Below are 55,302 nucleotides of genomic sequence, written 5' to 3'. Positions count from 1 at the left end.
CCTCGATGAGCTCGGTGCCGGCGCGCCGCCCACGCCGGATCGCGAATTACTGGGCAATGTTCGAGCGCCGCTGAAACAGGAAGTCGTCGATGCGCTCGGCCTCACGGCGAGTGCGCGCGAGAACTGGTTGGTCGACGGTGTGCCGATGAGCGACAAGTACATCCACGAGCGGCAAATGGCCTGGTATGCCAAGCATCCAGAGTTCATCGAGGCTGCACTGGACCGGTATGTCGAGCTGATCGACATTCTGGGACTCTCATGATTCGACCCATCGGGCATTACGTCGTCGGCCCTCGTTCGCACGGCGTCATCAGTTACGCACACTCGGTTCTGGACGCTGCGATCGGGATCGGTACGGACCACAGACTCCTGCGTGATCGCACGCCCCATCCGGGACGCCTCGCAGATGCGGTCGAGTGCGGCCTCGTGCACATCCATGTCACCGACAAGTTGTTCGGCCGCAGCCCCGCGGCGGCGCAGCGAAATCTGCTCTCGACGATGGCGAGTCTCGGGCGACCGGTTTCGGTGACATTCCACGATGTGCCGCAACCATCGGATGGTCCGGGGTTGGGTCCGCGCGCGGCCTTCTACGCGGCGGTGGCGCGGCAGGCGGTGGGGGTGATCGTCTCGAGTCACCACGAGGCCGCACTGTTCGCGGAGTTCGTCGATGCGTCGATCGAGGTGCAAGTGGTGCCCCTGATGTTCGACGGTGCTCGCGTCCAGAAGCCCTCACTCACGAGAGAATTGACTGTCGGTGTCCTCGGGTTCCTGTATCCGGGAAAGGGACATCTGGAGACGTTGCACGCGATGGCCGATCTCGACCCCTCGGTCGGCTTTCTCGCGCTCGGCACTCCCTCGCCGGGGCACGACCACCTTGTTGACGACTTGGGCAAGGTCGCAGCGGACTCGGGGCGCAGTTGCGAGATCACCGGCTTCCTCACCGACGATGAACTGCGTCGACGAATGGCCGAGGTCACCGTTCCGGTGGCGTACCACCGACACATGTCGGCGTCCGGTTCGATCAATGCCTGGATCTCGGCGGGACGCAGGCCGCTGGTTCCGCGGACGGCCTACACCTTGGAACTGAATGCCCGGTCACCCGGCGCGGTGGCGATGCATCCGGACGACAACGACGCGTTGCGGTCCGCGGTCACGGCCGCGGTCGCGAGTCCTGAACACACCTGGATCGACTCAGCGGTGACAACGTCGCCGACCGCTGTCGAGGTCGCCCGGGAATACGACCGGCTGCTGCGACGGTGGAGCGCATGAACGTCGTCGGGTTGCAGGACGGTCGGGTGCTCGTTCCGGACAATCGGTGGGATCTCGCCGGTGAATGCTCTGACACCCCGCTGGTCAGCGTGGTCATCCCGTACTACAACCAGCCTCGGCAACTGTCCCTCGTCCTCGAGGCGCTGACGGCCCAGACGTATCCATTGGACCGAATGGAAATCGTGATCGCCGACGACGGGTCGACCGAGCCGCCGGTTGTAGACCGATGGTCGTCCTGCCTCTCTGTGGTCGTGGTGCGGCAGGAAGACAGGGGATTTCGGGCAGCTGCGGCCCGCAACCTCGGGGCGGCCGAGTCCGCGGGGTCGATTCTGTGCTTTCTCGATGCCGATACCGTCCCCACCCCCGATTACGTTCGTCTGGCCATCGGATTGCCGGCCGTGGCGCCGGACTCCGTCGTGGTCGGCCGCCGTTTGCATGCGGATCTAGGAGGTGTCGCGCCGGGACGGGTCGGCGCGTGGTTCTCCGAGAACTCGGTTGCCGGCCGATTGCACGAACGCGAACCTCGGTGGCTGGCTGACGCTTACCAACGCACGTCGGATCTTCTCATGCCGGGATGGGACGGGTACAAATACGTGATCAGCGCCGTGTTCACCTGCAGTCGTGAGCTTTTCGACGACATAGGCGGTTTCGATCCCTCATTTGTGCGATACGGGGGAGAAGATTGGGAACTGGCTAATCGTGCATTCATGATGGGCGCGGTGTTCGCTCACGAACCCGCTGCAATCGCCTGGCACGACGGTCCCGATTGGGCCGAGCGGCCGGTCTCGGACCGACTCGCGGAAAAGAACGCCGAAGCCCTGGCACTCGCCCCTTTGATCACCGATCCTGCTGCCAGGACCGCGGGCCTCGGCTATTCGGTTCCCGACCTCGCAGTCGTCATAGACACGGAGGGGCACACGGCGCCGTCGTTGCTGCAGACGGTTGCGAGTGTGCTGCGCGGTGTCGACGGTCGGGTGTGGTTGCAAGGACGCGCAGCGCACACTCTCCATCGCGCTCTGGGGATCGACGACTCGCGCGTCCGCGTCGGGTACCCCGGGCTGGCGATCACCAGCCGCTGTCGATTCTACGCAGAGGTGAGCGGGCGAGTGGTGTTCTCCCGGGACAGTATTCAGCTCCTCGTCGAAGAACTTGCACCGGGAAAAGCCGGTCAGGTGGTCGTCGATTTCGACCGATCGGAGCCGGCGGCGGTGATCGCGTGGTCGTCGCGTGCGCGTCACCGATCACGTCGGTGGTCGAAGGACGCACAGCGCCCAGAGAACGAACTGCTTCGAGCTCTGTTCGGCGTTCAGTGCGTTGCGGCGGCCGAAGTCGGGATTGCCGTTGCAGACGTCGACCCGTCACTGTCCTGGTGACGGGGGCGAAGACCATGTGGTCGTCGCCCCCGTCGTCATCTACTTGCTGATGTTGTCAGCTATTTGCTGCCAGGGTCGTTCGCTGCGGCGATCTCCACCTCGGCTGTTGCCTGGATCAGGGCCAGCAGATCCTTGTCGAGACCAGGCGCGAACTCCTCACGTCGCTCCGGCGCGATGGTCATCGGAGAGCCTTCTGGCTTGATCGCAGTGGACAGTTCGGTCCCATCACCAGACGGTGAGGCTCCACGATAGAGCTTTGCCGCGTGACTCTTGTCGTCTGCGCTGAACGTGTACTGGATGCTCTGTAGTCCCTTGTCGACCAGCTTCTTCACCTCAGGGAAGCGTTCGGCATTCGTCTTGGGAATAGGTAGAACCGAACCCCAGTTCACTCCGAGACTTTCCAGGGCTTTGGCGAATGCGTTCTCGTGAGCCTGGTCGCGGACGATCAGATACGAGATCGTCGAGCGCGCGGCCTTGTTGTCGGTCATTTCGTAGATTCGGCACTTCTGCAGTCGCCCGGTCGATTCGAGCATCAAGTTGTACAGCAGGTCCAGGACCAGATTTCCACTGTTGTACACATATGAGCCAGACCACGGGTTGCCTGCGGCGTCTACTGGGAGTGCTCCCTGTGCGCCGACGAGATAGTGGTGAATGTTGCTGGTATCCAGGGCGATGCTGAGCGGCGTGGCCCCTTTTGCGCCGGGTTTGTCGACAGGGTCGGTCTTCTTGCCGTTGTATTCGGGAGAGCCATCCAGAAGGCGGGAGATGGTCGTGCCGATAAGCTCGACGTGACTGATCTCCTCGGTGCCGACACCCTGGAGCAGATCCTTATACGCCTTGGAGGCAGGATCACCGCGAAAGTTCATGGACTGGAACAGATACTGCATCATGGTTCGCATCTCACCGAACTGTCCGCCGAGGCCTTCTTGAAGAGCATTCGCCGCGGCGGGGTCGGGCTCGTCGACGACGATTTCGTTGATCAATTCTTGAGTGTGCAGATACATGATTCTCCTCAGTTCGCTGCGAACCGATTTCGGACATGCCGAAATGTGGTCGTGCCTCGATCGCCGATCGGTCTGGCTCGGCGAAGACATTGTGCGGGTATGTTTCTTGAAAGACGAGCACAAGGAAACCACTGCGAGAGCAGCATGAAACAGTGCGCGCCGACAGACCACCGCATTCTGGAGCAACCGGTCGAGGTCGGAATACCCACCACGTTCCCGAGCAAACACCGCACGCCGAGCCGAGTTCGGGGCACCGCGGCTGCGGTGCGATTGGCGTGCCTTGGACTTTTCGCTGACAGGGCGAACCCTCTAACGCCCGAGGAGTTCGTCGGAGATGATCCGCATCTGTATTTCGCTGGTGCCCTCGAAGATCTTGGTCAAACGCGCATCGCGCCAATACCGTTCGACCTGGAAGTCGGTGGTGTAGCCGGCGCCGCCATGGATCTGAACGGCTTCACTGGTGACCTGCTCCGCCATCTCGGTGGCAACGAGTTTGCACATCGATGCCTCCAGTGAGCAGCGCCGGCCGGTGTCGATGTCGGTCGCGACCGAGTACATCAATTGACGAGCTGCCTCTATGTCTGCCGCCATTTTGGCGATCTTGAACCGCAAGTATTGGAAGTCGGCGAGGGGGTGTCCGAATTGCCGGCGGGCGTGCATGTACGCGATGGAATCCTCCAGCGCACCGCGAGCCAGCCCGATTGCGCGGGCCGCGGTGTGGGCGCGGCCGACCTCGAGCCCCGACACTGCCAGGTAGAAGCCCTTACCCTCTTCTCCGAGCATCCGGTCTTTCGGAATCCGGAAATCGTCGAAGGCCAATTCCCAGGTGTTCCATCCGAAATAACCGATCTTGCGAATCTTGGTACCTGAGATGCCTGCAGGAAAATCGTTGCGCTGTTTGTCGATCAAGAATGCGCTGATGCCGCGGTGGGGTTTGGCCGGATCCTTGACCGGGTCTGTTCTTGCGAACAGGACCATGTAGTCGGCCTCGTGGGCGTAGGTGCACCACATCTTCGTGCCGGTGACAACCCAGTCGTCACCGTCGCGGGTGGCCCTGCACGCAATGTTGGCGACGTCGGACCCGGCGTCGGCCTCGGACAGTGCGTAGGCGCCGAGATACTCGCCGCGCGCGACACGGGGAAGCAGATCCGCCTCCTGCGCGGCTGTGAATCCGCCGCCCATGCCGTTGCCGCGAGCAAGCAGGCCGCTCACGCTCATCCAGGCCCGGGACAACTCCTCGGCCACCAGACAGTATTCGAACACTCCCAGACCCAGGCCGCCGAACTCCTCGGGGATCATGATTCCGAAGAACCCGATGTCGGCCATCGACTGCTTGAGAGCCTCTGGAATGGTGCCTTGCACCGGGTCGAGTGCATTCGCTACCGGAAGCACCTCCTTCATCGCGAATTCGCGGGCGAGGTCACGGATCGACAGACGATCCTCGGTCAGATAACGCGGCGAATCGGTGCGAGGCTGCGAGGGCCTGTGAGTCATGACGCTCCTCAATCGGATGGGGTCGTTACGCCGGGCACTGTTCGTCGCTGTGACCCGTCTGGTCACCGTGCGGTGAAGCCAGTAGAACAGACAGCTCTGGTGCCGACGGCGACTCTTGTGCGTCGCGGGTGCGCAGCCTATTCTGATCTGGCGGCTGACAACCAGCCGCCGCGGAGTACATGAGCCGGGCGCCGCGGGTTGTGCGGAACCAGCCACGACGCCGTCATCATCTCGGATACACGCATGCTGGTCGGGCAGCGTTCCGCTGATTGTCGACGTGAACTGTTGCCACGCAAAACGATCGAGACGTTCCTGCACAGCTGTCAGCGGATGACGCGTGTGGGATACGGGTCCGGGGACACCACATGCATCCTGGTGATGATGATTCGGAAGACCGGCGAGCGGTGGGGCCGTCGGCCCTGTCTGACAGGTGGATGTCGCAGCCGAGCGCTTTCAACGGCCGCGATGAACCAGATGTAACTGCGACCATCGCGCTCGGCGCATCGTTCGCCCTCGCCATCGGGTCGGTGGTCTTTGTTGCCGCCCTCGTCCTCGGCGGGTTGCTGCTTGCGTCGGTGAGCCTCCTGATCGCGATTGGCGTGATCGGTCTGGCGTTCGCGCTCCAGTGGCTCGAATAGGGCATCTCGCCCCATGGTCTACACTCACTTCAGTTAATTGAGACTAACTGAAGTGGTGAGGGCTGATGTCCTATTTCGAACGGCTAGGAGCCGAGACCTTCCGTCCCACCCCTCACGTCGGTGGTGCCTGGAACCTCGAGGAGCAGCACATCGCGCCTGCGCTGGGACTGCTGGTCCACGCCGTCGAATCCGATCGCGACGCCCGGCGCGACGACCGGCTCGCCATCAGTCGACTGTCGTACGACATCCTCGGTACGGTGCCGCTCGCGCCCTGCGAGGTCTCTGTCACCGTCCTTCGTGGAGGGCGGACGATCGAGTTGGTGGAGGCCGTTCTCGGTCATGCCGGACGTGCGATAGTCCGGTTGCGCGCCTGGTTGATGCGATCGGGGGATACCGACGCGCACGCCGGTACGTCGTTGGGGCGCATCGAACCGCCTGAGGCCTTCGAGACGTGGGACCCGTCGAGCGTATGGCCGGGCGGTTTCATCGCCTCGGTCGAGGTCCGGCGCAAACAGACGGATACCGGCAGGGCGACCTATTGGGTTCGAACCGCGCAGCCACTGGTCGACGGTGAGCAGGTCAGCATTCTGGCGTCCGTTGCGGGACTCCTCGACATCGCGAACGGAATGGCGGTTCGCGCTGATCCGCGTGAAATCGCCTACCCGAACCTCGATCTCACCGCACACTTCTTCCGACAACCCACGAGTCGATGGATCGGATTCGACACGGCGGTGTCCTTCGGGACGGATGGGGTCGGCCTGACCAGTAGCACCTTGCATGATGTGGCCGGCCCGATCGGGACGCAGTCGCAGATACTCACCATTCGGCCTTACTGACCAGTTGTTCCGCGTTCATCGGCGGGTGCACGCATTCTGGCCGCCACAGGACTTTGTGGCGGCCAAAACTGCGCTGAGGCTAGGCGTCGCTGCCGGTCACGATAGCCTCGGCGATATCCCAGAGCGCGTTGTCTATGGACTCGATGAAGTAAAAAATCGCAGATAGCATAGTGGTCCTTCCTCGACCTTTGATGTGTGATTCGGTGCGGACAAACCATCAATCATGCTTCGGTACAAATGTATTCGTCCCAGTCCTCCGGACCCCTGGCAATAGATGCAGGCGGGTCCGAAGGGCAATCGAGAATGGCGCTGAGTTACCAGTTCAGGCCCGCCAAATGTTCGAATTGTTTCGATGAAACACTGAGCGTTTCTCTGTACCAGAGATATCACGAATACCATTGTCTCCACAATGGTATTCGTAATTTTCAACAATGCTGATGCTTGCCGAACGCGAGGTCAGCCACCGCGGAAGTAAGCGACGGCCGACCCGTGGTCTCGCACGTCAGGACGCGACGACCGACAGCGTGCCTGCGGAGACCAGCAATGCCTGGTCGTCGGCGAGCAGACGCAGAGGGAATTGCTCGCCGTAGAGGCGAACAACCTCGTCGATGACGGCGGGCCCGGAAACAATGCCGTCGGCGTGCGGCACGATGACCTCATCGATCCAGCCGAGCCCGGTCGTGGAGTGCAGTCCGGTCGCCTCTGTGGGGTCGTCGAGCAGGCCGAGCGGTGCGATGTCGGAGCCGACGACGCAGGCCCCGGCACTGGCACCGATGTAGGGGAGACCTGCCAGTACGCGTGCAGTCAGGATCTCGGCAAATCCGGTGCGTCGCATCGCCGCAAGCAGATGGAACACATTGCCCCCGGAGACAAAGACCGCATCGACGGTTGTCAGGGCACTTTCCATGTCTGCTGAGGCCATGGCTTCGATGTCCAATTCGACCGTCTGCCAACCTTGATCATGAAGCGTGGTCCGGTCGAGATCGACCCAGGCGCGATCATCGTAGATCGACGACGCGGTCGGGACGAAACCTATTCGCGCGCCGGGTCCCGTTCGGGGCGTCAAGAAACCCGGAATCGAGGACAACCAGCGGCTCACCAGCAGGAGTTCGGCCACGACAACAGCGTGTCACGCCGGTCGGGCGGTTACCACTCGCGCAGGGCCGAGATCTGAGGCGAGCCATTGGCGGTGGATGCGGATTGGCCTCTCGGTGAGTCGAGCCGGGTCAGACGGTCAGCAGCACCTTCGTGGCGCGGCGCTCGTCCATCGCCTTGAAGCCTCCGGCGGCGTGCTCGAGGGGAAGGGTGAGGCCGAAGACCTTGCCGGGATCGATGGTGCGGTTCCAGATGAGCTCGACGAGGTCGGGGAGGAACCGGCGGACGGGATGCGGGCCAACTCGGCTTGGGTACCGATCTCGCCCATGATCTGCGCGTGGACGCACCGCGACTGGTAGCCCGCCTGGCAGATCTCTCAGGTGTTGTCGGAGGCGAAGAATGATCCGCCTACGAAGTCGCCGACTCCAACGTTTTTCACCGTGTGGCCGATCTGGGTGACTGTTCCGACGTAGTCGTGGCCCATCGGGATGTGCTCGGCCGGACTCTCCTTCATTGGGTGTGTTTTCGCGAAACCAGTTCCCTCTGGGCTGGGGGAGTCACTGTCAAGGGGTGTATTGCCAGAGTATCCCTCGATTGCGTGGACGGACCTACGCTGGGATGTCTGCGCACCGCGGCCGCATGTGTCCGGATCGGCTCGGCCCCTGCGGGGATCAGGACGCGCGGTGACGCACCCAGGTCGCGGCGACATGCAACACCACGCCGATCGCGAGGAGAAGTCCACCGAACATCCACACCTGTGCACTCTGCTGCGTGAGCAGTAACACGCACGATGCCACCCCGAGAATCGGTACGACTGCGGGGATGCGGAAATGTTTGTGCTGCACGCGATCACGACGCAGGACGAGGACGGCGATGTTGGTCGAGATGAAGACGAACAGCAGGAGCAGCACCACCGTCTCGGCCAGGGTCGACAGGTCGCCGGTGATCGTGAGCAGCATGGCCACGAGCGTTGTCGCGGCGATGGCAGCCCACGGGGTGCCACGGTTGGGCAATACTTTGCCCATTGCGCTTGGCAACAGTTTGTTCTCGGCCATACCGAAGGCGAGTCGGCTCGCCATGATCATGGTCAACAGCGCGCCGTTGGCGACTGCCACGAGGGCGATCGCGCTGAAAACCCCATCAGGTATGCCGACGCCGGACGCGCCGACCACCGCGAGCAGAGGTCCCGACGACTCGGACAATTCAGCAGACGGCAAGGCAACAGAGCTCGCGAGACCGACCAGGACGTACACAACTCCGGCAGTGATCAGGGATCCGAAGAGCGCGAGGGGATACACCCGGCTCGGATTGCGGATCTCCTCGGCGACATTTGCCGAGGTCTCGAACCCGACGAACGAGTAGTAGGCGATGATCGCGCCGCTGAGGATTGCCAGCGCAGGGGTGGCTCCGTCCGGGAAGTCGCCCACCCTGGACACGTCCCCGTTACCGTTGCCGAGCATGATCGCGACAACGACGATGACGATGACCAAGCCACTCAGCTCGACGACTGTCATCGCGACATTGCTCCGTACCGACTCGCTGATACCTCTGGCATTGAGGCACGCGACCAACACGAGGAACACCATCGCGGCCGGGACGGCGGGTACGTCGATGAAGGTGGTCAGATACTCCCCGGAGAACGCAAGCGCGAGTCCAGCCGCGCTGGTCACCCCGGCGGCGAGCATGCAGAACCCCACGAGGAACGACACGATCGGCCACCTATAGGCGCGGGCGGCAAAGACGGCAGCGCCTCCGGCCTGCGGATACTTGGTCACCAATTCGGCATAAGAACCTGCAGTCAGTAGGGCGAGCAAGAGCGCGACGATGAGTGGTGCCCATAGTGCGCCACCGACTTCTTCGGACAGCACGCCCATCAGCGCGTAGATACCGGCCCCGAGCACGTCGCCCAGAATGAAGAAGAAAAGCAGGGGACCGGTGATCTTCCGCTTCAGTTTCGATTCGGGCTCGTCATCTCTCACCTGAGTACCCGAAGAATTGGCCGCGGCCGTCATTGGTGTCTCCCGTGGTGCAGGCCCGTAGGCCGTGGCTGATCGATCTCGGACAGGATCAGCTGTGTCCTCAGCGATCGTCGCCGGTAGATGTAGCCGCTGCACCGAGAACGGAAACCTGCCGTCAAACCGACAGGTGCCGACTGATCGCGCGGGGCAACGGTTCGCGGCTACTGGTGTGGACCGGCACGACCGCACTTTTGACGCGTTTGAGAGTTGGGTGGCTGGTTACTATCACGCCGGTACCGGTGGTCGGGCGTGGAATTGGTGAATGGGAGTCGTGATGTCTGGTGTGGGTGAACTCGACCTGGATGCGTCTGGGAAGTTGGGGTGGGTCGCAACTCAGGTGCGGACTGACCACGACGAGGCGGGTGTCTCGACCTCGTCGGTCGAGCAGGACCTGTTATGGGGTGACTGGGGTGGGGTGGTCGTCATCGCCGCGATCTTGGCAACTGTGATCGTCGTGTTGACGCTTACGGTGGGGTCGTCACCGCTCTGAAGTTTCTACTGCGGCACCGCAAATACCGCATTGCTCGAACTGCCGACGATTCCAGCGCGCGATCGGGACGAAGAACAGTGTGAACTGCTTGAACTCCCGCATCCGCGCCCATTGAGTGGTGTTGTGGCACCGAGGGCACGCTCGGACGCCGCCGGAGCCGAGTTGTTGCCGCTTGAGGCCGTAACCGAAGAACAGGAGCACACAGCCAGCATAGAGATCCGGTTCGAGCAAACGGTGTGGATCTCGGCACCGAGAGGTTCGGCCGAGATGACGAGCTGTTGGTGCTGCTGGCGCCGTCGCCTGATCATCCCGCGTGAGCGGGGGTAGGCGAGATGCATTACGCGGGCAGTGAGCGCGCGAACAACGCAGGAACACCATCTATCCCGCGCGGTTCCACGTCGCATACTGCACGTTCAACTTGGGGTGGTGGCGACTACGCGGCTGCAGAGCGCCGATCCACTGCCCGTCGAGGACAGTGGCGACGAACATGCTGCTGTCGACCTGGATAGTGGTGCCGAGGTATAACCGACCGTTGATGATCGCTCGACCCCGGCCGAGTATAGGGAGGTAGTCGTCGGGTGGGCCAGGGTTGGACACCACCTCTGCGATATCCCAGTCGAACGGATCGGTTCCTGTGGCATCTCTGACCGTTCGTACGGCATTCTCCAGTAAAAGTGCGGGATAGACCTTGCGCTCGGCGGGATCGCTGTCGGGCTGTGCGGTGGAGTGTCTCGACACCGTTGTCAACCAGATGCGGTGCTCCTCGTCCCATGCCCACCGGGTCACATCGTCTACACCTGACGTGTTGGTGGGCAACCACCGGACGAGTTCGTCGGTGAACCACACGTCTGCAACGTCGTTGACTGTCTTCATCCCAGGACTCCTGGCTTCCCCGAAGATGTTGTGGGAGTGTCGAATGTCTCGCGCGCCTCGGTCGAGTGTTCTCCGGTGGCGGGTTCGGCCGCTGCGAAGTTGGTTTCGAGGTCGGCAAGTCGGCCCAGGGCACGGAATGCGCCGGCCATCAATGCCACCGTCATCAATGTGGTCATAGCGACCGTGCCGATGGAACTGCCGAGAATGATCTGAACGCCAACCATCAACAGCAGAGCGTTGGCCACCGCCGCTGCGGTGAGTGCCGCAGTGTCTGCTCGCGCAGTGTTGGTCGGCTTGTGGGATGGGTTACTCATGCTCCTCTCACTTTCGGTGAAACCCACACGCGTACAACTAAGCTCGTGACCCACCATCGCTGGTGACGGTCAGTGGTGGTGCCGCTCAGGTTCTGGGCGGCACCACCACATGGTTTGTGTTGCTGAATCGATACGCACCTCCTGTCGCTCGGTCAGACGTGAGCCGTCGGTTTGGGTTTTGGCGGCGATCGCGGACATCGGCGGTCTACCGGGTCAGCTGCCCAGAGGACCAGCATCAGCCGCCGGCTGGTTCGATGGACCGGGCGCCGCCGCTGTGTTCGATCTCGATGCGGCGGGGCGGGGCCTTCTCGGCGAGCGGGATGGTCACCGACAACACGCCGTTGTCGTAGTGCGCGGAAATCGCGGTCGGGTCGATGCCGTCGCCGAGGGTCAGTTGTCGTCGGTAGGAGCCGAAGGGTCGTTCGTTGGTCAGCCACTGCACACCCTCGTCAGAGCGTGCGGTGCGTTGCGCGGAGAGGGTCAGGACCCCGTTGTCGACGCTGACGTCCACTGATCCGGGGTCCACCCCGGGCAGGTCCGCGGTCAACAGGTAGTGACCGTCGAGTTTGCACAGGTCCATCGGCATGAACCGTGGTGTTCGAGGCGACCCCGCCGATTGCAGCAACCCGCGGGTCAAAGCATCAACATCACCGAAAGGATCGAAACGAAGCACAGCAACCCACCTCCTCTATTCTGGGCCCGCCACTGGTTGGCGGGCTACCAATCACTGTGCAGAACATGTTTTAGCACTCGCACACGCCGCCCGCAAGACCTCCGTCACGAAGAATTTTTCAGGCCGAAAAGACTGCCCCACAGCGTGACTGGGCGCAAAGGGCCATGCGGCACATGGCCCTGTTGTCAGTCTGCAAGAGGTGGGATCAAGCGGGCAGAATTCATGGTTTCGCGGAGTCGGCCCGCGGCGAGCCGAGCCCGCGTGCGGTCGCCACCGGAGTGCATCCGTAGAACCTCGCAGAATACGAGGTTCATGGGTTTGAAAGTGCACGCCCCGGGCATCCTGGGCGCAGCGCGGGAAGAATCGCGATCGCCATACGGGACGGAACCCAGACCATGACCACACCCCCGAACAGCGCCGACGGACCGATGGTCGAGAACGCGACCGAACACGAACCCTCCGCCGCTCCGGACGCGTCGACCAACGACCCCGCCCGGCTTCCGGCCCGCGCACTGCTATCGGCCGAAAAGCTGTCCTTCGTCGATTCACCCGCCGACAACCTGGCCATCTTGCTCGAGCGGGCAATACCCTCGGCAGCATCGAAGTTCCTGCGGGGACACTGGCTGGGGCACCCGCTGCACCCCATCATGGTGACAGTCCCGATCGGGGCGTGGATGTCGGTCCCGGTACTCGATCTGACCGGCCAGAGCACCGCCGCTCGGCGCCTGTTGGCGTTCGGTATCGCGGCGGCAGTTCCCGCGTCGGTCACCGGGCTGGTGGAATACACCACCCTGGACATCCCCCAGAGACGTGTCGCGGTCGTGCACGTCGCCGCCAACACAGTCGGGATCAGTTGCTTCGCGCAATCGTGGTGGCGACGACGTCGCAGTTCGGGCATCGCAGGTCTGGCATGGACTGTGGCCGGCCTGATGGTCGCAGGCCTCGGCGGTGCGCTCGGAGGCCATTTGTCCTACGCCCAGGGTGCCGGCGTCCTCCGCGAGCGGTGAGACGGTGCGCATCGAACTTTCCTAGCTCCGGAGTTCGCCTCATGCTGCGTCGGCATGCCTGGGCACGATACGAAAACGGCGGTTCGCCGCCTGCACGGCAGCAGGCTTTGTCGGGGCAACGTTCATCGGGGGTGGTATCGCCAGCGGTGAGCTGCCGATGAATCTCGCCATCTCCGGCCAACCCTCGATCGCGACCATCACATCCGGAAAGGCGCAGAACGTCACTGTCTATGCCCGCGAGGTCACGACCACCACCGAAGGTGACGTACCCAGCGTCGCGATTGTCATCGGTTCGGCAACACTGACCGATGTCTGCTTGTCGACCGTCGCCCACGGACTGCCGATCGTCGGCGACATCACCATGTACGTCCGGGTCCCGGGCACAAACACCACCGTGGAAAACCTGGTCGTGGACTCCTCGTCGCTCGGTGGTTCCATCTCCGCGGCCAACGCCAAACTCGGCCTCGACATCAATAGCGACGGCTCTACCGAAGGTGTGGTCACCTCGGCAAAAGCGGTCGAAGACGCCTCCATGACCAACGCGCGCATCGAGCTGATCGCCCTGAACGCAACTGCGATATCCATGAAGGATTTCACCATAGGTGTCGACAAGGGGTCGGACAGTTGCTGACCAACCCGCGAGTGGTCAGTTGCCGAGATCGGTTCAGGCGATGGCGAATTGAGCGACCTTTCGGGGGCGGTGTCGTTACGATCGCGTCCGGGCTATGCCTTCTTTCGCCCGCTTACACCACATTTCACGTGGGCGACGTCTTGATCACCATCAGCACCATCTCCGGGGTGTCCACACTGTTCCTGGGGATTCTCATGCTCCTGAGCGGCGCAATCTGCCTGGCCAAACCACAAGCACGACTGCCCGCCGGCATCAGCGCCATGGTCATTGCGCTGGTTGCGCTACCTGCGGCCAACTTCGGCGGCTTCATCATCGGCACCCTCTTGGGGATCGTCGGCGCCGGCCTCACCCTCGCCTGGACCGGAGTACCGCTTCCCACTGCTGGTCGCGAGGCGTAGAGTCAGGATTTGAAGCCGATCAACGGATTTAAGCGGGATGTCGACGACCGAATTGTTTGCATCGCTACTCAGCCGAGAGCAAACACATGTCATCTCCCATTCGTTCAGCCGACCCCCGTGGTCCCAATGTGGCCACAGCGCTGGCTTCGCTTGCCGAGGGCGTGTCAGCCGCCCACAGCGCTGACGAAGCCCTGGGAGCGGTCACCGCTGCCGTGGTCGAATTGCTCGATGGCGCGGACAGTGCCGACATCCTGATCATCGCGGGCCGCAAGAAGACGTTCCGTTCCTACGCTGCAACGAGTGCACTCCCTCGTGAGATGGATGATTTGCAGGAGCAGGTGGGTGAAGGGCCTTGCATCGACGCCGCCGGGGGGACCACCCTCGTCCGGGCCGATGACCTGAACACCGAAACCCGATGGCCTGAGTTTTGCCGTGGCGCAACCGATGCCGGTGTCACCAGCATGCTTTCCTTCAAGCTGTACACCGCGCCGAATGTGCGAGCGGCTCTCAACGTCTTCGGGAAAGCGGCCGACGCGTTCGATGACCGCGACGAAGAGGTCGGGCTCATGCTCGCCACCAACGCGGCAGTAGCGCTGCACATGGCCAACAGCCGTGAGCAGTTCGAGTCGGCCTTGGCAAGTCGTGACATCATTGGTCAGGCCAAGGGCATGATCATGGAACGATTTCGCGTCGACGCTGTGCAAGCGTTCAACCTTCTGGTGAAGCTGTCGCAGGATTCCAATACACCCGTTGCCAAGCTCAGCGCGCAACTCGTCGAGCTGGGCTCACCCACCGGCGACGAGTAGTCGGGCGCAGTTCGGGCTCGGGCCGCCGCCGATCTGGGCACGTCGATGGTGGATTTGACTCGGGTCCAATCGTCACCGTCATCTCACGCACATGGTTGCTGCGATGGCCTGCCATAGTTGTGCATGGTCGTCGAAGGGAACTGTTCGTGCGCCAAATCGTTGGATGGGATCACTGCCCCTGCCGGCCACAACCACCGCATCGGCCGGGCCGGCCAGCGTGACGGCGCGGTCGATGGCCGTGCGCCGATCAGGTTCCTCGATGACACGCGCGTGGCGCGCCTGACGCGCGCCGGACAACACCGCAGACCGGATTGCTGCCGGGTCCTCGTCCTCCGGGCTTTCGTCGGTCACGATCACGACATCCGCGTGGGTTCCTGCGTAGGCACCCAGTGGCCGCCGCTTGTTCGGATCGCGGCCGCCCGTGGCTCCCGCGACAACGATGATGCGGCCGTCGGTCAGCGACCTCAGGTATGGCAGAAGTGCCCGTTGGCCGGCGGTGTTGTGCATGTAGTCGACAACGGCGGTGAAGGTTTGTCCTGCGTGCACCGGTTGGCATCGGCCCGCGATTGCGGGCAACGATGACATACCCTCGGCGGCGCTGCCGAGATCGACCCCGTCAGCGATCAGCGCTGTCAGTGCCGTGAGTGCGTTCTCCACCTGAAATGCGCCCATGGTCTGCAGACGCATGCCAACCCGGCCGGCGGGGCTGTGGACATCGAACCGGGAGCCGGACGCGTCGCAGATGATGTTGTCGGCGTACACGTCGGCTGCGGGATTTTGTGATCCGCACGTCCAGACCGGGGCACCGGAGGCCGCGGCCAGACGGCGTCCATACGTGTCGGCAACGTTGACCACGGCGATATCGGTTCGTTCCGATTCGAACATGGATGCTTTTGTTGCGTAATAGTTCTCGATTGTGCCGTGGTAATCGAGGTGATCTGGTGCGAGGTTGGTGAACGCCATGACCCGGTAAGTGATGCCGCCGATCCGCCGTTGATCGATCGCGTGCGAAGACACCTCCATCGCGCACGCGGTGACACCCGACTGCCGGAAGGCCGCCAGCGTCTGATGCAAGGTGGTGGCTTCGGGTGTTGTCCGTTCGGGGACCCAGTCGCAGCCGGGTCCTCTGATGTGAGTGCCGGAGATCAGCCCCGCAGTCTCCCCGGCAGCAGAGAGGCCGGCTTCGAGAAAGTGGGCGGTACTGGTCTTGCCGTTGGTGCCGGTGACTCCGAACACGCGGGGGTCGTTCGGAGAGGTGCCGTAGAACCATGCGCACAGAGGACCTATCACTTGGCGTGGGTCGTCAACCAGGACGGAGGGCAGTACCGTCGATGGCCGGTCGCTGATGATGACGACCGCGCCTGCTCGCGCTGCTTCGTTCTCGAAATCCATCCCGTGCCATCGGTTGCCAGGAATGGCTACGTATGCGTCGCCAGGACGCACTGTGCGCGAGTCGATCCGGATGTTCTCGACGGCGCGGTCAGTCGCCGTCGCGACCAGTGCGTGACCGGCCACGTACGCGGACAGTTCATTTACGGTCACGCACCGCGGAGGGGTTCGGGACGTGACCGCTCTTTCCACCTGCCAGCATTACCCATCCGCCGCCGCGACAAACGCCGCCCGGACGCGTCACCCCGTAGCCGGCGGCGCCGGGTGGTGATCTGCCTCTGCGTATGTGGATCAGTCATACAAGACATTGCCGCCACGTCGGGCCAGCGCGTCCAACCCTGCCCGGAACTGCCGAAGATATTCAGGAGGATGGCCTACCCAATCAGACACTTCCCCGACAACTCTTACCGGCTTACCACTCCGATAAGAATGCGTTGGATTACCGGGAAATTTCTTGTCGGTCACGTTGGGATCATCTTCCACGTCGTCTTGCGGCTCCACGACGTAGACCCGGCACGCACCGTCGCCAACCGCCATCTCTGCCGCGAGTACCGCACCGTCCAACACCTTCGTCATGTAGACATAATTTGATATGTGCTCTGGACGATAATTCGATCGGTGGCCGGGCATCAGGAAGTCGCCCGTTCGGAGATCGGCCTTGGTGCCGTGAAAGTACGCCCCTGATTCATGCACCTTGAAACGTTCCGGCGTATCAGCCATTTCTGCCATCGAGGCCCCCTGGTCGGATGTTTGCCCGACGATTATGGATGCGATCCGGGGGCTTGCCGCAAGCCCCTACCCCCGCAGTACTCTGAAGAGGGAAGAAGAGCGCCGACCTGGTCGGCTGTACCGATCTCGACGCGGAGAGTTCAGCGACAGCACAGCGGGTCGAGAACCTGGCGCAGTGCCTGTAACGCATCTGTGTGCGCACGGTAGAACACATTCATCCCGCGACGCTCCGGGCTAACCATCCCGGCCTTTTTGAGCTGCCCGAGGTGGTGGCTGACCGTCGGCTCGGACAATCCGACCGCGGCCGCAAGGTCACATGTGCACACCTCACCAGCGTCGTCGGTGAGCAGAATTGACATCAGTTTGATCCGAACCGGATCGGCAAGCGCCTTGAGCCGCAACGCGACTTCGAGCGCGGCCGCGTCGTCCATCGCCGACGCGGAGACGGGTGCGCAGCAGATGGGCGCACTCATGTCGATGACCGGCAACGTTTTGGGCATGGAGCAACTCTACCGAGTTCATTGACATATGTCGAAGAGGTGGTCAAACTGTACTAGCCGACAATTTGATATATGTCTCACAGGTGGAGGTAGTCATGTCCCGTATGCAGCTGGCGCTCAATGTCGATGATCTGGATCAAGCGATCGAGTTCTACTCGAAGCTCTTCAATGTTGCACCGGCCAAACGCAAGCCGGGATACGCGAACTTTGCTGTCGCCGAGCCGCCGCTGAAGCTGGTGTTGCTTGAAAATCCGGGTCAGGGCGGAACGATCAACCACCTCGGTGTCGAGGTCGACTCGAGCGAGAAGGTGCACTCGGAAATTGCCCGGCTCGACGGCGAGGGGTTGTTCACGGAGGAGGAAGTCAACGCAACGTGCTGTTTCGCCACTCAGGACAAGGTGTGGGTAACCGGCCCTGCGGGCGAGAAGTGGGAGGTGTACACCGTGCTTGCTGACTCCGATACGTTCGGGATGAGCCCGAAGCTGTTGGCAGAGGGCGTAGTTGGAGGCGATGATCCTTCGGTGTGTTGCAGCAGCTCCGGGTCGTCTCAGGCCGCAGAAGCCGCACCGAGTACCGGCACGGCCTGCTGTTGATGTTTGGCCAACGAGTCGCTCAGCTCGAGGTCAGTCGGGTGGTGAGGTTCGCGACCCGGGCAGCGATGTCGTCGCGGATCGCGCGCATGCGTTCGATGCCGTCGATGCCCCGCTGGGAAGGTTCATCGGTGTCCCAGACTTCGACGATGACACCATCTGGTGCGACGACCTCGGCCGAGCTACCCAACACGACGATGAGGTCCGCGGCGAGCATGAGATCGTCGGTGAGCTGTCGCGGCTGGTGGTCGCTGACCTCCGCCCCGACTTCGGCCAGTGCTTGTGCGGACAGTTCGTTGACGCGCCCGCCGATGGCGGCCGCAGTGCCGGCCGAAGAGGCGCTGATCGCGCGGCCGGCGATTTCTCGCGTAAGTGCCTGCGCCATCACTGATTTACCACGATTGCTCACGCAGACGAACAACACACTCGGGGTAGGGGACATCAAGACACCTCGGAGGCCGGCGCCGTAGTGTGTCGCGGCGCGAAACGTTTGCGTAATGCTAGGGAGACATAGACGAGTCCCACCAACACCGGGACCTCGATCAGAGGGCCGACAACACCGGCGAGGGCTTGGCCGGAGGTGGCACCGTAGGTGGCGATTGCAACAGCAATGGCGAGTTCGAAGTTGTTGCCGGCCGCAGTGAACGCCAGGGTGGTCGTGCGCTCGTAGCCGAGTCCCACGGTGGCGCCGAGGGCGTATCCACCACCCCACATGAGAGCGAAGTACACCAGCAACGGGATCGCGATCCGGACGACGTCGAGTGGCTGCGAGGTGATTCGATCACCCTGCAGCGCGAAGAGGATGACGATCGTGAACAGCAAACCGTAGAGCGCCCACGGGCTGATCCTCGGGATGAACGTCGACTCGTACCAGTCACGGCCCTTGGTTTTCTCGCCCAGGTAGCGCGAGAGGAACCCGACAACGAGCGGGATGCCGAGGAAGATCAGTACGGACTTCGCGATCTGCCAGGGGGAGGCGTCGATGGTGGTCTGTTCCAAGCCGAGCCACCCCGGCAGCACTGAAAGGTAGAACCAGCCGAGGACGGCGAACATGATCACCTGGAACACCGAGTTGATCGCCACCAGTACTGCGGCGGCCTCGCGATCGCCGCAAGCGAGGTCGTTCCAGATGATGACCATTGCGATACACCGGGCCAGACCGACGATGATCAGGCCGGTCCGGTACTCGGGAAGATCCGCGAGAAAAATCCAGGCCAAGGCGAACATCAATGCCGGACCCAGGATCCAGTTGAGCGCCAGGGATCCGACCAGGAGGCGTTTGTCGCCGGTCACTGTGTCGAGTCGGTCGTAACGGACCTTCGCCAGGACCGGATACATCATGACCAGCAATCCGATCGCGATGGGCAGCGAGACACCGTCGACCGAGATGGACGACAGTGCGTCGTCGAGTCCGGAGAATAGTCGTCCCAGGACCAGGCCCACGACCATCGCGACGCCGATCCACACCGGCAGGAAGCGATCAAGCGTGGAGAGTTTGCCGACGACTGCAGGGTGCCCGGAGGTGTCGGTGGGGGTGCTCATGAGGTGACCAGTGCGACGTCATCCGCGGTGGGGTCGACTGCGCTCAGTACGGAGGAAAGCTGTTGCAGGGCAGACGGAATGACCCAGTAATACACCCAGGTGCCGCGCCGTTCGCAGTCGAGCAGCCCGGCCTGGCGCAGGACTTTTAGGTGATGAGAAATCGTTGGTTGAGACAGATCAAAGGATCCGGAGATGTCGCAGACGCACGCCTCGCCGCCCTGATGGCTGGCCACCAGGCTCAGCAACCGCAGCCGCACCGGATCGCTCAATGCTTTGAACATATGGGCCAACCCGATGGTGTGGTCGGCGCTGAGCGGCGCCCGCATGAGCGGCGAGCAACACACTTTCTCGCGGGGCGTCCGGCTTTGGTTCGACATCTGTCAATATTGACAGATGTCGAATCAGTAACACAAGTCGAGTTCGCGTTCGACGTCAGGCCGGAGGGTTCAGGCCAAGAAGGAGGGTAACGATGCGACGGAAACAATCTGTCGCACCGTTACCCAGACCAACTCTGCGGAGCTGCTACTTCTTGGGGTCGTCGGCTGCGGCGATCTCGACCTCTGCGGTGGCCTGGATGAGCGCGAGCAGGTCTTTGTCCAGCCCGGGTGAGAACTCTTCCCGCCGTTCTGGGGCGATGGTCATCGGGAACCCTTCAGGCATGATCGCAGTGCTCAACTCGGTTCCGTCGTTGCTGGGTGACGCGCCGCGGTAGAGCTTGGCGGCATCGCTCTGGTTGTCAGCGCTGAATGTGAACTGGATGCTCTGCAAACCCTTGTCGACAAGCTTTTTGACTTCGGGGAATCGTTCGGCGTTTGTCTTGGGAATCGGGAGAATCGACCCCCAGTTGACGCCGAGGCTTTCAAGGGCTTTGGCGAAAGCGTTCTCGTGGGCTTGGTCGCGGACGATGAGGTACGCGATCGTCGAACGGGCTGTCTTGTTGTCGGTCATCTCATAGATCCGGCACTTCTGCAGGCGGCCAGTCGATTCCAGCATCAAGTTGTACAGCAGGTCCAGCACGAGATTGCCGCTGTTGTAGACATAGGATCCCAACCAGGGATTGCCCGCGGCATCGACCGGGAGCGCGCCCTGCGCGCCGACCAGATAGTGGTGGATGTTGCTGGTATCGAGGGCAATCTTCAGCGGTGTGGCACCCTTGGCGCCTGGCTTGTCTACCGGGTCGGTCTTCTTGCCCCGATACTCCGGAGAGCCGTCCAAAAGCCGGGAGATGGTTGTACCGATGAGTTCGACGTGGCTGATCTCTTCGGTGCCGACACCCTGCAGCAGGTCCCGATACGGCTTGGACGCAGCATCCCCGCGAAAGTTCATCGATTGGAATAGGTACTGCATCATCGTGCGCATCTCGCCGAATTGCCCGCCCAAACCTTCTTGCAAAGCGTTCGCTGCGGCGGGATCGGGCTCGTCGACCGCGATTTCGTTGATCAATTGCTGTGTATGTAGGTACATGATTCTCCTTGAGCTCAGTTGGCGAGGTTCCGGCGTTGCCGGAACGGGTCGGTGGAGGTAATCGGGTGGGCCGGATCGGCAGCTCCAGGCCTTCATCTTTGAGCGAGGACGCGATCATATAAACGCCCGTAGCGGTTGAGGTCCACTCCGTCGACAGACGCCGCATTCTGGAGCAACTGGTCGCAATGGTCATACCCAAAGCGTCATCTGACAAACCCCGTACGCCGATAAGAGGTGGTGGGTGGCGCCTCACATGCCGCTCACCAGACGCGGCGGCGCTGCCCCGTCGGTCCGCTTCTGGTGCTTAAAGGCTTGGGGCAGAGGACGTTCGCGGGCCAGAGGTGCGCCCATGGTGGCGAGCGCGAGGTGGGGGCGGTGCGACGGTGCACCGCCCCGACCCTCGGGTTCAGCGTTGCTGGTCGGCGACCGTGGTGGTGGCCTGTTGCGCGTGGTCCTGAACGTCCTGGGCTGCGGACGCCCCTTCGTCCTTGACCGTCGCCGCAGCGTCGGTGGCAGTGTCTTTCACAGCTTGCGCTGCCTCTTGTGCCGGTGCCTGCAGGTTCTGGGCAGTTTGCTTGGCGATGTCAGTGACTTCGTCGGTGATCGGCTGCGCCTTTTCTTGCAGCGCTACCGCGGCCTGTTGCTCGCGCTCGCTCGCCGGGATCAGCGCAGACACCAACAGGCCGGCGCCGAACGCGATCAGCCCGGCCGCCAGTGGGTTGCCCTGGGTCTGTGCTTTGAGCGCGCCGGGTGCGGACTGTACGGCGTCGGAGGCGGACTGCGCGGTATCAGACACCGACGACATCGCCGAACTGGCCGCGTCGGAGGTGCCTTGTGCTGTGTCGGTGGCCGAGCCCATGACCTTCTCGCGCACACTGGACAGCGACCCGGTGACCCGTCCTACTTTGCGTTTCGCCATTGTGGCCGGGTTTGCCTCGTAGGCAAGGGTGTTGACGTCTGAACTGAGTGCGGCGCGGGTGCGTTCGATGTCGGCACGGATCTGATCGGGATTTGAACTGCTGGTCATGATGTCTCCTGAGGGTGCGGCGTCAACGCGCCGGGGATTTTGCTGACGGTGTCAGTGGTCTGCGGCAGACCCTTGGCTTTACGCAGCGAGGAACGGCCGAGGACGGCGAGTACGGCGCCGATGGCGGCCCAAACGAGCACGACGATCAGTGCAGACCAACCGTGCCCCATCGCGTTGCCCAGGCTCCACCACAATGCGACGGAGAGAAACAACAGCACGAAGTAGCCGGCGACCGCGGCGCCGGCGAGCATACCGGTGCCTTTGCCTACGCGGCTCGCAGTTTGCGTCGCTTCGGCTTTGGCGAGGGCCAGCTCTTGGCGAACCAGAACTGACAAATCCTCGCTGACGTTAGACAACAGCTCCCCCAAGGAGGGGGGCTCACCGCCGCCGTGGGCGGGGGATCCGGGTCCGGGCACAGTCATCGCGTCACACCCGGCGCCGGGTGCTGCGGATGGCCCGGCTGAGGCGCCGACGCCGGCGGAACGGTGTACGGCGAGTCCGCCACCGGCACAGCGCCGGCGGGGTCAGCGGCGTGCTGACCGGAGGAATATCCGGGCGGCGGCGCGGCGTAACCCGCCGCGGTAGGCGCCTGCTGCAGCGGCGGAAGGGATGCGGTGGGGGCGCCCTCGGTGTGGCCGGAAGACGACGGGCGAGTGGAATCGTTGTCGCTGTTGGCAGCCGTCAGTCCGCGTCCGAGCCGTCCGGCGAGCAAACCTGCACCTGCGGCCAGCGCCAGAAATGTTCCGGGTTTGCGGCGAGCGAAGCGGGTGACCTCGTCCAGAATCTGGCCGGGTTCTCGATCTTCGAGCCAGGATGCGACGGTGTAGGCGCGCTGCGACGCCTGCCGCGTCAGATCCGTTGCCATGCCGGGATTCTCGGAGTTCTTTGCCATGCTGTCGAACTCGTCCGAGAGAGCCCGCAGCCCACCGGCGACACGCTGCTGCTGGGCAGCTGCCTGAGTCGTCAGCTCCTGGCGGGTCTGATTCAGCAGGTCCTGAGTCTGGTTCTTGACCTCACCGGCGACCTGCTGGGCTTGTTCGGTGGCCACACCCGCGACATGTTTGCCGGCATCGGTGGCGGTGCCGGCGACCTCACCGGCTTGCTGGGTGGCGACATCAACTGTCGATCCCTGGCTCGAGGACGAATCTGGTTGCGAAGAAGCGGCATCAGGGTAGGGCGGGGTTGGGCTAGGTGTTGTCATGAGGGGAGCTCACATTCGTCGTCGACGTGAAGCGGACACTAGGCCAGGGGTTTTAACCTGTTCGCTGGGTACCCGATTGCCAGAGCTTCAACCCCCGCCCTGTTTTCGATCGAGTCGAAGGTGGGTGGTACCCACAATTCGTGGGCAGGGTAAGAGGCGTGAATACGAATAGTCGCCCTGAAAAGGGTTGCGCGAGCGGCACCCCGGCTCGTTTCTGAACCGAAGCGCCTGGGCCGGCCGCCGTGCTTTCGCCGCGGCGGGCGCCGTTGGCCCTGCCGGATGGCTACTGCCACCGTGGCCGCGGCCGTACCGCGCGCGTCCACACCTCACGGATCGCTATCGCGACCAAGACCAGAAGCATCGAGAGGATTGTGGGTAACTCGACGCCTTCGATGGCATCCGGCGTAGCCAGCACAAACAAGCCCAACACCACGACGGGCACCAGCACGGTGACAATTCCGGAAGCAATGCGCCCGCCAACGAACGCGTCGATTACCGCTACAACCACGACGATGATGAAAGCAATCAACCCATAGACGCCAGGCGATTGCCACCAGTAGTCGTAGGTTGGCTCCCACTGAACGTCGACATAGCCCGACCCAGTGGTGGTCAGGGGTGTATACATCGTCCATCCGACATCATGTGCGAACGATGCGGCGAAGGTCGAATGCCTTTCCCACCAATTGATTCCGCCGGCGAAGAGAGTGGCAACCACGAACACCCACCAACTGATGTGGCCGGCAACGCGGGCAAACCGCTCTACTGTTGATCGTGACATACGGGTAACTATGACTGATCAAGGGAAAACGGTCCGCAGTGCGCGACCTCCAGCGATTCGGTACGGCTTCTACTACTCAGTCACCCCTGCTTGCCCTTGCGGGCAGCGGTCAAAGCGATGGCAGCGTGGGTGGCGAGATCGACTGCGAGATCTTCGGTGTCCTCGTCGAACGCATCCGGAACTTCAGCGTAGAAGGTGAGAACTCCGACTTCGGGTCCGTTGGTATAAAGCTGAAAAGACAGGACCGATCGAATCGAGGTCTCGTTGAATAGAGCGAGCATGAGCTTCGGCCAGCGACGCTCGGTCTCGACGTTGTTGATCCGCACGGCGTACTGCTCCCAGATCGCATCGAGGCCCGGGCCCTCACCGTGTTCTTGCTGCAATGCATCGGCGTGCGTCGGAACCGGATCACTCGCCAGCACCGATTTCAGCACGGCTTCGTGACCATGGCCGGTCTCGGTGATCACGGTGATCCCGGCGTGAGTGACACTTGGTAGCAGCGCCACAGACGCCTCAGTGACCTCCTGGAGAACCTCGTCTGCGGTGAGCGGATGTTCTCGCGACGTATGCAAGTCGCGTGTCAATTGCGCGATCTGGCCATGAATACCTGGCTCGAGATCAGATGAGGATCCTACAGTCGGCGCTGACGGTGATGGTTGTTCAGGCGGACACCTGGGTCGCGGTGCACGTGGGTCTGCCGGTGAATCAGGTTGATGCGGGGCGTCTGGGCCGGACGGGCTGCCGAGGCCGTCGGGGGCAGCTCGTGCACTTGTCACCGTCGGTTGCTTGGTAGATCAAACAGCATGAGGTGCGTCGTATGATCGGTGTTCCGCAGGACTGTCTGGATGCCTCAGCAGTCGTGGTTGGTGGTGTGGTCGTGAATCGTGGGCGTATGAACGGTGGGCGGCATACTGCTGCGGCGAGCGTGCAGGCGTCGGGCATTCGGTTGAGGGCTGTGCCTGCATCGAGTGCACGGTTCGCGACCGAATCGGATGCGATGGCCCACAGGGCACGCGGCGATGCACGGGAGATGGCTGCCAAGGGCGTGATGATGGCGACGCACACGTCGATGAGTGCGGCCGAGTAGCGTTCGGACCCGTCGATGATGGTCGAGGATTGAGTTGTTGCCAGATATCCGTTGTCGCGCAAAGTGAATCGTAGCTGCTGAAGGTGTGGTGTCGGCGCGCGACCGGTCGCCAGTAGGGCTTCGATGGGGCGGGCGACAAGGGTGGAGCTGGCCGAGTACCACCACAGGGTGGCGTTGATACGTGCGTTGGTGCAGTCCCACCGTCGACCGGTGTCGGTGATGCGGTCGGAAAGCCATGCTGGATCGGTCAGCAGGGTGCCGCGAAGGGGATGACTGTGGTTCAGGTGTGTTGGATGGTCGTCAGGCATCAGCGAGGCCGTGAACGTCGAGGGTTCGTCGACCCTGCTCATCGGAGATGACGTGTGCATCCACTCCGAAGACTGTTGCGAGCAGCTCTGGTTGCAGAACGGTATCCGGGGTGCCGACGGCGGCGAGCCGACCATCGTCGAGGACGGCCATCTGGTCGCTGTAGGTGGTCGCCATGCTCAGATCGTGCAGGGTTACCAAGATTGCTGTTCCTTGGTCCGCGAGTTCGCGGAGGAGGTGCAGGATGGTCAGCTGATGACGCAGGTCGAGGTGGTTGGTCGGCTCGTCCAGGAGCAACACCTGTGGTTGTTGAGCCAGTGCTCGGGCGATGGAGACTCGTTGTCGCTCACCGCCGGAGAGTTCGAGGAGGTCGCGATCTGCCAACGCGGTGAGGCCGACTTTGTTCAGGACGTCGCTGACCACGGCGCGGTCCTGAACGTTGAAGGGTTCGAGCCACCGCCGGTGTGGGGTGCGGCCGAGCTGTACTGATTCGCGGACGGTCAGGCCCCCGAGCGAGGTGGGTTCTTGGACACTGACTCCGATGGAGCGGGCCAGATCTCGCCGGTGCAGGGTGCTGATGTCGTCGTCGCCGAGTGTGATGGAACCGGCGTGGATGGCCAGGGCTCGGTAGCAGGTGCGCAAGAGCGTTGTTTTGCCGCTGCCGTTGGGCCCGACCAACGCCAGTACTTGCCCGCGTGCGACCTCGAGGTCGACGCCACGTAGAACGGTTCGTTGGCCCAGTCGTGCCTGCACCGCGCGGGCATGTAGCCGGTTCACTGGGCTTTTCCGTACCGGTGCCACAGCATCACCAGAAACAGTGGGGCGCCGACCAGGCCGGTGACGACACCGACCGGTAACTCGGTGGAGTTGCTGACTGCGCGGGCGATGATGTCGGCGACGACGAGCGCCAGGGCGCCGGACACGGCAGCGACAGGAATCAATCGGGCGGAGTTTCGGCCCACCAGGTAGCCGGCGGCATGGGGTATCAGCAATCCGATGAACCCGATGGTGCCCGAGACCGCGACGGCAGCGGCGGTCAGCAGCGACACGGCGAGCAACGTCAGGATGCGGAAACGCTGCACGTTCATGCCCAGGGCGGCCGCGCCGTCGTCACCGACCAGGAGCAGGTTGAGCTGGCGGCTGCACGCCACAACGCCAGTGCCCACGACGAGCAGGACCGCCGCCGGGACGGCGAGTATGGTCCAGGTAGCGTCACCGAAACCTCCTGCAAGCCAGCGCATCACGGTCCCGATCTGATGGTCGTTGCCGAGGACGAGCAGGGTGAAGGTGATCAGGGCAGAGAAAACCATCGACATCGCCACCCCCACCAGGACGATCGCGGTCACCGCCTGGGTTCGGACACTGATCGCGATGGCCCCTGCCAATGGGAGCAAAGCGCCCAGGAATGCCGCAGCTGGCAGCGTGAAGACGCCCAGAGCGCCGCCACCTACCCCGAGGACGGTCACCAGCACCACGCCGAACCCCGCACCCGAGGACACTCCCAGCAGGAACGGGTCTGCCAGGGGATTTCGCGTCACCGCCTGTGCGACTGCGCCGGCGATCGCCAGGGCGGCACCCACCACGGCTGCGGTCAACGCCCGGGGCAACCGCGAGTCGATCACGATGGCGTCGCGGGCTTCGGACCACCAGGTTTCGAACGAACCCGGGGCGATGCGCTGGGCAACGATGGCCCACACATCGCCGAAAGGGATGTTGACCGTACCCACCGATACGGCGCCGGCGATAGCCAGCGCCAACCCGCCGAGCATCGGCGCCAGTATTGTCCACAGCGGCAAACGTTCTCGGGTCTTGATCTCTATGGTGTCTGGCTCAGTGGCGGGCGTAGGTCGTGTATCGGCGGCCGAGGCGGTGACAGACATCTGCGTTATCCGGAGGTGGTGAACGCGGCGGGGTGCAGCCCGCGGGCGATGGTTTCCACTGACGTCGCCAGGCGCGAACTTTCAAAGAAGTCGTCGAGCGGTACGACGACTATCCGGTTGTTGCGGATTGCGGGTGTGGTGGCCATGATCGGTTGGCTCTTGAGGTAGGCGATCTTGCCGTCGGCGTCGGTGTCGCCGTAGTCGAGAACGACGATGGCCTCGGGCGCGCGTTCACCGACCACTTCCCAGCTGGTGGTGAAGTACGGTTTGGGTCCTTCGGGGGTGATGTTCTGTGCGCGGGCGTACTCGCCGATGAGGTTGCCGATACCGACGCCGCCGACGGTGAAGGGCTGGTCTTCGCCGGAGTCGTAGAAGAACGTCCGCGTGGGTTCTATGCCGGCGGCATCGAGGCGTTCACGCACGGCATCGAGCCGGTCGGTGATCGACATCGTCAGCTCCTCGGCGGCCTCCGGTACTCCCAAGATGTCGCCGAGTTGGGTGAAATCGGTGCGCAGCACGCCAAGGTCGGAGAAGCCGGCGGTGCAGTATTCGGAAAACAGAAAGGTCTCGATACCGTTCTCCTCGAGCCGGTCTCGGCCCAGCCCGTTCTTGTCGTCGAATGCGCTGCGCATCCCGCCCACGACCAAGTCTGGATCAAGATCCCTGATCTGTTCAAACGTGGGGTATTCCGCCGCCAACGATGGAATGGCTTTGAACTGTTCTGCGACCTCAGGTAACGGATCCTGTTTCTCGCCATAACCCATGCCCACTATCCGGTCGCCCACGCCCATCTGGATCAAGGTTTCGGTGACGTGATCGTTCATCGACACGATCCGTTGGGGCGGCGCGTCAAACGTTGCCGGCCGGTCGCAGTTGGTGATGGACACCGGCTCGGCAAACGCGGCGACCGTCGACTCGCTCGGTGCGGTGTCCTCGCCCCGGGAACAGCTGGTCAGGGCCATGACGGTGGCCGTTGACAGTGCAACGAGCGCGAGCGTACGCAAGTGGAATGACGGGGTGCTGATCGACATCGGACCTCGAGATCTTGCTCAGGTGGCGTACGAGTCGATCCAGCACGGCAGGGCCACCCGTGGCGTGCGCACACGCCAGAGGTCACCAGCTGCCTCGCTGGACTCCCATTCGCAAACCACGACGACATAACGGAGTCACAAGCCCCCATGCGGGCGATCGGGCTCGCCGTCAGATGACGGCCTACCGTTGCGGGACAGCGCCGGACTTCGACCGGCTTCCCCCACCATGGGTGCTAGCAATGCAAACTCACTATCGCACCGACCAGTGCAGGGGTGAACGGCAGGGTAGGACCTAAACGATCTACAGCGCCGATCAACGATGGCACTTCGTGTGTCATTGGTCCAGGCCCGTCCGCCGCTGTTGTTTGTCGGTGAGTCGATGTCGGGCGCAGTCCGCCGCTGCCGACCCGCTGGATCGGCGCACGCAGTCCGCGTTGCAAGCAATGATTCCGGCCCACGCGCCGCCGAGCGCGTGAATTGCGGTGACAGGGCCAGGAGAGTCCAATGCTGGGCCGTGGTCAGACACGGTCAGAAGTATGTGTTGTTGCCTGGTGACCGCGGCGATCCAGGCCACAGGATGCTCGTCGGCGAACTGCGCGTGTGCGAGCGGTGTTTCGGCGTCGTCGGTGTGCTCCAAATAGGTGATCGACAACGCATGTGGGTCGGTGATGTCGATCGCCAATCGACTCGCCACGGGCAGCGGCCGAGTGGGGGTGCGCCGTCGGCCGAGGCGGGTCAGGCCCAGTCCAGCGAGGCTGAAAGGTCGCAGAACAGAGGGGTCGACATTTACACCCGCTGACGGTCGCAGGCCGAACTCGCGGATCCACAAGCCCTGTGCGCCGGTGTGGATGGGCGACCTTTCCGGACCTGCTCCCGCCGGCCACGCGCGGAATGCGTCGCGATCGTGTGTCACCGCAGCACCTCATTTCGTGTTGGTGGCGGCGGTGCTCGTTCCTTTCGGAGCATGCTTTGATGCCGTCGCCGTTGACAGGGCGCCAGATTTGCGTTTGCCCTGTTGTTCCTCAGTTTGTCTCTCCGGCAACTTCATTCGCTGCGTGGGCGGTATGTCGATGACATCCACAACTATCTACCGTTGCGCGCTTGGGACGCGTCCACCGTCAGGACGATCAGGTGGGGGATAACGGGTGTCCACCTAGTGGGGAACACCTATAACTGCGTTAAAGTTTTCGCTCCGTGATCCCACTCGGGGGTCCGTGCCACGTGCGCGTATCAACGGAGGATGCGGCTGCAGCTGCTGACAGATGCGCGAGAACTTGTTGTCGACCTAGCACCTGCGGTGCGGCGCGGTATATCCCCAGTTCGGTGTACACCACCGAGCGGCGGTATGTTCGGGCGAACGATATCCGACAGCATTCACCCGGCGCTTGTACCGCGTCGCCACCAGCAAAGGCCCATCACTATGGCACGCAAGACCATCGAGCACATCACCGACGATTTCGACGGCTCCGAGCTCGATCCCTCGGAAGTGATCGTGGAAACGTTCACCGTCAATGGTGTGGACTACTCACTCGATCTCGGTGGCAAGTCCGCAGCAAAGTTCGACAAGGACATGCAGAAGTGGATCGACAAGGCCACCAAGATCGGCGGCCGGCAAAAGCGCTCCGCCAACAAGCAGGCCCCTGCCCCCACGCGCGCCACCACTCCCGCAGCCGTCGCCGGCGGCGACAAGGCGCAGCTGTCGGCGGTCCGCGAATGGGCACGGGCGAACGGCTACGAGGTCTCCGACCGTGGTCGCATCCCGCGCGCAATCGTCGAGGAGTTCGAAGCAGCGCACTGACGCCCCTGCCAGTGATCTTTCCGCGGGGCCATACCACGCCCGTTGTCAGCAGTCGTCACTTTCGAACGTAGAACTCGTTACTCGGCTAGGGCGAACGATTTCAGTGTGGTGAAACGCCGTCGGGGTCGGCGCTACGCGGTCATGGGCATAGCCCAGTAGTGAAACGGCCCGACCCCCTTCGAACTCCTACGTCACTGCTTCTGCTCCGCCAAGATGCCACTTGGGCGCTGTACGACCAGCTGACCGGTCTACGCAACCGTGGAGGTCTGGACGCCGAAAGAACCTTCGCTGGCGTGCATTATGGCTTGTCGGCGCCGTTCGTGGTCGTGGTGATTGATCTGGACGACTTCAATCCATCATTGACCGACACGGACACCTACATGGAGATGGCGTGCTCACCGAGATCTCAGCGTGTACCGCATCGGTGTTCGACGCCCCAGCGAGACACACGTCCGGTAGCGACATGCATTCGCGAGGCGGGCCTGGTCAGTGAGGGAGTGGTGCGTCGGTGCGGTGGATGCGTCGCATAAGAGTGCGTGCGGCCGCTGTGACCAGTGGTCGATCGTGGGTGAAGGTATAGGCGAAGCGCCGGTCGGGTTCGATGGAGGGGTCGCCGACGTCGCGGGCTATCAGTGCACCGAAATAATGTGGGGCGGTGACCGTGATCGTCCATTCCTGCGCCAGGGGTTCACCGGGCGTGATGGCGGTGCCGTGGACGCCGGGCGCGGGGTGCGGCGGCATGTCGACACCGAGGGCGACGACGAACGCGTGGGGGTGGATGCTCGCCAGAGCCGAGAAACGCTGGGCCACTGCGGAGGTGAAGTTGCGGGCGTGCTGGAAGGTGGCGAGGACGGTCACCGGTCCGTGGGCACCTGCGGCGGAGTCTTCGAGGTGCCGGGACAACGCCGCGAGGAGACCTTTGTGGCCCTCTCTGGCGGGTAGGTGCTCGAGGATCGCCGATGGTGAGTCATGCCCACCGGCTCTGGTGCGCGCAGCGAACGAGGGAAGGGGCCGGTGTACAGCCGGTAGGTCGGTGAGTAGTGGGCCGGGTCGGCCCAGGTACCACCCTTGCCCGTATCTGGCGCCTAGAGAACGAGCTTGAAGCAGGTCGGCGGCGGTCTCGATGCCTTCGGCGACGATGAGGGTGGCGGGGTTGGTTTCGGCGTAGGCGGCGATCGCCGCGATGGTCGCGGCGTCCGACGATGTGGGTCTGCGGGCGCGAATCAGCGGGCCGTCGATCTTGATGATGTCGGGTGCTACGTAGTCGAGCATGGTCAGGCAGTCGGCGGTGGAGCCGACATCATCGAGCGCTACGCCGATACCTTCGGCGCGTGCGCTTTCGGCGATGTTGATGACGCGGCCTGGGTCTACGAGCAGCGCCCGTTCGGTGATCTCGACGACCAGACGCCCGGCCCAACGGTGGCGGGCCGGCGCGATCTGTTTCGTCAGTGACACCGCAGGGGTGGTGTCGGCTTCAACGTTGACAAATAGCGCATAGGACTCGGGGAGGGCGGCGTGGTGTGCGCCCTGCAGCGCTGCTCGTTGGGCGGCTCGGTCCAGCTCATCGAGAGCCCCCGCTGCTCTGGCTGCGGAGAAGACGGCTCCGGGATGTAGGTGTGGTGCATCAGGCCAACGTGCCAACGCTTCGTATCCGATGGTCCGCAGATCGTGCAGGTCAACGATGGGCTGGTACACGCTGGTGATCGGCGGCATGGCACCGTCGGCGATGAGCACATCAACGTTGTCGCCTGAGGCTGACATGAGTACCCCACCGTTTCCTGGACCTTGAAGGCCACGTTATCAACGTCGCATCAGCGGCGGCCTTTGGACATCAACCGTGTTGCGCCACCTGCCTCGGGTTCGGTCGCGGACATCAACTGGCCTGAGGAGCAATAGCGCAGGGCATTGATGGTCTGTCTTGTCACTGACCGTGCGTCATCGTTGCTCGTCTCCGGTCATGCGAGGGTCGTGCCCGGGAACTCGGTAGCTGCTGACCGGTGGCTCACGCGCGGCCCGACTGCTCACGCGAACGCTGTTGTCTTGTGCTGGTGGGCCGGGTAATCCGGCAGGACAGCGATTCTTTCGTCTTCTCGCCGAGGCTCGCGACGATTCCGACCTACGCACCAGTCGACGACACGGCGCAGAGAGCCGGGCAGGCCGGTACCGTCCGCGACCTGTGTGTAGGCCGCGGACTCCACTCGCGTTCCGTTGATCACGGCCTCATATGCGATGTCACGAGCAAGGTTCGCAATCCACGAGGGATCTGATCGGTTCTGGTCGGTCGCGCTTTCTTCGCCGACGACGAGAATGCGGCACGAGTCCGGTGTTGAGGTTGCGTTTGATGCGGCTGCGAGCAAGCGCTCCATCTCGATACGCCGGGCCCACCGATGCCTCCACCGACCACGCATTGATCTTTCCTCGGAGCCGGACGCGTTGGCTGTGGTGACGACGTATGCCTGGAGACCGTCTCGGTGCGAGACAGGGGAACCCTCGGCATGACCCGACCGACGGTGTCCGCTGTGCCGATTTCGTAGTTCGGGTGGGCCGGGGTCGATGACCTCGACGACTGCACCCGAATCGACCAGCGAGTCACACACGCGATCTCTGAGGTCATTCTCGCGGCCGACGACCACCACCAACATCCTGTCAGATCCGGTTGGCAATGTAGAGGTGCGTTGGTCGTCCTCTACCGAACCGAGTAGGACGGCACTGACCTCGTTACTCAACTGGAACAGTCGAGACAGTTGTTGGTCTAGAGCCCCCTTGGTCTGCGGTCGCTGCGGGGATAGCGCGATGGTGGTCATGCATGATCTCCTGTGTAGCAAAGACTTTGAGGTATGTGTGAGCGTCGGCGGCGAAGCTGGCAGTGGTGTGCAACTTCGGGTGCCTGTCCGTAATCTGTCGTCGGTACCCAGCATCGGCGTCCGTCGTCAGCGTGAGGATCCACGGGACGGTCTCAGGCGACGCCTCCACCGTGTTGGTATCGAGCGTGGCCAGGATGTCGCGGGAGAGCGCCTCGAGGGTGGCCGCGGTCAGTCGGGCCGGATTGTCTGCGAAGGCCAAGCACACCTCCTGGCACTGCGGCTCGCCAAGACGGGCGACGTCGTTCTGCATGTGCCACTGCCGCGGAAGCAGTCGGGACTCCGAATCGATCGTCGCGCTCGAGCGGCGCGTTCGTTGCGAGAACGCCGCGCCGGCAAGTTTCTCCGCATGGCACCGAAACGCGAGAATCCGCGCCGGCGTTGCGCAGATTCGAAAACAGCACTCCATGACAACCGCTTTCACGGCCACACTCCTTTTTTATCAGTTAACCGGACTCTAGCCCGGAAAAAAATAAAAGCCAGTCCGCTCTATTTGCGGACGTGTTTCCGAAAACTACTGTGGCAAAGAAGATGTGAAAATCTCGGGACGGGCAGAGGGCTACCCGGGGGTGAGTTCGTGGGCAGCTGGACTTTATTTTTTTCTGGGCTATGGTCGGTCGGTGAGCGGCTCTTGCAGCCGCGATACACCTATGGCATTGAGGAATGATGGCAGAAAAGAATTCGAGTTCGAAGAAGAAGCGTCTAGTGCTCAAGCAGAGACGTGACCAAAAAAGGGCAGTGGCGGAACGGACGGTCGTCCGGAGGCGCAAGAATGCTTGACCCCGGTCCACGCAATCGAACACTCGCCGAGGTGCTGGCCGCACTGCACGAGCACTTCTCGACCACCACGCGTCTGGACCGTCGGGCGAGGCCGGTCACACCGACGCCTCGGTACCGAGTAGACGCCGGGACCGCCGTCGTGAGAAGGCGATCCTGCAAGCAATTGAAGCGCGGTTGACCGATGAGATCATCACGGCCACAAAGCGTGACCCCGAATACGACGCGGGGTACATATCAGGCGTGGAATTGGCGCTGCGCTATCTGGCTCTGGCTCGGACCAACCTCGCCATGGAGAAGGCCGCGATTTCCTGTCGCCCAGTTTCGTCGCCGGGATGGGTGGGGTGAGTGTCGGTGACCATCCCCATAGCACCCGCCACTGGCTGACGCCCCTCGACACCGGCCGAAGTGATCGACTGGTGCTCTCTGCGACGAGGAATCGGCGCGTAGATGAAGGTGGTGCGTGCCCTTCGAGCTGTCGGAGGTATTTGGCACGGAAGCTGGTCAGAGCTGCTAAGGGCCAATAGCGCTGACGTCCACGACATACCAAGACCAATCGGCAGGGTTCAATGCGTTCCGCGGAGCGCCGTCAGGCGGCGATGGGTTGTTCGTGCTGTGTGGTGCGCAGTTCCCAGATGGCGTAAAGGACTTCGGTGGTGTAGCCGAGGTCGAGGCGTCCGCCGCCGACGGGTTCGACTGCGTCTGGTGCGATTTTCGGGTCGGGTTGCCAGCCGGTGGGAGTTGTTGTTGCGGGGGCGGTCTCGATCAACGAGCCGTCGGTGCGGTGGAAGGTGAACCGCTGGTGTCCGAGTGCGGTGATGGTGAACTCGCCGTGGTGGAGTGCGCGGTGGTGGGTAGAACACAACAGGATCAGGTTGTCCGGGTCGGTGGTGCCGCCGTTGCGCCAGAAGCGGACGTGGTGGGCGTGCAGGTGTCGGGTGCGACCGCAGCCCGGGTGCCGGCACCCGCGGTCTCGTTCGAACAGTGCGCGGAGCAATGACCGGGTGGGTAGGCGGCGTTTGCGACCCCAGGTCATCGCCACACCCAACTTGCCAGTCTTGTCGCGCCGGTGTCTGACGGTGCGTATTGACCCACCGCATGCCGCCTCATCTGTCTTGGTTTCCGAGACCGCCGGACCACCGTCGAGGTGCGGTTCGGTCTCGGCGTCCTCGGCATCGGTGTGGATCACGATTTCGGCTCCGGGCGCGAACTCGGGCATGTCGATCATGGTCGCGACCGAGTCGGCCATTGCGACGACCGCCTCGGCGATGTTGGAGGGCACATGCCGCCAGAGATCTGGTTTCGGCGTAGCGGTATCGGTGGGCGCACTGTCCGGGACTTCCGTAGGAAGATCAGGATCGGTGCAGGTGCGGGTGCGTTCGTATTCACTGCGCACGACGCCGGCGAGAAGTCGGGCGCCGTCGATGGGTCGCAGTCGCATGGTCACCGACAGTGTTCCGTCGTCGTTCCACCGCCACCGGGCGTCGGATTCGGCTGGTTTCGTTGCACTGTCGTCGTCGCGGTGGTCGATGTGTTTGATGGATCGAACGAGATGCTCGACCTGTGCCGCCGTTGCTGACAGCGCTACCGACAGCAATTCTTGTTCGCGGTCGATGGTGGCGACGCGGGTCAGCGCGCGGACCTTCGAGTACGACAGCCGCCCGTCGTGGAATGCCGTGTGCAGGTGTGGCAGCTCGATGAGTGCGTGGGCGATGCGCAGGTGGTCTTGGGCGGTGCGTAATGACAGTCCGGTGCGCCAGGAGAGCCATTGTGGGCAGGAACGGATTCCTTCGCCGTTCCAGACCCCGCGGTTGTCGAACTCGACGAGCAGGTCGAAGAACTGTGCGGTCAGGGCCGCGATCTGACTGGCGTATCCGACGACTCGTTCGGTGAGTTGAACGTCCGATAGCCCTGCGGGATCGGCTGTGTCGAAGATGTTCGATGACCCGTACACCACTCCGAACGGTTGCGACTCGATTGCGTTGACCGACACTTCTGCCCCCTGATGACCCCTGATTCAGTTCTGCGGTGACAGTAGCCGGACCCACCGACAATGAGGTTGCGGTGCGCTCCGCGGAACGCGGCGGCGAGCGCTGATGGGGGATATACGACTAATGCAGGACATGAAGCGGGTTGCGGCATAGAGGTTGCTCGGTGCCCCCGGTCAGACTCGAACTGACACTGGACGGGTTTTGAATCCGTTGCCTCTGCCAATTGGGCTACGGGGGCGTCTTCCTGCAGAGGTCACTTTAGATGACGAGCCCGGTGAGAATCCAACCGGTACTGTTGCGTCCTATCGTGGTGCAAGTGGCGGGGGTGAAAGCCCTGGCCGGGCGTGCCAGTGGGCAGGCATTTCAACGTGGAGGTGGGACCGATGGCGACGACGGACGCAAGCGCAGCCAAGGCCGAGGAGTCGACGCCCGTGACGCGACGGGTTTTGGTCGCCGAAGATGACTCGCTCATCCGGATGGACCTCATCGAGATGCTCCGTGAAGAGGGCTACGACGTCGTCGGGGAGGCCCCAAACGGTCAGGTGGCCGTCGACCTCACTGAAGAACTCCGACCTGATCTGGTGATCATGGACGTGAAGATGCCGGTCCGCGACGGCATCGATGCCGCGGCAGAGATCGCAAGCAAGCGGCTGTCCGCGGTTGTGATGCTGACCGCGTTCAGTCAGCGTGAATTCGTGGAGAAGGCGCGCGACGCCGGTGCGATGGCCTACCTCGTGAAACCGTTCACGAAGGCGGACCTGGTGCCGGCGATCGAGGTGGCGGTCAGTCGCTATACCGAGCTCCATCTACTCGAAGCGGACGTTGCGGATCTGACGGAGCGTCTGGAGATCCGGAAATTGGTCGAACGCGCAAAGGGCATTTTGATGCAGACGCATGCGTTTACCGAACCCGAGGCCTTCAAGTGGATCCAGCGTGCGGCGATGGACCGCAGGACCACCATGAAGGCGGTTGCTGAAGTAGTCATCGAGACTTTGGGCACGAAGGCCAAATAGCCTGCCGGGCAATGTCTTCACGGCACCTTGCCTGGCTATGAGCCGGGCGCGACGAGCCCTGTTGCGACAGCCGCAACAGCACGTTGGTCTCGATCTGGTCACAGCCTGGGCGGACGTCATCGGAGTTTCACGAACGTTACTCGTGGGCAACACGATCGCGCTAGCTTTACCCGAGCGAGTGGCGGTCGTATGCGTCGTTAAAAGTCGCGCCGCGCTCGAGTGATTTACCGCGAGGAGAATATTGATGGCCCACAGATATCTCTTGAGGGGAACAGTCGCAGCGGCTGTTGCCGCCTTGGCATTGGCCGGGTGTAGCAGTTCAGACGATTCCGAAGATTCGTCGTCGAGCGAGACCACGACAGCCACCGCAGATTGCGGCGACAACGTCGATCAGGCCACCCCTGGCCCGGTCAGCACGAATCCCCTGAAGATCGGCACCTTGCTTCCTGCGACCGGCAGCCTGGCGTTCCTCGGCCCGCCCGAGTTCGCGGGCGTCACGCTGGCGGTCAACGACATCAACGCCGCAGGCGGCGTGCTGGACAAGCCCGTTGAAGAAGTCAACGGCGACTCCGGCGACACCACCACGGATACCGCGAGCGCCACTGTCGACCGCGAGCTCGCGGCCGGCACCCAGGTCATCATCGGTGCGGCATCGTCCTCGGTGTCCCTCAAGGTCATCGACAAGATCGCCAGCGCTGGAGCAGTCATGTTCTCGCCGGCCAACACCTCGGACGAGTTCACCTGCTACAAGGACAAGGGCATGTACTTCCGTACCGCCCCTGCCGACACGCTGCAGGCGCAGGCCCTGGCTCAGGTGATCGCTGAAGGCGGTGTTCAGCGCGTCTCCATCCTGGCGATGAACGATCCGTACGGAACCGGCCTGGCCGACAACACCGTCGCCGACCTGGAGGCTGCCGGCATTCCGTCGGACCAGATCCAGAAAATCATCTACGACCCCAACGCGCAGTCCTTCAATGCTGAGGTCGACCAGGTGAAGAACTTCAACCCGGACGGCATCGCAGTCATCGGGTTCGAGGAGAGCGCCAAGATCATCACCCGCATGAACGAGGTCCAGATCGGACCGAAGGACAAGCTCGTCTTCGGCGTCGACGGCAACATGGGCAACGCTCTGGGTGAATCCGTTGGACCCGGCATCCTCGAGGGTATGAAGGGCACAGCGCCGCTGACCGCGCTGGGACCTGACTTTGCAGCCCGGCTCAAGGCAGTCGACCCGGCCCTCATCGACTTCAACTACGCACAGGAGAGCTACGACGCCACTGTCATCTCAGCTCTCGCCGCGGAGATCGCGAAGTCGACCAACGGTATGGCCATCGCCTCGGAGATCAACGGCGTGACCAAGGACGGCACCAAGTGCACCACGTACGCGGAGTGCTTGGCGTTGGTCAAGGCGGGCACCGACATCGACTATGACGGTGTCACCGGCGAACTCGCGTTCGTGACCGCAGGCGAGCCGTCCATCGGCTCGTATGGCGTACTCGAGTTCGACGGCAACAACAAGTTGATCGATCCGGTCGCCGACTACAAGGTGGTTTCGGACAACTGATGTCCTGACATCGCCTGACTGAACGCACCAGGGAGGCCCGGACCGAAAGGTCCGGGCCTCCCTGCTGTTTGTGAAGGCTTCGAAAGGCGTTCTGGGCTACTTCTTTTCAGAGCTTCCGGCGAGGGTACCGAGGTACAGCTCGATGATCTTCGGGTCGTTGGCAAGGTTGAGGCCTGTGTCGGTGTAGGCGTTGCGGCCCTGATCGAGCACGTAGCCACGGTCACAGATCTGCAGGCAGCGTCGGGCGTTCTGCTCTACCAAGATCACCGAGACGCCGGTGGCGTTGATCTTCTTGATGCGGATGAAGACCTCGTCCTGGAACATCGGCGACAACCCGGCTGAAGGCTCGTCGAGCAGCAGCACCGACGGCTCCATCATCAGCGCTCGTCCCATGGCCACCATCTGACGTTCGCCACCGGACAACGCACCTGCCTTGACCTTGCGGCGCTCGGACAGCAACGGGAAGAGTTCGGACACGAACTCGAAACGTTCGTTGAACTTCTTCGGGCGCAGGTAGATCCCCATCTCGAGGTTTTCTTCGATGGTCAGCGCCGGAAAGACGTTCAGCGTCTGGGGCACATAACCGACGCCTTTGGTCACCAAGACGTGCGCCTTGGCGGAGGTGATGTTCTCCCCGCGCAAACTGACCGCGCCCACGCGCACGGGGATCAACCCGAACAGCGTCTTGAGCAACGTCGATTTGCCGGCACCGTTGGGGCCGATGATGCCGACGATCTCACCGTCGTCGAGGTAGAAGTTGCACTCCTCGAGGATGTTGATGCCGGGAAGGTAGCCGGCGGTGATGTCGTCGGCACGCAGCAGCGCGTTGACGGCCTGCTCGCGATGCACCTCGGGAGTCGCGGCCAGTTCGGCGCGCGTCAGTCCCTTATCTGGTTGTGCTGTAGCCGATTTGGACATGTCGGGACCGCTCATGCCTTGTCCTTTCTGTCCGTGGTGCCGTGGGATGTGTCCCGTGTGGGAACAATCGGTTCCGACAGATCACCGCCTGCCTTCAGGGTCTGTTCCATGGCGGCCTCGACTTCCTCGGCCAACGCCGCCGTTTCGCCGACAGGGTTGCCGTCAGCATCGAATTCGAGCGCCTGATCGTGATGGCCGCCCAGATACGCATCGACGACGGCCTCGTTGTCCCCGAGCCGTTCGGGGAGCGACTCGGCGATCACCTTGCCCTGCGCCATCACCACCACCCAGTCGCTGATGTCGCGGATGACGTCCATGTCGTGTTCGACGAACACGACACTCATGCCTTCGTCGCGCAACGACTTGATGTGTTCGAGCAGGCTCTGGGTCAGCGCGGGGTTCACGCCGGCCATGGGCTCGTCGAGCATGACGACCTCGGGATTGGTCATCAACGCACGTGCCATCTCCAGGAGCTTGCGCTGACCACCGGACAGCGAGCCGGCGTAGTCGTCGGCCTTGGTGTCGAGCTTGAATCGCTTGAGCAATTCGTACGCGCGCTCGGTCGTTTCGGCCTCCTGCTTACGCCAGACCCAGGGCGCGAGCGCGGCGAACATGTGCTCGCCCTTTTGGTGGCGGGCACCGAGCCGAACGTTGTCGAGCACCGAGAGTTTCGACAACGCCTTCGTCAGCTGAAATGTCCGAACCATGCCGTTGCGCGCCACCTTGTGCGGCACAATCCGTCCCATCGGGTGACCATTCAGTTCCCACGTGCCGGTGTCAGGTTTGTCGAAACCGGTGATGAGGTTGAAGAACGTGGTCTTGCCGGCACCGTTGGGTCCGATCAGACCGGTGATGCATCCGCGCTGGATCTCCAGGTGGTGCACATCGACCGCCTTGAGGCCGCCGAAGGTACGGGTGATCCCGTCAACCGTGATGATCGGATCGGGCTTGCTGGATCCGGCTTCCGGGCTCACATCGGCAAAGATCGCGGCACGTTCTTCCGCGCCGAGCACCTTCAACTCCGCCAGCGTGGCCGGGGCCGCCTCTGTGGTGAGGGTGGCTGCGTCGACGCTCAGGTCGGGCTCGCCGGAGTTGTCTCCGTCTTTCACGTGGCGTCCGTCAGGCATCGAGCTGCACCTCCCGCTTGTTGCCCAGAATTCCTTGCGGTCTGAAGACCATCATCAGGGCTATCGCCAATCCCAACAAGACGTAACGGATGGCGCCGACCTGCTGCTGGCTCAGATCGAACCACGCGTCGGGACCGGAGGTGACCTGCCGCAGCAGTGCATCGGGGATCGCCAGCAGGAACCAGAAGAGCATGGCTCCTACCACCGGACCGAAGACTGTTGCCGCGCCACCGAGGATGAGTGCTCCATAGGCGAAGAACGTCTGGGCCGTCGAATAGAAGTCGGGGTTGATCGACTGCGTCTGCAGCGCGTTGTAGACGCCGGCAATACCGCCGATGCAGCCGCCGAGGATCAGTGCCTGCATCTTGTAGAAGTAGGCGTTCTTACCGAGCGAGCGGGCGGCGTCCTCATCCTCGCGGACGGCCTTGAGGACGCGACCCCACGGGCTGCGGACCAAGAGCCAGACCAGCAGGCAGAGCAGCAGTACGATCGCCCAGCCGACCACCATCGCCCACAGATCGGTGCCCTGGAACTTGACTCCGAAGAAGTCGTACTGCTTGCCGTTGTCGAACGGGCTGTACTCGAAGAAGCCGGAGGCGTATCCGAAGATGCCGTTGGTGGAGTGGGTCAGATCGTCAGCGGCAGTCGACCGGAACACCAGACGCAGGATCTCTGAAGCAGCGATCGTCACGATCGCCAGATAGTCCGCTCGCAGGCGCAGGGTAGGGAAGCCGAGTACCAGGGCCAGAACCCCGGCGGCGACGATGCCGACGATGGCGCCGATCCACAACGGCTGGTCGTAGTTCTCGGCCATGATGCCCACGCCGTAGGCGCCGAGCAGGGCAAAGCCGATCTGTCCGAAGTTGAGCAGTCCGGCGTAGCCGAAGTGCAGGTTGAGGCCGATGGCCAGCAGCGCGTAGAAGATCGCCGATGGACCGACCAGCTGAGCGATTGCGATCTGGAGTGCGGAAATGATGTCCATGAGTCAGCCGATCCTCGCTTTGGACCCGAGAATGCCCTGCGGTCTGATGGTGAGAATGACGATGAGAACGAGCAAACCACCGATGTACTTGAGATCGGGATCGATCCAGTACGTCGAGAGCTGCACCAGCAGACCGACGATCACACAGCCGAGGAGCGCACCGTAGGCGGTACCGAGTCCGCCGAGCGTGATGCCCGCGAACATGAGCAGCAAGAGCTTGAAACCCATCTCCCATTGGACGCGGCCGCCGAGTTCGGACATGGCGAACAGCACGCCACCGAGGGTCGCGAGCCCGCCGGCCATGGCCCAGACGAACAAGATGACACGGTCCACGTTGATACCTGATGAAGCCGCTAGGTCGCGGTTGTCGGCGACGGCGCGCATGGCCTTGCCGATTCGCGTCTTCTGCAACATGACGGCCACTGCGACCAGCACGACGAGGCTGATGATGATGCACCAGAGGTTGACCGGCGTGATGGCGAAGGCGCCCGAACCGATCTGCTTCTGCACCTGGTAGTCGTCGAAGGGTTCGGCGCGATCGGAGAAGAAAATAAGGATCAGGTAGCGCATGACGAGCGCGAGACCGATCGAGACGACCAGCATGGCGATGAGTCCGGATCGGCGTCGTCGCAGCGGTCGCCAAATCCCGAGTTCGTTCAAGATGCCGATGCCGATGCCGACCACGATCGCGAGAATGGTCGCGGGTATGAGCTGGATGCCCATCTTCACGTTGAAGAACCAGGCCACCACGGCGCCGAGGGTCACCAGTTCGCCGTGGGCGAAGTTGGTGAGGCCAGTGGTACCGAAGATCAGGCTCAGCCCCACACCACAGATGGCGATGATGAGACCGAACCGAAGACCGTCGATCGCCAGTCGCGTCAGTTCCTCCGCAGCGGACACCTCGTTGGCGGACCGTTCGGCACCGAAGAGGAAGATGACCGGGCGCGGCGAACCCTCGACGACGACGACGTCGACTGTGTCCTTCTGGACCTCGACGCCGTCCGGCACCGTGGTCTTGTCGATGACCACCGAGTAGTTGCCCGGCGGGACGTTCACCTCCCAGGTGCCCGTGTTCGACGAGGTGGCTGATTCGACGATCGCGCCGGCCCCGTCTTTCGCGTCGACCTTGACGCCGGCAACGGGTTCGGAACCATTGCGCAGGGTTCCGAAGACGCGCACGGTGTCGTCGGTGGTGGGGGCTGGTGCCGCAGCTGCGATACCTGAGCCCATGAGTCCGGCAAACATGAGTGACGCAAGCAGGGTGAGCAGAGCGCCCGCCCCCAGCCTGGCTCCTGTTACCCGTGCTCGTTGAGCAGGACGGGGCATCACGCTTGAATCCTCCCGAAGGTGGTCATCGCCCGGCGGTGGTGCCGGACATCAACAGTCGTCTGGGCGGACTCTATAACCCGTAACCGCACTCGGCAGGCTTTCTAAGTTTCCGCCCAGTTACTGTTGAGTTACCAGAGCTGTGACCTCGAAAAACGCTGTGCGATTTCGCTTTTTTGGGCCGTACCGGCGGGCCTGTCACCCCCGCTCCATACACTTGGGACCGTGAGTCCTGCGCAGACAAGTCAGCCCGGCCGTTCCACGGCGAAGTCCTCGACGAAAGCGGCCGAGCCGCCGACGCTGATGCTGCTCGACGGGCACTCGCTCGCGTTCAGGGCGTTCTTCGCCCTGCCCGCCGAGAATTTCAAGACGGCGTCAGGGCAGACCACCAACGCGGTGTACGGGTTCACCTCGATGCTGATCAATCTACTGCGCGACGAGAACCCATCCCATATCGCCGCGGCGTTCGACGTCTCGCGCCAGACCTTCCGCGCCGAGGTGTTCCCGGAGTACAAGGCGCAGCGCAGCTCGGCCCCGGATGAGTTCCGTGGCCAAGTCGACCTGACCAAAGATGTGTTGGGCGCGATGGGGATTCCGGTGCTCTTCCGCGAAGGCTACGAGGCCGACGACATCATCGCCACGCTGACCACGCGCGCCGAGGAACAGGGCTTCCGGGTGCTGGTGGTCACGGGCGACCGGGATTCGCTGCAACTCGTGAGCGACAACGTCACCGTGCTCTATCCGAAGAAGGGGGTCTCTGAGCTCACCCGGTTCACTCCGGAAACTGTCGAGACCAAGTATGGGCTGACCCCGGCCCAGTATCCCGATTTCGCCGCCCTGCGCGGCGACCCGTCCGACAACCTCCCAGGTATCCCGGGCGTGGGGGAGAAGACGGCGACCAAGTGGATCCGCGAATACGGATCGCTCTCGGGTCTGGTCGACAACGCAGACAAGGTCAAAGGCAAAGTGGGAGAAGCATTTCGCGCCCATATCGCCAGTGTCCAGATGAACCGCCAACTCACCGAACTCGTGCGCGACATGGATCTGCCGTTGCAGCCCGACGAGCTCGCCTTGGCCCCCTGGGACCGAGACAAGATCCACCAGTTGTTCGACGACCTCGAGTTCCGGGTGCTGCGCGACCGGCTGTTCACCACCCTGACCTCGGCCGCGCCAGAGGCCGAATCCGGGTTCGATCTCCGGGGCAACCTGCTCGGCGCCGGGGAGGTGGCCGCCTGGCTCGCTGCGCATGCTGCGCCCGGGACCGGTCGCAGTGGACTGACGATCCTCGGGCCGCGACAGGTATACGGCTCGGATGTCACCGGTATCGCGATCGCGGCGGCCGATGGCGAGTCGGGATACCTCGATCCTGCGGAGATCGGCCCTGAGGACGAGACGGCACTCGCCGACTGGTTGGCCGATGTCAACGTTCCGAAGGCGATCCACGAGGCCAAGTGGGCCTTCCACGCCTTGCGGGGTCGGGGATGGCGCCTCGGTGGTGTCACCAGCGACACCACGCTGGCGGCGTACCTCATCCTTCCTGGACAGCGGTCGTTCAATCTCGACGATCTCGCGCTGCGGTACCTGCGCCGGGAACTGCGCGCCGACGCTGTCACCGACGACGGACAGATGTCGCTCCTGGACGAGGACTCGGGAGCACAGGCCGCGGCCGATCAGGCGATGTTGCAGGCACAAGCCGTGGCCGAACTGGCCAACCGGTTCGATGAGGAACTGGCCAAGATCGATTCCGGCTCTCTGCTGACCGACATGGAGCTACCTCTGCTGTTCGTGCTGGCTGAACTCGAGGCGGCCGGTATCGGGATCGACGTCCCGCACCTAGAGGACCTCGAATCGGGGTTTGCTGCACGCGTCCGGGAATCGGCCGAACTCGCCTACGAGGTGATCGGCAAACAGATCAACCTGGGCTCGCCCAAGCAGCTTCAGGTGGTGCTGTTCGACGAGCTCGAGATGCCGAAGACCAAGAAGACCAAGACCGGCTACACCACCGATGCCGACGCACTGGCCGGACTGTTCGAGAAGACCGGACATCCGTTCCTCGAGCACATGCTGGCCCATCGCGATGCGACCAGGCTCAAGGTCACCGTCGCGGGGTTGCTCAAGACGGTCGCCGACGACGCCAGGATCCACACGACCTTCAATCAGACGGTCGCCGCGACGGGGCGGCTGTCGTCGACCGAACCGAACCTGCAGAACATCCCGGTCCGCACCGATGCCGGACGTCAGATTCGCCAGGGATTCGTCGTCGCCGACGGATATGACTCCCTGATGACCGCCGACTACAGCCAGATCGAGATGCGGATCATGGCGCACCTGTCCAAGGACGAGGGCCTGATCGAGGCGTTCAACACCGGCGAAGACCTGCACAGCTTCGTGGGATCGCGGGCGTTCGGCGTTCCGATCGAAGAGGTCACGCCGGACATGCGTCGCCGGGTGAAAGCGATGAGCTATGGCCTCGCCTACGGCCTGAGCGCGTTCGGTCTGTCGGCTCAACTGAAGATCAGCACCGCTGAGGCCAAGGAGCAGATGGAGGCATACTTCACCCGTTTCGGTGGGGTGCGCGACTACCTCCGCGAGACCGTCGAGGAAGCGCGACGAAACGAATACACGTCCACGCTGTTCGGGCGTCGCCGCTACCTTCCCGATCTCAACAGCGACAACCGGCAGCGCCGCGATGTCGCCGAGCGGGCGGCCCTCAACGCGCCCATCCAGGGCACCGCGGCCGACATCATCAAAGTCGCGATGATCGATGTTCAGCGATCGCTGGCCGAGGAGAAGTTGTCGTCACGCATGCTGCTGCAGGTACACGACGAACTCGTCTTCGAGGTGGCCGGCGGTGAGCAGGAGCGCCTTGAGGCACTCGTGCGCGCGAAGATGGGCGGCGCGATCGAGTTGTCGGTGCCTCTCGATGTGTCCATCGGCTACGGCAGATCGTGGGATGACGCCGCCCACTGACAGCCCCTGAAAAGTTCTTCCGAAGTCGTGTCGATCTGGTCGATACTCGTTCGACGAATGGGTGAGGACCATAAACGGAACCTCGTATACACCTACCGAATGAGGAGAACATCATGCGTTACATGCTGATCATGCGGGACTCGCAGGAGGCCATCGACGCGAGCAAAGAGATCCCGTTTGACGAGATCATCGCCGCGATGGGGGCTTACAACGAGTCTCTTGTTAAGGCAGGCGTCCTGCTGGCCGGTGAGGGCCTGGCCGACGCCTCGGAGGGATTCGTCGTCGACTTCGAGTCCGACCCGCCGGTGGTGACCGACGGCCCGTACGCAGAAGCGAAAGAATTGTTCAGCGGATTCTGGATGCTCGAGGTGTCGAGCAAGGAGGAGGCCGCGCAGTGGGCGTCACGGTGCCCCCTGGGGCCGGGCAGCAAGCTCGAGGTGCGCCGGGTTGCCGGCGCCGAGGACTTTCCCCAGGACAACGAGTGGATTCAGAAGGAAGAGCAGTGGCGGGAGGAGCAGGCCAACCGCGCAGCCAACTGAGGTGGGGGTGAGCGGCGCGGAGGCGATCAACCGCATCATCGATGCGGTCTGGCGCATGGAGGCCGCCAAGATCATCGCCTCATTGACCCGGATGGTCGGAGATGTGGGTCTGGCCGAAGACCTCGCTCAGGAGGCGCTGGTCGAAGCAATGTCGAAGTGGCCGGAGTCGGGCGTCCCGCGTAATGCGGGTGCCTGGCTCACCACGGTGGCCAAGCGCCGGGCGGTCGATGGCTGGCGGCGCCAGGTACGACTCGATCAGAAGTACGTCGCCATCGCCCGAGATCTCGAGACGCGGCCTGACGCAGAACTCGGTTGGGATCCCGACCACATCGACGATGACGTGCTGCGACTGGTGTTCGTCTCGGCGCACCCGGTGCTGGCCCGTGAAGGCCAGATCGCTCTCACGTTGCGGGTCGTCGGAGGCCTGACGACCGACGAGATCGCGCAGGCGTTCCTGACCTCGACGGCCACGATCCAGCAGCGGATCGTACGAGCGAAGAAGACTCTGAAAGCGGCCGACGTGCCCTTTGAGGTGCCGCCGCGTGAGGAGTACCCGAAGCGCCTGTCGGCGGTGCTCAGTGTTCTCTACCTCATCTTCAATGAAGGGTATTCGGCGTCGTCAGGCGATCGCTGGATCCGTTCAGAGCTGTGCGGGGAGGCACTCCGGCTCGGCAGGATCCTGGCCGGGCTCGTGCCGGACGAGCCGGAGGTGCACGCGCTGGTCGCGCTGATGGAGTTCCAGGCGTCGCGGTTCGGTGCGCGGACCACCACGGACGGGACCCCCATCCTGCTCTCGGATCAGGACCGGAGTCGGTGGGATCAGGCGCAGATCCGCCGCGGTGTGCAGGCCCTGGCTCGCGCCGACGATTGCGGGCGGGGCAGAGGCCCGTACGGCCTGCAGGCCGCACTCGCCCAGTGTCATGCCACCGCGCCCACCGCGCAGGACACCGATTGGCAGCGCATCGTGATCCTCTACGAGGCGCTGGGCCGAATCGCGCCGTCGCCTGTCGTCGACCTCAATCGCGCTGTCGCGGTGTCGATGGCGTCTGGGCCGGGTCTGGCGTTGGAGATCGTGGATGAGTTGGTCGCCGCGGGCTCATTGTCGCGTTCTCATCTGCTGCCGGCGGTCCGGGGCGAACTACTGGCCAGGTTGCATCGCGACACGGAGGCGCGTGCGGAGCTGTTGGTGGCAGCTGACATGGCCGGAAACCAAAGGGAGAGCACGGTTCTGCGCGCCAAGGCGGCCGCGCTGGGCGACACGTTCGGTGAAAACCGTTGACTGAGGTGACCCGGGCAGTAATGTGGTGTGAGTCACATAGCCCTCGGAGGTAACGCCATGGCATCTGCCGGAATGAACGAACTCCATCGCAGCATCGGAGCTCTGCGGCACCACATCGTCGCACTGAAGTTGCAATATGGGGACGTCGACTCCGTGCGACGCATGACCAACGATCTCGACCGCCTAGAGATCGATCTGCACGACTTCGAGAAGTCGCCGCCCCCGCTGATGCGCCCACCGGTGAACAAGAACGACGTCGTCTATGTCCCCGACAGCAAGTCGGACGAGTCCGCGTGGCTCGGCGCGCAGGATGAGGGGTTGGGGTTCCACTCGCGTGAGCGGACGAAGTGAGCGCCCCCGCAACTGAGCGGGAAAAAACCGGGGTCTTCTCACCCGGCAGGGCACGAATACTCGTACGCACACTGCGGAAGGACCGCTGGTGGTTGTCGCCGCTGCTGACCGCGGTAGGTCTGTCCGCATTCGTCATCTACGCGACGGTGAGATCTTTTGTCCGAACCGCCTATTGGGTTGAGGACTACCACTACCTGACGCCGTTCTACTCACCCTGTCTGAGCGAGTCCTGCGTGCCAGGGTCCAGCCATTTCGGGACGCCCTTCCCGGAACTGCCGATGATCATCCCGCTCGGGTTCGTGGTCTTGCCGTTCCTACTGGGGTTCCGTCTGACCTGCTACTACTACCGCAAGGCCTACTACCGTTCGTTCTGGTTCTCCCCTCCGGCCTGCGCCGTCGCCGAGCCGCACAGCAAGTATTCCGGGGAGACCAAACTGCCGCTCATCATCCAGAATGCGCACCGATACTTTTTCTACGCCGCGGTCATCGTGTCGCTGATCAACACCTACGACGCTGTGACGGCCTTTCATGCCAAGGGAGGCGGGTTCGGAATCGGGCTCGGGAACGTGATCCTGGTCGGCAACGTGATCCTGCTGTGGGTTTACACCGTCTCCTGCCACTCGTGCCGTCACGTCACCGGTGGCCGCCTCAAGCACTTCTCGGCGCACCCCATTCGCTATCGGATCTGGACGCAGGTGTCCAAGCTCAACGCCCGGCACATGCAGTACGCGTGGATCACCTTGGGCACCCTGGTGCTCACCGATTTCTACATCATGATGGTGTCCAGCGGGACCATCTCCGACCTGCGGTTCATCGGTTGACGATCATCCCGGAAGTCCTGCTGCGCTGCTGAATACATTGCTATCTGCGAGGAGTCGAACAACAGATGACCGAAGTCGAACGCCACCGGTACGACGTCGTCGTGATCGGTGCCGGCGGGGCCGGCTTACGCGCGGTGATCGAGGCCAGGGAACGTGGTCACTCGGTGGCGGTGGTGTGCAAGTCGTTGTTCGGCAAGGCGCACACCGTGATGGCCGAGGGCGGTTGCGCGGCGTCGATGGGCAATGCCAACTCCAAGGACAACTGGCAGACCCACTTCAAGGACACCATGCGCGGTGGAAAGTTCCTCAACAACTGGCGTATGGCCGAACTCCACGCCAAAGAGGCCCCGGACCGGGTCTGGGAACTGGAAACCTATGGCGCCCTGTTCGACCGCACCGAGGACGGCAGGATCGCGCAGCGCAACTTCGGTGGCCACACCTACGCCAGACTTGCCCACGTCGGCGACCGCACCGGTCTGGAACTGATCCGCACGATGCAGCAGAGGATCGTCGCGCTGCAGCAAGAGGACTTCGCGGCGACCGGGGACTACGAGGCCCGGATCAAGGTCTTTGCCGAGTGCACCATCACCGAACTGCTCAAGGACGGTGACGCCATCTCGGGCGCCTTCGGTTACTGGCGCGAATCCGGCCGTTTCGTGCTGTTCGAGTCGCCGGCGGTGGTGCTGGCCACCGGCGGCATCGGCAAATCCTTCAAGGTGACCTCGAACTCCTGGGAATACACCGGCGACGGTCACGCGCTGGCTCTGCGCGCCGGTGCAAGTTTGATCAACATGGAGTTCATCCAGTTCCATCCGACCGGGATGGTCTGGCCGCCCAGCGTGAAGGGGATCCTCGTCACCGAGGGCGTTCGCGGCGACGGCGGGGTCCTGAAGAACACTGACGGAAAACGCTTCATGTTCGACTACATCCCGCCCGTCTTCAAAGGCCAGTACGCCGAGACCGAAGAAGAAGCGGACAAGTGGCTGGCGGACAACGACAGTGCCCGGCGAACCCCCGATCTGCTTCCGCGCGACGAGGTCGCCCGGGCCATCAACGAAGAGGTCAAAGCCGGCCGCGGTACCGACCACGGCGGCGTCTACCTCGACATCGCGTCGCGCATGCCCGCTGACGAGATCATCCGCAGGCTGCCGTCGATGCACCACCAATTCAAAGAGCTCGCTGACGTCGACATCACTGCTGAACCGATGGAGGTCGGGCCCACCTGTCACTACGTCATGGGCGGCATCGAGGTCGACCCGGACACCGCGGCTGCACGAGTTCCCGGACTGTTCGCGGCCGGGGAGTGCTCGGGCGGCATGCACGGATCAAACCGATTGGGCGGCAACTCGTTGTCGGATCTGCTGGTGTTCGGCCGTCGCGCCGGACTGGGTGCGGCCGCCTATGTCGAGGGCCTGAAGAAGCGGCCTGAGGTCGCGGCCGAGGACATCGATCGAGCAGCGAGGTTCGCACTCTCGCCGTTCGACCCGCCGACCGAGGGCAGAGCGGAGAATCCCTACACGCTGCATACGGACCTGCAACAGTCGATGAACGACCTCGTGGGGATCATCCGCAAAGCCGACGAGGTCGAGGAGGCGATCGAGGTGCTCGCAGGTATCCGCGGCCGTCTCGCAGGCATGCAGGTCGAAGGCCACCGACAGTTCAACCCCGGCTGGCACCTCGCAGTGGACCTGCGGAACATGCTGCTGGTCTGCGAGTGCGTGGCGAAGGCCGCGCTACTGCGGACCGAGAGCCGGGGCGGTCACACCCGAGACGACCACCCGGGTATGGACTCGGACTGGCGTAACACCCTGCTGGTCTGCACCGCGGACGGAAACGACGACTCGCCTGTGCCCGAGGTGACCGTGGTCAAGGAAGAGCAGACGCCGATGCGTCCGGAGTTGCTGGAACTCTTCGACTTCTCCGAGATCGAAAAGTACTACACAGCAGGGGAAATTGCAGGACACCCTGATGCCGGCGGGACCAAGGAGAACTGAGATGGGCTACGACGCGAAGTTCCGGGTGTGGCGCGGCGACACCGACGGTGGCGATCTGCAGGACTACACCGTGCAGGCCAACGACGGTGAAGTCGTCCTCGACATCATCCACCGACTACAGGCCACCCAGACGCCCGATCTCGCCGTCCGGTGGAACTGCAAGGCAGGCAAATGCGGCTCGTGCTCGGCGGAGGTGAACGGGAGGCCCAAGCTGCTGTGCATGACCCGGATGTCCACGTTCACCGAGGACGAGGTCATCACGGTCACCCCGATGCGCACGTTCCCGGTGATCCGGGACCTCGTCACCGATGTCTCCTTCAACTATCAGAAAGCACGCGAGATCCATTCGTTCACGCCACCCGAGGGGCTGAAGGCGGGGGAGTACCGCATGAAGCAGGTCGATGTGCAGCGGTCGCAGGAGTTCCGCAAGTGCATCGAGTGTTTCCTGTGCCAGGACACCTGCCACGTGGTGCGTGATCACGAGGAGAACAAAGAAGCCTTTGCAGGCCCGCGGTATCTGATGCGGGTGGCCGAGCTGGACATGCACCCACTCGACGTCGCCGAACGCCGGAATTCAGCACAAGAAGAGCACGGCCTGGGGATGTGCAACATCACCAAATGCTGTACCGACGTATGCCCCGAACACATCAAGATCACCGACAACGCCCTGATCCCGATGAAGGAACGTGTTGCTGATCGCAAGTACGACCCATTGGTCTGGTTGGGTGACAAGCTTTTTCGGCGCTGAGGCCGCTATGCGTTAGTTTCGACTCGAACTGGGTACTCGCCCGCCGGACCAACTACGTCCCTGGCACGTAGGGTTGACCGAGTACACCGTAGAGCCGACAGTCGAGGTGCGCATGCCGTTGGAGAATCCGCAGGACGAAGCCGAACACACCGCCGACGGCCATCTGGTCGAGGCGCAATCGGAGGACTTCGACCATGCCAAACCGCTGCGGGTCGACAACGACTGGTTCAAGAAGGCCGTCTTCTATGAGGTCCTCGTGCGAGCGTTCAACGACTCCAACAACGACGGCGTGGGCGATCTTCGCGGACTCACCGACAAGCTCGATTACCTGTCGTGGCTCGGCGTCGACTGTCTGTGGTTGCCGCCGTTCTACGATTCCCCGCTCCGCGACGGCGGATATGACATCAGGGACTTCCGGACGGTGCTGCCCGAGTTCGGCACCGTCGACGATTTCGTCGAACTGATCGATCAGGCACACAGGCGCGGGATCCGCATCATCACCGACCTGGTCATGAATCACACGTCCGACAGTCACCAGTGGTTCCAGGAGTCGCGGTCCGATCCGGACGGACCCTACGGCGATTACTACGTCTGGGCCGACGACGACACCGGCTATCCAGAGGCGCGCATCATCTTCGTCGACACGGAGATCTCCAACTGGACGTGGGATCCCGTTCGGGGCCAATACTATTGGCACCGATTCTTTTCGCACCAACCCGATCTGAACTACGACAATCCCGAAGTCGCCGACGCGATGATCGACGTGTTGCGGTTCTGGCTCGACCTCGGCATCGACGGATTCCGGCTCGACGCGGTGCCCTACCTGTTCGAACGCGATCAGACCAACTGCGAGAATCTCGGCGAGACCCACGTCTTCCTCAAACGCTGCCGCAAGGTGGTCGACGAGGAGTACCCGGGCCGCGTCCTGCTGGCCGAGGCCAACCAGTGGCCTGCCGACGTGGTCGAGTACTTCGGTGAACCCGATGTCGGCGACGAGTGCCACATGGCCTTCCACTTTCCCCTGATGCCCCGCATCTTCATGGCCGTGCGCCGACAGAACCGCTTCCCGATCTCAGAGATCCTGGAGCAGACGCCGCCGATCCCGAAGTCTGCGCAGTGGGCGATCTTCTTGCGTAACCACGACGAGCTCACGCTGGAGATGGTGACCGACGAGGAACGCGACTACATGTACGCCGAGTACGCGAAGGATCCGCGCATGAAGGCGAACATCGGCATCCGGCGGCGACTGGCGCCGCTGCTCGACAACGATCGCAACCAGCTAGAACTGTTCACCGCATTGTTGCTCAGCCTCCCCGGGTCGCCGATGCTGTACTACGGCGACGAGATCGGGATGGGCGACAACATCTGGCTGGGCGATCGTGATTCGGTGCGCACCCCGATGCAGTGGACTCCCGATCGAAACGCCGGCTTCTCGCGGACCGATCCGGGCCGGATGTACCTGCCGGTGATCATGGACCCCACCTACGGATTCCAATCGGTCAACGTCGAGGCACAGATGAACGCCACCAACACTTTGCTGCACTGGACCAGACGCATGATCGAGGTCCGCAAGCAACACCCCGCATTCGGTCTGGGTACGTTCACGGAGCTGGGTAACAGCAACCCATCGGTGCTGACCTACCTACGCGAGCTGGCACCGTCGAACCAGGAGCGCCGCACCAGCGACGTCATATTGTGCGTCAACAACCTGTCGCGTTTTCCGCAGGGCGTGATCCTGGACCTCTCGGCATTCGAGGGCCGGATCCCGGTCGAGCTGACCGGGTCGATCCCGTTCCCGAAAATCGGACCCGACGGTTACATGATCACCCTGCCCGGCCACGGCTTCTACTGGTTTGCACTACAGCCCGACCCATCTGATTCCAATGTGGCCCAAGGATATCCACTCAGCAGTGAGGCCGAGGCGGCGGTTCGACCATGAGCATCGACGTACCCACCGACCAGCAGCTCGCCGAGGCGCTTCGACAGTGGCTCCCTCATCAGCGGTGGTTCTCGGCCAAGGACCGTGACATCACGCGGGTATCGATCTCGACGCGCGTGCCGCTGACGTCTGACGACGGGTTTGCCGGCGAGCACGTGCTTGTCGAGGTCGAGTTCGCGAGCGGGCCGCCGGTTCGTTACCAGGTTCCGCTGGGATTTCGCGCGCACCTCTCCGAGCCGTTGGTGTCCTGGGCATTGCCTGAATCGACGACCGGTGGTGTCGCCGCGTATGACGGACTGCACGATCCGGATGTGATCGCTCGGTATCTGACGGCGCTGGGTGCGCAGGAGCACATCGGGGACCTGCGTTTCGAGACCATCCCCGGAACGGTGATCGATACCGCTGAATCTGGTCATGTGCTCGGGGCCGAGCAGTCGAACACATCGTTGGTTTTCGGAGAGACGCTGCTGTTCAAGGTTTTCCGGCAGCTCGAGGCCGGGATCAACCCCGACGTCGAACTCCACCGAGCGCTCAGTGGGGTGGGCTGTGAATATGTGGCAGACCTGCGCGGGTGGGTCGAGGCCGACGTCGATGGGGAACCGACGACCCTGGCGATGGCGCAGGACTTCATCGAAAACGCAGCCGACGGCTGGAGTATGGCCTTGATCAGCGTGCGTGACCTGTTCACCGAGGCAGACCTGCACGCCGCGGAGCTCGGTAGCGACTTCGCCGGTGACGCCGAACGGCTCGGCGCCGCGGTCGCACACGTGCATGCCGACCTGGCCCGAAGTCTGGGCACCGAGGTACGCGCACCGGGGGAGAACGCAATCGATGACATGCGGTCGAGACTCGACGTCGCGGCCGAAACGATTCCCGAGCTTGCAGAACACCGCGCTGCAATCGCGGCCGTATATGACGAGGCAGCGCAATCCGGGTCCGACACGGTGCAGCGCATCCACGGAGATCTGCACCTCGGTCAGGTGCTGCGGACGCCGTCGACCTGGTTGCTGATCGACTTCGAAGGTGAACCCATCAAGCCGGTCGCCGAGCGTCGCAAACCCGACAGTCCGCTCCGTGACGTCGCCGGAATGCTTCGTTCCTTCGACTATGCAGGTCAGCATCTGTTGGGCCAGGGTGCTCCGAATGTGACTGCGCAGCGCGCATTTCGAGCGGTCGAATGGGTGGACCGGAACGCCTCGGCGTTCTGCGAGGGATACGCCTCGGTCACCGGCGCAGACCCGCGCGATCGGTCAGCACTCCTGCGTGCGTACGAACTCGACAAGGCCGTCTACGAGGCGGGATACGAGGCCAAGCATCGGCCGAGTTGGCTGCCGTTGCCGCTCAACGCCATCGGTCGGCTCACCGCGTCACAGTAGGTAGAACTCCTCGCGGGTGTCGCTGTTCCAGCGTCGGATTCCTGTCACGGTTGCGGTGAAGATCTCCGGTGCGAAGGCCAATGTGGTGAGGGCGTAACCGATCTGGTCGTCCGCCAGTCGGCGTGCAAGCGTCACATGGGGTGTCCAGGCTCCGGGTTGAATATGCGGTAGCGGTTCGCCGCTGATGTGACCGTGCGACAACTCGAAGATGTGGGCGTGTAGATCGCAGAGCTCGCGGGACGGGACCACCAGCCGGGCTGCCGTCGCGCGACGACCACGGAAGAGGAGCATTGCGCCGATGTTCACCTCCATGCCGGGCACGTCGGCGAGGGCGGACAGGTCACGGTCGACGGCACCGTCGATGGAGTCGGCGGCGACGAGCGTGACATGTGGCCGGTTCGACTCGGAGCGCGTGCGGCCCTGGCTCGGCAAACCGGCCGCCGCCAAAGCATCCCACTGCGAGATGATGGCCTCTTCTGTCTCCG

Annotated in this window: 59 protein-coding genes, 1 tRNA gene and 1 riboswitch (2 of these 61 running past the window's edge); of the genes, 24 read left to right on the top strand and 36 right to left on the bottom strand. The window is 63.1% G+C overall.

The features are described from left to right. The 3 genes in view from J3S28_RS25015 to J3S28_RS25005 are tightly spaced (each overlapping or abutting the next) and all read left to right on the top strand, a layout consistent with a single transcriptional unit that may run on beyond the window. Window positions 1–262 carry the 3' portion of a WcbI family polysaccharide biosynthesis putative acetyltransferase gene (locus tag J3S28_RS25015; protein ID WP_307797418.1) on the top strand. 659 nt of this gene lie to the left of the window's left edge, so only the last 262 of its 921 coding nucleotides appear in the window; its start codon lies off the left edge, out of view; it ends in the stop codon at window positions 260–262. Next, window positions 259–1,269 carry a glycosyltransferase family protein gene (locus tag J3S28_RS25010; protein ID WP_207843661.1) on the top strand — a complete coding sequence of 337 codons (1,011 nt, stop codon included), beginning with the start codon at window positions 259–261 and terminating at the stop codon, window positions 1,267–1,269. Before J3S28_RS25015 ends, J3S28_RS25010 begins: the two co-directional genes overlap by 4 nt. After that, window positions 1,266–2,642, top strand: a complete 1,377-nt coding sequence (locus J3S28_RS25005; protein WP_207843660.1) for a glycosyltransferase family 2 protein — start codon at window positions 1,266–1,268, stop codon at window positions 2,640–2,642. The genes J3S28_RS25010 and J3S28_RS25005 overlap by 4 nt, the downstream gene beginning before the upstream one ends. A 59-nt stretch (window positions 2,643–2,701) precedes the next feature. Here J3S28_RS25005 and J3S28_RS25000 read toward each other — a convergent pair whose 3' ends face one another. Further along, complete coding sequence (locus J3S28_RS25000) at window positions 2,702–3,646, bottom strand: manganese catalase family protein (RefSeq protein ID WP_207843659.1); 945 nt, start codon at window positions 3,644–3,646, stop codon at window positions 2,702–2,704. A 309-nt stretch (window positions 3,647–3,955) separates the two neighbouring features. After that, window positions 3,956–5,140, bottom strand: coding sequence for an acyl-CoA dehydrogenase family protein (locus J3S28_RS24995; protein ID WP_207843658.1), 1,185 nt, complete (start codon window positions 5,138–5,140; stop codon window positions 3,956–3,958). Window positions 5,141–5,505: 365 nt separating this feature from the next. Between J3S28_RS24995 and J3S28_RS24990 the strand changes: the two genes are divergently transcribed. Both J3S28_RS24990 and J3S28_RS24985 read left to right on the top strand, forming a co-directional pair. Continuing rightward, entirely contained in the window at window positions 5,506–5,778 is a 273-nt protein-coding gene (locus J3S28_RS24990; protein ID WP_207843657.1) for a hypothetical protein, read from the top strand. Window positions 5,779–5,843: 65 nt separating this feature from the next. Beyond that, window positions 5,844–6,614 carry a thioesterase family protein gene (locus tag J3S28_RS24985; protein WP_207843656.1) on the top strand — a complete coding sequence of 257 codons (771 nt, stop codon included), beginning with the start codon at window positions 5,844–5,846 and terminating at the stop codon, window positions 6,612–6,614. Window positions 6,615–7,116: 502 nt separating this feature from the next. Here the strand turns inward: J3S28_RS24985 and J3S28_RS24980 are convergent. The 4 genes from J3S28_RS24980 to J3S28_RS24965 form a co-directional block, all read right to left on the bottom strand. Beyond that, window positions 7,117–7,731, bottom strand: coding sequence for a Type 1 glutamine amidotransferase-like domain-containing protein (locus J3S28_RS24980; protein WP_207843655.1), 615 nt, complete (start codon window positions 7,729–7,731; stop codon window positions 7,117–7,119). A gap of 109 nt (window positions 7,732–7,840) precedes the next feature. Continuing rightward, complete coding sequence (locus J3S28_RS28920; protein ID WP_207843721.1) at window positions 7,841–8,056, bottom strand: hypothetical protein; 216 nt, start codon at window positions 8,054–8,056, stop codon at window positions 7,841–7,843. A 29-nt stretch (window positions 8,057–8,085) separates the two neighbouring features. Beyond that, window positions 8,086–8,223: an alcohol dehydrogenase catalytic domain-containing protein gene (locus tag J3S28_RS28915; protein WP_237342079.1), complete on the bottom strand. Its 138-nt coding sequence runs from the start codon at window positions 8,221–8,223 to the stop codon at window positions 8,086–8,088. A gap of 157 nt (window positions 8,224–8,380) precedes the next feature. Beyond that, window positions 8,381–9,721 carry an APC family permease gene (locus tag J3S28_RS24965; RefSeq protein WP_207843654.1) on the bottom strand — a complete coding sequence of 447 codons (1,341 nt, stop codon included), beginning with the start codon at window positions 9,719–9,721 and terminating at the stop codon, window positions 8,381–8,383. 280 nt (window positions 9,722–10,001) lie between these two features. Between J3S28_RS24965 and J3S28_RS24960 the strand changes: the two genes are divergently transcribed. Continuing rightward, window positions 10,002–10,217: a hypothetical protein gene (locus tag J3S28_RS24960; protein ID WP_207843653.1), complete on the top strand. Its 216-nt coding sequence runs from the start codon at window positions 10,002–10,004 to the stop codon at window positions 10,215–10,217. Here J3S28_RS24960 and J3S28_RS24955 read toward each other — a convergent pair. The 4 genes from J3S28_RS24955 to J3S28_RS24940 all read right to left on the bottom strand — a co-directional run bounded on the left by J3S28_RS24955 (window position 10,206) and on the right by J3S28_RS24940 (window position 12,077). Further along, window positions 10,206–10,418 carry a zinc-ribbon domain-containing protein gene (locus J3S28_RS24955; RefSeq protein WP_207843652.1) on the bottom strand — a complete coding sequence of 71 codons (213 nt, stop codon included), beginning with the start codon at window positions 10,416–10,418 and terminating at the stop codon, window positions 10,206–10,208. The genes J3S28_RS24960 and J3S28_RS24955 overlap by 12 nt on opposite strands. A gap of 177 nt (window positions 10,419–10,595) precedes the next feature. Continuing rightward, window positions 10,596–11,090, bottom strand: coding sequence for a hypothetical protein (locus tag J3S28_RS24950; protein WP_207843651.1), 495 nt, complete (start codon window positions 11,088–11,090; stop codon window positions 10,596–10,598). Then, window positions 11,087–11,404 (bottom strand): hypothetical protein, encoded by a 318-nt coding sequence (locus J3S28_RS24945; RefSeq protein WP_207843650.1) that lies wholly within the window; start codon window positions 11,402–11,404, stop codon window positions 11,087–11,089. Before J3S28_RS24945 ends, J3S28_RS24950 begins: the two co-directional genes overlap by 4 nt. A 235-nt stretch (window positions 11,405–11,639) precedes the next feature. Then, window positions 11,640–12,077, bottom strand: a complete 438-nt coding sequence (locus J3S28_RS24940; RefSeq protein WP_207843649.1) for an Hsp20/alpha crystallin family protein — start codon at window positions 12,075–12,077, stop codon at window positions 11,640–11,642. Between the two features lie 395 nt (window positions 12,078–12,472). Here J3S28_RS24940 and J3S28_RS24935 point away from each other — a divergent pair, with 395 nt between their 5' ends. The 4 genes from J3S28_RS24935 to J3S28_RS24920 all read left to right on the top strand — a co-directional run bounded on the left by J3S28_RS24935 (window position 12,473) and on the right by J3S28_RS24920 (window position 14,919). Beyond that, window positions 12,473–13,084 (top strand): DUF2231 domain-containing protein, encoded by a 612-nt coding sequence (locus tag J3S28_RS24935; RefSeq protein ID WP_207843648.1) that lies wholly within the window; start codon window positions 12,473–12,475, stop codon window positions 13,082–13,084. 157 nt (window positions 13,085–13,241) lie between these two features. Beyond that, window positions 13,242–13,715 carry a DUF6230 family protein gene (locus tag J3S28_RS24930; RefSeq protein ID WP_207843647.1) on the top strand — a complete coding sequence of 158 codons (474 nt, stop codon included), beginning with the start codon at window positions 13,242–13,244 and terminating at the stop codon, window positions 13,713–13,715. Window positions 13,716–13,726: 11 nt separating this feature from the next. Then, window positions 13,727–14,113, top strand: a complete 387-nt coding sequence (locus J3S28_RS24925) for a DUF6114 domain-containing protein (RefSeq protein ID WP_207843717.1) — start codon at window positions 13,727–13,729, stop codon at window positions 14,111–14,113. Window positions 14,114–14,199: 86 nt separating this feature from the next. Beyond that, window positions 14,200–14,919, top strand: coding sequence for a GAF and ANTAR domain-containing protein (locus J3S28_RS24920; RefSeq protein WP_207843646.1), 720 nt, complete (start codon window positions 14,200–14,202; stop codon window positions 14,917–14,919). A gap of 78 nt (window positions 14,920–14,997) precedes the next feature. On the opposite strand, the gene J3S28_RS24915 is transcribed toward J3S28_RS24920, so the two are convergent. From J3S28_RS24915 to J3S28_RS24905, 3 genes are all read right to left on the bottom strand, one after another. Further along, complete coding sequence (locus J3S28_RS24915; RefSeq protein WP_307797415.1) at window positions 14,998–16,461, bottom strand: UDP-N-acetylmuramoyl-L-alanyl-D-glutamate--2,6-diaminopimelate ligase; 1,464 nt, start codon at window positions 16,459–16,461, stop codon at window positions 14,998–15,000. Window positions 16,462–16,599: 138 nt separating this feature from the next. Further along, on the bottom strand, window positions 16,600–17,028 hold the full coding sequence (gene arr / locus J3S28_RS24910) for an NAD(+)--rifampin ADP-ribosyltransferase (RefSeq protein ID WP_207843716.1): 429 nt from the start codon (window positions 17,026–17,028) through the stop codon (window positions 16,600–16,602). 149 nt (window positions 17,029–17,177) lie between these two features. Then, the gene (locus J3S28_RS24905; protein ID WP_207843644.1) at window positions 17,178–17,537 is read right to left on the bottom strand and encodes an Rv2640c family ArsR-like transcriptional regulator; all 360 of its coding nucleotides are present in this window, start codon (window positions 17,535–17,537) and stop codon (window positions 17,178–17,180) included. Window positions 17,538–17,632: 95 nt separating this feature from the next. Here J3S28_RS24905 and J3S28_RS24900 point away from each other — a divergent pair, with 95 nt between their 5' ends. Then, the gene (locus J3S28_RS24900) at window positions 17,633–18,130 is read left to right on the top strand and encodes an ArsI/CadI family heavy metal resistance metalloenzyme (protein WP_207843643.1); all 498 of its coding nucleotides are present in this window, start codon (window positions 17,633–17,635) and stop codon (window positions 18,128–18,130) included. Between the two features lie 19 nt (window positions 18,131–18,149). Here the strand turns inward: J3S28_RS24900 and J3S28_RS24895 are convergent, their stop codons facing one another. The 10 genes from J3S28_RS24895 to J3S28_RS28910 form a co-directional block, all read right to left on the bottom strand. Then, entirely contained in the window at window positions 18,150–18,569 is a 420-nt protein-coding gene (locus tag J3S28_RS24895) for an arsenate-mycothiol transferase ArsC (protein ID WP_207843642.1), read from the bottom strand. Further along, complete coding sequence (gene arsB, locus J3S28_RS24890; RefSeq protein ID WP_207843641.1) at window positions 18,569–19,669, bottom strand: ACR3 family arsenite efflux transporter; 1,101 nt, start codon at window positions 19,667–19,669, stop codon at window positions 18,569–18,571. The genes J3S28_RS24895 and arsB overlap by 1 nt, the downstream gene beginning before the upstream one ends. Then, window positions 19,666–20,046 (bottom strand): ArsR/SmtB family transcription factor, encoded by a 381-nt coding sequence (locus J3S28_RS24885; protein ID WP_207843640.1) that lies wholly within the window; start codon window positions 20,044–20,046, stop codon window positions 19,666–19,668. Before J3S28_RS24885 ends, arsB begins: the two co-directional genes overlap by 4 nt. A gap of 145 nt (window positions 20,047–20,191) precedes the next feature. Then, entirely contained in the window at window positions 20,192–21,133 is a 942-nt protein-coding gene (locus tag J3S28_RS24880; protein ID WP_207843639.1) for a manganese catalase family protein, read from the bottom strand. 406 nt (window positions 21,134–21,539) lie between these two features. Further along, on the bottom strand, window positions 21,540–22,160 hold the full coding sequence (locus J3S28_RS24875) for a DUF3618 domain-containing protein (RefSeq protein WP_207843638.1): 621 nt from the start codon (window positions 22,158–22,160) through the stop codon (window positions 21,540–21,542). Beyond that, window positions 22,157–22,528 carry a phage holin family protein gene (locus J3S28_RS24870; RefSeq protein WP_237342076.1) on the bottom strand — a complete coding sequence of 124 codons (372 nt, stop codon included), beginning with the start codon at window positions 22,526–22,528 and terminating at the stop codon, window positions 22,157–22,159. The genes J3S28_RS24875 and J3S28_RS24870 overlap by 4 nt, the downstream gene beginning before the upstream one ends. A gap of 50 nt (window positions 22,529–22,578) precedes the next feature. Further along, entirely contained in the window at window positions 22,579–23,361 is a 783-nt protein-coding gene (locus J3S28_RS24865; protein ID WP_207843636.1) for a hypothetical protein, read from the bottom strand. 283 nt (window positions 23,362–23,644) lie between these two features. Then, the gene (locus J3S28_RS24860) at window positions 23,645–24,139 is read right to left on the bottom strand and encodes a hypothetical protein (RefSeq protein ID WP_207843635.1); all 495 of its coding nucleotides are present in this window, start codon (window positions 24,137–24,139) and stop codon (window positions 23,645–23,647) included. A gap of 80 nt (window positions 24,140–24,219) precedes the next feature. Further along, window positions 24,220–24,723 (bottom strand): GAF domain-containing protein, encoded by a 504-nt coding sequence (locus J3S28_RS24855; protein WP_207843634.1) that lies wholly within the window; start codon window positions 24,721–24,723, stop codon window positions 24,220–24,222. A 121-nt stretch (window positions 24,724–24,844) separates the two neighbouring features. Further along, a complete protein-coding gene (locus J3S28_RS28910) occupies window positions 24,845–24,958 on the bottom strand; it encodes a (2Fe-2S)-binding protein (protein ID WP_372436075.1) in 114 nt (37 codons plus the stop codon). Between J3S28_RS28910 and J3S28_RS28505 the strand changes: the two genes are divergently transcribed. Then, entirely contained in the window at window positions 24,957–25,226 is a 270-nt protein-coding gene (locus tag J3S28_RS28505) for a hypothetical protein (RefSeq protein WP_237342075.1), read from the top strand. The genes J3S28_RS28910 and J3S28_RS28505 overlap by 2 nt on opposite strands. Window positions 25,227–25,526: 300 nt before the next feature. On the opposite strand, the gene J3S28_RS24845 is transcribed toward J3S28_RS28505, so the two are convergent. From J3S28_RS24845 to J3S28_RS24830, 4 genes are all read right to left on the bottom strand, one after another. After that, a complete protein-coding gene (locus J3S28_RS24845) occupies window positions 25,527–26,309 on the bottom strand; it encodes an ABC transporter ATP-binding protein (RefSeq protein ID WP_207843632.1) in 783 nt (260 codons plus the stop codon). After that, window positions 26,306–27,412 carry a FecCD family ABC transporter permease gene (locus J3S28_RS24840; RefSeq protein WP_207843631.1) on the bottom strand — a complete coding sequence of 369 codons (1,107 nt, stop codon included), beginning with the start codon at window positions 27,410–27,412 and terminating at the stop codon, window positions 26,306–26,308. Before J3S28_RS24840 ends, J3S28_RS24845 begins: the two co-directional genes overlap by 4 nt. Window positions 27,413–27,417: 5 nt before the next feature. Beyond that, window positions 27,418–28,374, bottom strand: coding sequence for an ABC transporter substrate-binding protein (locus tag J3S28_RS24835; RefSeq protein WP_372436074.1), 957 nt, complete (start codon window positions 28,372–28,374; stop codon window positions 27,418–27,420). A gap of 201 nt (window positions 28,375–28,575) precedes the next feature. Further along, window positions 28,576–28,687: riboswitch (cobalamin riboswitch) on the bottom strand. 90 nt (window positions 28,688–28,777) lie between these two features. Then, the gene (locus J3S28_RS24830) at window positions 28,778–29,356 is read right to left on the bottom strand and encodes a hypothetical protein (protein ID WP_207843629.1); all 579 of its coding nucleotides are present in this window, start codon (window positions 29,354–29,356) and stop codon (window positions 28,778–28,780) included. A 507-nt stretch (window positions 29,357–29,863) separates the two neighbouring features. Between J3S28_RS24830 and J3S28_RS24825 the strand changes: the two genes are divergently transcribed. Continuing rightward, window positions 29,864–30,241, top strand: a complete 378-nt coding sequence (locus J3S28_RS24825; RefSeq protein ID WP_207843628.1) for a histone-like nucleoid-structuring protein Lsr2 — start codon at window positions 29,864–29,866, stop codon at window positions 30,239–30,241. A 486-nt stretch (window positions 30,242–30,727) separates the two neighbouring features. Here J3S28_RS24825 and J3S28_RS24820 read toward each other — a convergent pair whose 3' ends face one another. The 4 genes from J3S28_RS24820 to J3S28_RS24805 form a co-directional block, all read right to left on the bottom strand. After that, window positions 30,728–32,002 carry a sensor domain-containing phosphodiesterase gene (locus J3S28_RS24820; RefSeq protein ID WP_207843627.1) on the bottom strand — a complete coding sequence of 425 codons (1,275 nt, stop codon included), beginning with the start codon at window positions 32,000–32,002 and terminating at the stop codon, window positions 30,728–30,730. Between the two features lie 260 nt (window positions 32,003–32,262). Further along, on the bottom strand, window positions 32,263–33,045 hold the full coding sequence (locus J3S28_RS24815; protein WP_207843626.1) for a hypothetical protein: 783 nt from the start codon (window positions 33,043–33,045) through the stop codon (window positions 32,263–32,265). A 1,423-nt stretch (window positions 33,046–34,468) separates the two neighbouring features. Next, on the bottom strand, window positions 34,469–35,872 hold the full coding sequence (locus J3S28_RS24810; RefSeq protein ID WP_307797413.1) for an HNH endonuclease: 1,404 nt from the start codon (window positions 35,870–35,872) through the stop codon (window positions 34,469–34,471). A gap of 162 nt (window positions 35,873–36,034) precedes the next feature. Next, window positions 36,035–36,108, bottom strand: a tRNA-Leu gene (locus J3S28_RS24805). A gap of 145 nt (window positions 36,109–36,253) precedes the next feature. Between J3S28_RS24805 and J3S28_RS24800 the strand changes: the two genes are divergently transcribed. Together J3S28_RS24800 and J3S28_RS24795 are read left to right on the top strand one after the other, a co-directional pair. Then, window positions 36,254–36,883 (top strand): ANTAR domain-containing response regulator, encoded by a 630-nt coding sequence (locus tag J3S28_RS24800; protein ID WP_207843625.1) that lies wholly within the window; start codon window positions 36,254–36,256, stop codon window positions 36,881–36,883. A gap of 244 nt (window positions 36,884–37,127) precedes the next feature. Continuing rightward, window positions 37,128–38,447: an ABC transporter substrate-binding protein gene (locus tag J3S28_RS24795; protein ID WP_207843624.1), complete on the top strand. Its 1,320-nt coding sequence runs from the start codon at window positions 37,128–37,130 to the stop codon at window positions 38,445–38,447. A 96-nt stretch (window positions 38,448–38,543) separates the two neighbouring features. Here the strand turns inward: J3S28_RS24795 and J3S28_RS24790 are convergent, their stop codons facing one another. From J3S28_RS24790 to J3S28_RS24775, 4 genes are read right to left on the bottom strand one after another with little or no spacing between them, the layout of a single operon-like run. Then, entirely contained in the window at window positions 38,544–39,380 is an 837-nt protein-coding gene (locus J3S28_RS24790) for an ABC transporter ATP-binding protein (protein ID WP_237342074.1), read from the bottom strand. Continuing rightward, window positions 39,377–40,492 (bottom strand): ABC transporter ATP-binding protein, encoded by a 1,116-nt coding sequence (locus tag J3S28_RS24785; protein ID WP_207843623.1) that lies wholly within the window; start codon window positions 40,490–40,492, stop codon window positions 39,377–39,379. The genes J3S28_RS24790 and J3S28_RS24785 overlap by 4 nt, the downstream gene beginning before the upstream one ends. Then, on the bottom strand, window positions 40,485–41,474 hold the full coding sequence (locus J3S28_RS24780) for a branched-chain amino acid ABC transporter permease (protein WP_207843622.1): 990 nt from the start codon (window positions 41,472–41,474) through the stop codon (window positions 40,485–40,487). The genes J3S28_RS24785 and J3S28_RS24780 overlap by 8 nt, the downstream gene beginning before the upstream one ends. 3 nt (window positions 41,475–41,477) lie before the next feature. Further along, a complete protein-coding gene (locus J3S28_RS24775; RefSeq protein ID WP_207843621.1) occupies window positions 41,478–42,800 on the bottom strand; it encodes a branched-chain amino acid ABC transporter permease in 1,323 nt (440 codons plus the stop codon). Between the two features lie 225 nt (window positions 42,801–43,025). Here J3S28_RS24775 and polA point away from each other — a divergent pair, with 225 nt between their 5' ends. The 9 genes from polA (at window position 43,026) to J3S28_RS24730 (ending at window position 54,817) form a co-directional block, all read left to right on the top strand. After that, complete coding sequence (gene polA, locus J3S28_RS24770) at window positions 43,026–45,770, top strand: DNA polymerase I (RefSeq protein ID WP_207843620.1); 2,745 nt, start codon at window positions 43,026–43,028, stop codon at window positions 45,768–45,770. 113 nt (window positions 45,771–45,883) lie between these two features. After that, complete coding sequence (locus tag J3S28_RS24765; RefSeq protein ID WP_207843619.1) at window positions 45,884–46,309, top strand: YciI family protein; 426 nt, start codon at window positions 45,884–45,886, stop codon at window positions 46,307–46,309. Between the two features lie 55 nt (window positions 46,310–46,364). After that, a complete protein-coding gene (locus J3S28_RS24760; RefSeq protein WP_207843713.1) occupies window positions 46,365–47,588 on the top strand; it encodes an RNA polymerase sigma factor in 1,224 nt (407 codons plus the stop codon). Window positions 47,589–47,645: 57 nt separating this feature from the next. Beyond that, a complete protein-coding gene (locus J3S28_RS24755) occupies window positions 47,646–47,939 on the top strand; it encodes an Rv0250c family protein (RefSeq protein WP_084835862.1) in 294 nt (97 codons plus the stop codon). Further along, window positions 47,936–48,760, top strand: a complete 825-nt coding sequence (gene sdhC, locus J3S28_RS24750) for a succinate dehydrogenase subunit SdhC (protein WP_207843618.1) — start codon at window positions 47,936–47,938, stop codon at window positions 48,758–48,760. Before J3S28_RS24755 ends, sdhC begins: the two co-directional genes overlap by 4 nt. A gap of 65 nt (window positions 48,761–48,825) precedes the next feature. After that, a complete protein-coding gene (locus J3S28_RS24745; RefSeq protein WP_207843617.1) occupies window positions 48,826–50,754 on the top strand; it encodes a fumarate reductase/succinate dehydrogenase flavoprotein subunit in 1,929 nt (642 codons plus the stop codon). A gap of 1 nt (window position 50,755) precedes the next feature. Further along, window positions 50,756–51,502, top strand: a complete 747-nt coding sequence (locus J3S28_RS24740; RefSeq protein WP_207843616.1) for a succinate dehydrogenase/fumarate reductase iron-sulfur subunit — start codon at window positions 50,756–50,758, stop codon at window positions 51,500–51,502. A gap of 112 nt (window positions 51,503–51,614) precedes the next feature. Continuing rightward, a complete protein-coding gene (gene treS, locus J3S28_RS24735) occupies window positions 51,615–53,441 on the top strand; it encodes a maltose alpha-D-glucosyltransferase (protein WP_207843615.1) in 1,827 nt (608 codons plus the stop codon). Continuing rightward, window positions 53,438–54,817: a maltokinase N-terminal cap-like domain-containing protein gene (locus tag J3S28_RS24730; protein WP_207843614.1), complete on the top strand. Its 1,380-nt coding sequence runs from the start codon at window positions 53,438–53,440 to the stop codon at window positions 54,815–54,817. The genes treS and J3S28_RS24730 overlap by 4 nt, the downstream gene beginning before the upstream one ends. Here the strand turns inward: J3S28_RS24730 and J3S28_RS24725 are convergent. Further along, a protein-coding gene (locus tag J3S28_RS24725) for a 2'-5' RNA ligase family protein (RefSeq protein ID WP_207843613.1) crosses the window boundary here: on the bottom strand, window positions 54,809–55,302 show its 3' portion. 31 nt of this gene lie beyond the right edge of the window; 494 of the gene's 525 nt are visible here — the last part of the coding sequence; the start codon falls outside the window, past its right edge; the stop codon is at window positions 54,809–54,811. The two genes, J3S28_RS24730 and J3S28_RS24725, sit on opposite strands and share 9 nt — an antisense overlap.

Source organism: Williamsia soli (assembly GCF_017377795.1).
GTDB lineage: Bacteria > Actinomycetota > Actinomycetes > Mycobacteriales > Mycobacteriaceae > Williamsia > Williamsia soli.
Note: the sequence above shows the minus strand (reverse complement) of the source record. Positions and strands in the feature narration are given on the sequence as shown.

What these genes read in the sequence shown, in the direction of transcription:
- J3S28_RS24745 (WP_207843617.1), top strand. Translation starts at nt 48,826, where the DNA reads ATGACCGAAGTCGAACGCCACCGGTACGACGTCGTCGTGATCGGTGCC.
- J3S28_RS24990 (WP_207843657.1), top strand. Translation starts at nt 5,506, where the DNA reads ATGCATCCTGGTGATGATGATTCGGAAGACCGGCGAGCGGTGGGGCCG.
- J3S28_RS24960 (WP_207843653.1), top strand. Translation starts at nt 10,002, where the DNA reads ATGTCTGGTGTGGGTGAACTCGACCTGGATGCGTCTGGGAAGTTGGGG.
- J3S28_RS24865 (WP_207843636.1), bottom strand. Translation starts at nt 23,361, where the DNA reads ATGACAACACCTAGCCCAACCCCGCCCTACCCTGATGCCGCTTCTTCG.
- J3S28_RS24945 (WP_207843650.1), bottom strand. Translation starts at nt 11,404, where the DNA reads ATGAGTAACCCATCCCACAAGCCGACCAACACTGCGCGAGCAGACACT.
- arsB (WP_207843641.1), bottom strand. Translation starts at nt 19,669, where the DNA reads ATGAGCACCCCCACCGACACCTCCGGGCACCCTGCAGTCGTCGGCAAA.
- J3S28_RS24920 (WP_207843646.1), top strand. Translation starts at nt 14,200, where the DNA reads ATGTCATCTCCCATTCGTTCAGCCGACCCCCGTGGTCCCAATGTGGCC.
- arr (WP_207843716.1), bottom strand. Translation starts at nt 17,028, where the DNA reads ATGGCTGATACGCCGGAACGTTTCAAGGTGCATGAATCAGGGGCGTAC.
- J3S28_RS24895 (WP_207843642.1), bottom strand. Translation starts at nt 18,569, where the DNA reads ATGTCCCCTACCCCGAGTGTGTTGTTCGTCTGCGTGAGCAATCGTGGT.
- J3S28_RS24825 (WP_207843628.1), top strand. Translation starts at nt 29,864, where the DNA reads ATGGCACGCAAGACCATCGAGCACATCACCGACGATTTCGACGGCTCC.
- J3S28_RS24760 (WP_207843713.1), top strand. Translation starts at nt 46,365, where the DNA reads ATGGAGGCCGCCAAGATCATCGCCTCATTGACCCGGATGGTCGGAGAT.
- J3S28_RS24775 (WP_207843621.1), bottom strand. Translation starts at nt 42,800, where the DNA reads ATGCCCCGTCCTGCTCAACGAGCACGGGTAACAGGAGCCAGGCTGGGG.
- J3S28_RS25010 (WP_207843661.1), top strand. Translation starts at nt 259, where the DNA reads ATGATTCGACCCATCGGGCATTACGTCGTCGGCCCTCGTTCGCACGGC.
- J3S28_RS24765 (WP_207843619.1), top strand. Translation starts at nt 45,884, where the DNA reads ATGCGTTACATGCTGATCATGCGGGACTCGCAGGAGGCCATCGACGCG.
- J3S28_RS24880 (WP_207843639.1), bottom strand. Translation starts at nt 21,133, where the DNA reads ATGTACCTACATACACAGCAATTGATCAACGAAATCGCGGTCGACGAG.
- J3S28_RS24885 (WP_207843640.1), bottom strand. Translation starts at nt 20,046, where the DNA reads ATGTCGAACCAAAGCCGGACGCCCCGCGAGAAAGTGTGTTGCTCGCCG.
- J3S28_RS24935 (WP_207843648.1), top strand. Translation starts at nt 12,473, where the DNA reads ATGACCACACCCCCGAACAGCGCCGACGGACCGATGGTCGAGAACGCG.
- J3S28_RS24995 (WP_207843658.1), bottom strand. Translation starts at nt 5,140, where the DNA reads ATGACTCACAGGCCCTCGCAGCCTCGCACCGATTCGCCGCGTTATCTG.
- J3S28_RS24965 (WP_207843654.1), bottom strand. Translation starts at nt 9,721, where the DNA reads ATGACGGCCGCGGCCAATTCTTCGGGTACTCAGGTGAGAGATGACGAG.
- J3S28_RS24795 (WP_207843624.1), top strand. Translation starts at nt 37,128, where the DNA reads ATGGCCCACAGATATCTCTTGAGGGGAACAGTCGCAGCGGCTGTTGCC.
- J3S28_RS28915 (WP_237342079.1), bottom strand. Translation starts at nt 8,223, where the DNA reads ATGAAGGAGAGTCCGGCCGAGCACATCCCGATGGGCCACGACTACGTC.
- J3S28_RS24730 (WP_207843614.1), top strand. Translation starts at nt 53,438, where the DNA reads ATGAGCATCGACGTACCCACCGACCAGCAGCTCGCCGAGGCGCTTCGA.
- J3S28_RS24780 (WP_207843622.1), bottom strand. Translation starts at nt 41,474, where the DNA reads ATGGACATCATTTCCGCACTCCAGATCGCAATCGCTCAGCTGGTCGGT.
- J3S28_RS24905 (WP_207843644.1), bottom strand. Translation starts at nt 17,537, where the DNA reads ATGCCCAAAACGTTGCCGGTCATCGACATGAGTGCGCCCATCTGCTGC.
- J3S28_RS24815 (WP_207843626.1), bottom strand. Translation starts at nt 33,045, where the DNA reads ATGACCACCATCGCGCTATCCCCGCAGCGACCGCAGACCAAGGGGGCT.
- J3S28_RS24950 (WP_207843651.1), bottom strand. Translation starts at nt 11,090, where the DNA reads ATGAAGACAGTCAACGACGTTGCAGACGTGTGGTTCACCGACGAACTC.
- J3S28_RS24875 (WP_207843638.1), bottom strand. Translation starts at nt 22,160, where the DNA reads ATGACCAGCAGTTCAAATCCCGATCAGATCCGTGCCGACATCGAACGC.
- J3S28_RS24800 (WP_207843625.1), top strand. Translation starts at nt 36,254, where the DNA reads ATGGCGACGACGGACGCAAGCGCAGCCAAGGCCGAGGAGTCGACGCCC.
- J3S28_RS24860 (WP_207843635.1), bottom strand. Translation starts at nt 24,139, where the DNA reads ATGTCACGATCAACAGTAGAGCGGTTTGCCCGCGTTGCCGGCCACATC.
- J3S28_RS24785 (WP_207843623.1), bottom strand. Translation starts at nt 40,492, where the DNA reads ATGCCTGACGGACGCCACGTGAAAGACGGAGACAACTCCGGCGAGCCC.
- J3S28_RS24790 (WP_237342074.1), bottom strand. Translation starts at nt 39,380, where the DNA reads ATGAGCGGTCCCGACATGTCCAAATCGGCTACAGCACAACCAGATAAG.
- J3S28_RS24835 (WP_372436074.1), bottom strand. Translation starts at nt 28,374, where the DNA reads ATGGCCCTGACCAGCTGTTCCCGGGGCGAGGACACCGCACCGAGCGAG.
- J3S28_RS24840 (WP_207843631.1), bottom strand. Translation starts at nt 27,412, where the DNA reads ATGTCTGTCACCGCCTCGGCCGCCGATACACGACCTACGCCCGCCACT.
- J3S28_RS24930 (WP_207843647.1), top strand. Translation starts at nt 13,242, where the DNA reads ATGAATCTCGCCATCTCCGGCCAACCCTCGATCGCGACCATCACATCC.
- J3S28_RS24985 (WP_207843656.1), top strand. Translation starts at nt 5,844, where the DNA reads ATGTCCTATTTCGAACGGCTAGGAGCCGAGACCTTCCGTCCCACCCCT.
- J3S28_RS24820 (WP_207843627.1), bottom strand. Translation starts at nt 32,002, where the DNA reads ATGTCAGCCTCAGGCGACAACGTTGATGTGCTCATCGCCGACGGTGCC.
- treS (WP_207843615.1), top strand. Translation starts at nt 51,615, where the DNA reads ATGCCGTTGGAGAATCCGCAGGACGAAGCCGAACACACCGCCGACGGC.
- J3S28_RS28505 (WP_237342075.1), top strand. Translation starts at nt 24,957, where the DNA reads ATGATCGGTGTTCCGCAGGACTGTCTGGATGCCTCAGCAGTCGTGGTT.
- J3S28_RS25000 (WP_207843659.1), bottom strand. Translation starts at nt 3,646, where the DNA reads ATGTATCTGCACACTCAAGAATTGATCAACGAAATCGTCGTCGACGAG.
- J3S28_RS24900 (WP_207843643.1), top strand. Translation starts at nt 17,633, where the DNA reads ATGTCCCGTATGCAGCTGGCGCTCAATGTCGATGATCTGGATCAAGCG.
- J3S28_RS24755 (WP_084835862.1), top strand. Translation starts at nt 47,646, where the DNA reads ATGGCATCTGCCGGAATGAACGAACTCCATCGCAGCATCGGAGCTCTG.
- J3S28_RS25005 (WP_207843660.1), top strand. Translation starts at nt 1,266, where the DNA reads ATGAACGTCGTCGGGTTGCAGGACGGTCGGGTGCTCGTTCCGGACAAT.
- J3S28_RS24740 (WP_207843616.1), top strand. Translation starts at nt 50,756, where the DNA reads ATGGGCTACGACGCGAAGTTCCGGGTGTGGCGCGGCGACACCGACGGT.